Origin of the sequence: Streptomyces naganishii JCM 4654 (genome assembly GCF_014650575.1) — a bacterium.
GTDB classification, from domain to species: domain Bacteria; phylum Actinomycetota; class Actinomycetes; order Streptomycetales; family Streptomycetaceae; genus Streptomyces; species Streptomyces naganishii.
On record NZ_BMVF01000002.1, the window covers coordinates 57672 to 113814 of the forward strand.

50 protein-coding genes, 4 tRNA genes, 1 other RNA gene and 2 pseudogenes (2 of these 57 only partly in view) are annotated in these 56143 nt (G+C 72.6%); 28 read left to right on the forward strand and 29 right to left on the reverse strand.

Features of this window, described 5'->3' with window-relative positions:
* The 4 genes from IE217_RS03070 to ffs form a co-directional block, all read right to left on the reverse strand.
* Nucleotides 1-1653, reverse strand: the 5' portion of a protein-coding gene (locus IE217_RS03070; protein ID WP_190176129.1) for a hypothetical protein. Its footprint begins 192 nt before the window's first position; the window shows 1653 of its 1845 coding nt (coding positions 1-1653); it begins with the start codon at nt 1651-1653; its stop codon lies off the left edge, out of view.
* A 287-nt stretch (nt 1654-1940) separates the two neighbouring features.
* The gene (purD, locus tag IE217_RS03075; protein ID WP_190176130.1) at nt 1941-3194 is read right to left on the reverse strand and encodes a phosphoribosylamine--glycine ligase; all 1254 of its coding nucleotides are present in this window, start codon (nt 3192-3194) and stop codon (nt 1941-1943) included.
* 162 nt (nt 3195-3356) lie between these two features.
* On the reverse strand, nt 3357-5690 hold the full coding sequence (locus IE217_RS03080; protein WP_190176131.1) for a DNA polymerase III subunit gamma and tau: 2334 nt from the start codon (nt 5688-5690) through the stop codon (nt 3357-3359).
* 96 nt (nt 5691-5786) lie between these two features.
* An RNA gene (gene ffs / locus IE217_RS03085) (signal recognition particle sRNA small type) lies at nt 5787-5885 on the reverse strand.
* 72 nt (nt 5886-5957) lie between these two features.
* Between ffs and IE217_RS03090 the strand changes: the two genes are divergently transcribed.
* A tRNA-Ser gene (locus IE217_RS03090) sits at nt 5958-6045 on the forward strand.
* A 62-nt stretch (nt 6046-6107) separates the two neighbouring features.
* Here IE217_RS03090 and IE217_RS03095 read toward each other — a convergent pair.
* From IE217_RS03095 to IE217_RS03110, 4 genes and pseudogenes are all read right to left on the reverse strand, one after another.
* Nucleotides 6108-6641 (reverse strand): annotated as a pseudogene (locus IE217_RS03095) (site-specific integrase); the annotation flags it as partial.
* 272 nt (nt 6642-6913) lie between these two features.
* Nucleotides 6914-7171, reverse strand: coding sequence for a DUF1877 family protein (locus IE217_RS35170; RefSeq protein WP_308432681.1), 258 nt, complete (start codon nt 7169-7171; stop codon nt 6914-6916).
* A gap of 259 nt (nt 7172-7430) precedes the next feature.
* Nucleotides 7431-8111, reverse strand: a complete 681-nt coding sequence (locus tag IE217_RS03105) for a DsbA family oxidoreductase (RefSeq protein WP_190176132.1) — start codon at nt 8109-8111, stop codon at nt 7431-7433.
* Between the two features lie 69 nt (nt 8112-8180).
* Entirely contained in the window at nt 8181-8651 is a 471-nt protein-coding gene (locus IE217_RS03110; protein WP_190176133.1) for a DoxX family protein, read from the reverse strand.
* A 451-nt stretch (nt 8652-9102) separates the two neighbouring features.
* On the opposite strand from IE217_RS03110, the gene IE217_RS03115 reads away from it, so the two are divergent.
* Genes IE217_RS03115 through IE217_RS03125 form a run of 3 tightly spaced genes read left to right on the forward strand, consistent with a single transcriptional unit; the run spans nt 9103 to nt 15022 of the window.
* Nucleotides 9103-10137 carry a PrpF domain-containing protein gene (locus tag IE217_RS03115; RefSeq protein WP_190176134.1) on the forward strand — a complete coding sequence of 345 codons (1035 nt, stop codon included), beginning with the start codon at nt 9103-9105 and terminating at the stop codon, nt 10135-10137.
* A gap of 53 nt (nt 10138-10190) precedes the next feature.
* On the forward strand, nt 10191-11159 hold the full coding sequence (locus tag IE217_RS03120) for an EamA family transporter (protein ID WP_190176135.1): 969 nt from the start codon (nt 10191-10193) through the stop codon (nt 11157-11159).
* Nucleotides 11156-15022: an amino acid adenylation domain-containing protein gene (locus IE217_RS03125; RefSeq protein ID WP_190176136.1), complete on the forward strand. Its 3867-nt coding sequence runs from the start codon at nt 11156-11158 to the stop codon at nt 15020-15022. The genes IE217_RS03120 and IE217_RS03125 overlap by 4 nt, the downstream gene beginning before the upstream one ends.
* 103 nt (nt 15023-15125) lie before the next feature.
* On the opposite strand, the gene IE217_RS03130 is transcribed toward IE217_RS03125, so the two are convergent.
* Together IE217_RS03130 and IE217_RS03135 are read right to left on the reverse strand one after the other, a co-directional pair.
* Nucleotides 15126-16085: a DUF2637 domain-containing protein gene (locus tag IE217_RS03130; protein ID WP_190176137.1), complete on the reverse strand. Its 960-nt coding sequence runs from the start codon at nt 16083-16085 to the stop codon at nt 15126-15128.
* 168 nt (nt 16086-16253) lie between these two features.
* Nucleotides 16254-16517 carry a hypothetical protein gene (locus IE217_RS03135; RefSeq protein ID WP_229864999.1) on the reverse strand — a complete coding sequence of 88 codons (264 nt, stop codon included), beginning with the start codon at nt 16515-16517 and terminating at the stop codon, nt 16254-16256.
* A 582-nt stretch (nt 16518-17099) separates the two neighbouring features.
* Between IE217_RS03135 and IE217_RS03140 the strand changes: the two genes are divergently transcribed.
* Complete coding sequence (locus IE217_RS03140) at nt 17100-17954, forward strand: DUF72 domain-containing protein (RefSeq protein WP_190176138.1); 855 nt, start codon at nt 17100-17102, stop codon at nt 17952-17954.
* 46 nt (nt 17955-18000) lie between these two features.
* Here the strand turns inward: IE217_RS03140 and IE217_RS03145 are convergent, their stop codons facing one another.
* Nucleotides 18001-19974: a copper resistance protein CopC gene (locus IE217_RS03145; RefSeq protein ID WP_229865000.1), complete on the reverse strand. Its 1974-nt coding sequence runs from the start codon at nt 19972-19974 to the stop codon at nt 18001-18003.
* 372 nt (nt 19975-20346) lie between these two features.
* Between IE217_RS03145 and IE217_RS03150 the strand changes: the two genes are divergently transcribed.
* Nucleotides 20347-20970, forward strand: a complete 624-nt coding sequence (locus tag IE217_RS03150; RefSeq protein ID WP_190176139.1) for an HhH-GPD-type base excision DNA repair protein — start codon at nt 20347-20349, stop codon at nt 20968-20970.
* A 172-nt stretch (nt 20971-21142) separates the two neighbouring features.
* Here the strand turns inward: IE217_RS03150 and IE217_RS03155 are convergent, their stop codons facing one another.
* On the reverse strand, nt 21143-22744 hold the full coding sequence (locus tag IE217_RS03155) for a helicase HerA-like domain-containing protein (RefSeq protein WP_229865047.1): 1602 nt from the start codon (nt 22742-22744) through the stop codon (nt 21143-21145).
* Nucleotides 22745-22887: 143 nt separating this feature from the next.
* Here IE217_RS03155 and IE217_RS03160 point away from each other — a divergent pair, with 143 nt between their 5' ends.
* On the forward strand, nt 22888-23184 hold the full coding sequence (locus tag IE217_RS03160; RefSeq protein ID WP_004943146.1) for a type II toxin-antitoxin system VapB family antitoxin: 297 nt from the start codon (nt 22888-22890) through the stop codon (nt 23182-23184).
* Between the two features lie 171 nt (nt 23185-23355).
* Entirely contained in the window at nt 23356-23988 is a 633-nt protein-coding gene (locus IE217_RS03165) for a LytR C-terminal domain-containing protein (RefSeq protein WP_190176524.1), read from the forward strand.
* Between the two features lie 80 nt (nt 23989-24068).
* Here IE217_RS03165 and upp read toward each other — a convergent pair whose 3' ends face one another.
* Nucleotides 24069-24704, reverse strand: coding sequence for a uracil phosphoribosyltransferase (upp, locus tag IE217_RS03170; RefSeq protein ID WP_190176141.1), 636 nt, complete (start codon nt 24702-24704; stop codon nt 24069-24071).
* 127 nt (nt 24705-24831) lie between these two features.
* Between upp and IE217_RS03175 the strand changes: the two genes are divergently transcribed.
* From IE217_RS03175 to IE217_RS35175, 9 genes are all read left to right on the forward strand, one after another.
* Entirely contained in the window at nt 24832-25014 is a 183-nt protein-coding gene (locus IE217_RS03175; RefSeq protein ID WP_190176142.1) for a hypothetical protein, read from the forward strand.
* Nucleotides 25015-25348: 334 nt separating this feature from the next.
* Complete coding sequence (locus tag IE217_RS03180; RefSeq protein WP_190176143.1) at nt 25349-25885, forward strand: tRNA adenosine deaminase-associated protein; 537 nt, start codon at nt 25349-25351, stop codon at nt 25883-25885.
* A gap of 167 nt (nt 25886-26052) precedes the next feature.
* Nucleotides 26053-26484: a tRNA adenosine(34) deaminase TadA gene (gene tadA / locus IE217_RS03185; protein ID WP_229865048.1), complete on the forward strand. Its 432-nt coding sequence runs from the start codon at nt 26053-26055 to the stop codon at nt 26482-26484.
* Between the two features lie 89 nt (nt 26485-26573).
* A tRNA-Ser gene (locus IE217_RS03190) sits at nt 26574-26658 on the forward strand.
* 116 nt (nt 26659-26774) lie between these two features.
* Complete coding sequence (locus tag IE217_RS03195; protein WP_190176145.1) at nt 26775-26951, forward strand: hypothetical protein; 177 nt, start codon at nt 26775-26777, stop codon at nt 26949-26951.
* Nucleotides 26951-27244, forward strand: coding sequence for a Dabb family protein (locus IE217_RS03200; protein WP_189711147.1), 294 nt, complete (start codon nt 26951-26953; stop codon nt 27242-27244). Before IE217_RS03195 ends, IE217_RS03200 begins: the two co-directional genes overlap by 1 nt.
* Nucleotides 27245-27413: 169 nt before the next feature.
* Nucleotides 27414-28298 (forward strand): RNA polymerase sigma factor SigF, encoded by an 885-nt coding sequence (locus IE217_RS03205; RefSeq protein WP_190176146.1) that lies wholly within the window; start codon nt 27414-27416, stop codon nt 28296-28298.
* 246 nt (nt 28299-28544) lie between these two features.
* Complete coding sequence (locus IE217_RS03210; protein WP_190176147.1) at nt 28545-29447, forward strand: RNA polymerase sigma factor SigF; 903 nt, start codon at nt 28545-28547, stop codon at nt 29445-29447.
* Between the two features lie 649 nt (nt 29448-30096).
* The gene (locus IE217_RS35175; RefSeq protein WP_308432682.1) at nt 30097-30333 is read left to right on the forward strand and encodes a hypothetical protein; all 237 of its coding nucleotides are present in this window, start codon (nt 30097-30099) and stop codon (nt 30331-30333) included.
* Between the two features lie 48 nt (nt 30334-30381).
* Here the strand turns inward: IE217_RS35175 and IE217_RS03220 are convergent, their stop codons facing one another.
* Nucleotides 30382-30582 carry a hypothetical protein gene (locus tag IE217_RS03220; RefSeq protein ID WP_190176149.1) on the reverse strand — a complete coding sequence of 67 codons (201 nt, stop codon included), beginning with the start codon at nt 30580-30582 and terminating at the stop codon, nt 30382-30384.
* Between the two features lie 194 nt (nt 30583-30776).
* On the opposite strand from IE217_RS03220, the gene IE217_RS03225 reads away from it, so the two are divergent.
* From IE217_RS03225 to IE217_RS03235, 3 genes are all read left to right on the forward strand, one after another.
* Nucleotides 30777-31271: a MarR family winged helix-turn-helix transcriptional regulator gene (locus tag IE217_RS03225; protein WP_190176150.1), complete on the forward strand. Its 495-nt coding sequence runs from the start codon at nt 30777-30779 to the stop codon at nt 31269-31271.
* Between the two features lie 85 nt (nt 31272-31356).
* A complete protein-coding gene (locus IE217_RS03230; protein WP_466767938.1) occupies nt 31357-33870 on the forward strand; it encodes an MFS transporter in 2514 nt (837 codons plus the stop codon).
* Between the two features lie 104 nt (nt 33871-33974).
* Nucleotides 33975-34796: a YceI family protein gene (locus tag IE217_RS03235; RefSeq protein ID WP_190176152.1), complete on the forward strand. Its 822-nt coding sequence runs from the start codon at nt 33975-33977 to the stop codon at nt 34794-34796.
* On the opposite strand, the gene IE217_RS03240 is transcribed toward IE217_RS03235, so the two are convergent.
* Nucleotides 34779-35519 carry a GAF and ANTAR domain-containing protein gene (locus tag IE217_RS03240; RefSeq protein WP_190176153.1) on the reverse strand — a complete coding sequence of 247 codons (741 nt, stop codon included), beginning with the start codon at nt 35517-35519 and terminating at the stop codon, nt 34779-34781. The two genes, IE217_RS03235 and IE217_RS03240, sit on opposite strands and share 18 nt — an antisense overlap.
* Nucleotides 35520-35547: 28 nt before the next feature.
* Nucleotides 35548-36285 (reverse strand): ANTAR domain-containing protein, encoded by a 738-nt coding sequence (locus tag IE217_RS03245; RefSeq protein WP_190176525.1) that lies wholly within the window; start codon nt 36283-36285, stop codon nt 35548-35550.
* A 226-nt stretch (nt 36286-36511) separates the two neighbouring features.
* On the opposite strand from IE217_RS03245, the gene IE217_RS03250 reads away from it, so the two are divergent.
* Together IE217_RS03250 and IE217_RS03255 are read left to right on the forward strand one after the other, a co-directional pair.
* Entirely contained in the window at nt 36512-36865 is a 354-nt protein-coding gene (locus tag IE217_RS03250) for an STAS domain-containing protein (RefSeq protein ID WP_229865001.1), read from the forward strand.
* A gap of 68 nt (nt 36866-36933) precedes the next feature.
* The gene (locus IE217_RS03255; protein WP_190176155.1) at nt 36934-37404 is read left to right on the forward strand and encodes a PPOX class F420-dependent oxidoreductase; all 471 of its coding nucleotides are present in this window, start codon (nt 36934-36936) and stop codon (nt 37402-37404) included.
* Nucleotides 37405-37570: 166 nt separating this feature from the next.
* Here IE217_RS03255 and IE217_RS03260 read toward each other — a convergent pair whose 3' ends face one another.
* The 9 genes from IE217_RS03260 to IE217_RS03300 all read right to left on the reverse strand — a co-directional run bounded on the left by IE217_RS03260 (nt 37571) and on the right by IE217_RS03300 (nt 47973).
* The gene (locus tag IE217_RS03260) at nt 37571-38338 is read right to left on the reverse strand and encodes a TetR/AcrR family transcriptional regulator (RefSeq protein ID WP_190176156.1); all 768 of its coding nucleotides are present in this window, start codon (nt 38336-38338) and stop codon (nt 37571-37573) included.
* A gap of 135 nt (nt 38339-38473) precedes the next feature.
* A complete protein-coding gene (locus IE217_RS03265; protein ID WP_190176157.1) occupies nt 38474-40732 on the reverse strand; it encodes a glycosyltransferase family 39 protein in 2259 nt (752 codons plus the stop codon).
* Nucleotides 40729-42099, reverse strand: a complete 1371-nt coding sequence (locus tag IE217_RS03270) for a bifunctional glycosyltransferase family 2/GtrA family protein (protein ID WP_190176158.1) — start codon at nt 42097-42099, stop codon at nt 40729-40731. The genes IE217_RS03265 and IE217_RS03270 overlap by 4 nt, the downstream gene beginning before the upstream one ends.
* A 14-nt stretch (nt 42100-42113) precedes the next feature.
* Nucleotides 42114-43727 (reverse strand): sensor histidine kinase, encoded by a 1614-nt coding sequence (locus tag IE217_RS03275; protein ID WP_190176159.1) that lies wholly within the window; start codon nt 43725-43727, stop codon nt 42114-42116.
* Nucleotides 43724-44464 (reverse strand): response regulator transcription factor, encoded by a 741-nt coding sequence (locus IE217_RS03280; protein WP_190176160.1) that lies wholly within the window; start codon nt 44462-44464, stop codon nt 43724-43726. Before IE217_RS03280 ends, IE217_RS03275 begins: the two co-directional genes overlap by 4 nt.
* Nucleotides 44465-44609: 145 nt before the next feature.
* Nucleotides 44610-45527: an amidohydrolase family protein gene (locus IE217_RS03285; RefSeq protein WP_190176161.1), complete on the reverse strand. Its 918-nt coding sequence runs from the start codon at nt 45525-45527 to the stop codon at nt 44610-44612.
* 80 nt (nt 45528-45607) lie between these two features.
* Nucleotides 45608-46507: a DUF2797 domain-containing protein gene (locus tag IE217_RS03290; protein WP_190176162.1), complete on the reverse strand. Its 900-nt coding sequence runs from the start codon at nt 46505-46507 to the stop codon at nt 45608-45610.
* Nucleotides 46508-46628: 121 nt separating this feature from the next.
* The gene (locus tag IE217_RS03295) at nt 46629-47519 is read right to left on the reverse strand and encodes a calcium-binding protein (RefSeq protein ID WP_190176163.1); all 891 of its coding nucleotides are present in this window, start codon (nt 47517-47519) and stop codon (nt 46629-46631) included.
* Between the two features lie 244 nt (nt 47520-47763).
* A complete protein-coding gene (locus tag IE217_RS03300; protein WP_190176164.1) occupies nt 47764-47973 on the reverse strand; it encodes a hypothetical protein in 210 nt (69 codons plus the stop codon).
* 147 nt (nt 47974-48120) lie between these two features.
* On the opposite strand from IE217_RS03300, the gene IE217_RS03305 reads away from it, so the two are divergent.
* Nucleotides 48121-48468: a DUF1330 domain-containing protein gene (locus IE217_RS03305; protein WP_190176165.1), complete on the forward strand. Its 348-nt coding sequence runs from the start codon at nt 48121-48123 to the stop codon at nt 48466-48468.
* A gap of 229 nt (nt 48469-48697) precedes the next feature.
* Here IE217_RS03305 and IE217_RS03310 read toward each other — a convergent pair whose 3' ends face one another.
* Together IE217_RS03310 and IE217_RS34460 are read right to left on the reverse strand one after the other, a co-directional pair.
* Nucleotides 48698-49168 carry an NUDIX domain-containing protein gene (locus tag IE217_RS03310; RefSeq protein ID WP_190176166.1) on the reverse strand — a complete coding sequence of 157 codons (471 nt, stop codon included), beginning with the start codon at nt 49166-49168 and terminating at the stop codon, nt 48698-48700.
* A gap of 2 nt (nt 49169-49170) precedes the next feature.
* A pseudogene (locus IE217_RS34460) lies at nt 49171-49251 on the reverse strand (XRE family transcriptional regulator); the annotation flags it as partial.
* Between IE217_RS34460 and IE217_RS03315 the strand changes: the two are divergent.
* The 3 genes from IE217_RS03315 (at nt 49238) to IE217_RS03325 (ending at nt 51020) form a co-directional block, all read left to right on the forward strand.
* The gene (locus IE217_RS03315) at nt 49238-49423 is read left to right on the forward strand and encodes a hypothetical protein (RefSeq protein ID WP_229865003.1); all 186 of its coding nucleotides are present in this window, start codon (nt 49238-49240) and stop codon (nt 49421-49423) included. The pseudogene IE217_RS34460 and the gene IE217_RS03315 overlap by 14 nt on opposite strands.
* Nucleotides 49424-49669: 246 nt before the next feature.
* Nucleotides 49670-50113, forward strand: a complete 444-nt coding sequence (locus IE217_RS03320) for a UCP032817 domain-containing protein (RefSeq protein WP_190176167.1) — start codon at nt 49670-49672, stop codon at nt 50111-50113.
* A 70-nt stretch (nt 50114-50183) separates the two neighbouring features.
* The gene (locus IE217_RS03325) at nt 50184-51020 is read left to right on the forward strand and encodes a protein kinase domain-containing protein (protein ID WP_190176168.1); all 837 of its coding nucleotides are present in this window, start codon (nt 50184-50186) and stop codon (nt 51018-51020) included.
* A gap of 258 nt (nt 51021-51278) precedes the next feature.
* Here the strand turns inward: IE217_RS03325 and IE217_RS03330 are convergent.
* Both IE217_RS03330 and IE217_RS03335 read right to left on the reverse strand, forming a co-directional pair.
* Nucleotides 51279-51351, reverse strand: a tRNA-Arg gene (locus tag IE217_RS03330).
* A 198-nt stretch (nt 51352-51549) separates the two neighbouring features.
* Nucleotides 51550-51640, reverse strand: a tRNA-Ser gene (locus IE217_RS03335).
* 172 nt (nt 51641-51812) lie between these two features.
* Between IE217_RS03335 and IE217_RS03340 the strand changes: the two genes are divergently transcribed.
* Together IE217_RS03340 and IE217_RS03345 are read left to right on the forward strand one after the other, a co-directional pair.
* The gene (locus IE217_RS03340; protein WP_190176169.1) at nt 51813-52304 is read left to right on the forward strand and encodes an SSI family serine proteinase inhibitor; all 492 of its coding nucleotides are present in this window, start codon (nt 51813-51815) and stop codon (nt 52302-52304) included.
* A 214-nt stretch (nt 52305-52518) separates the two neighbouring features.
* Nucleotides 52519-56143, forward strand: partial view of a PAS domain-containing protein gene (locus IE217_RS03345; RefSeq protein WP_190176170.1) — the 5' portion only. The gene runs 581 nt beyond the window's last position; only the first 3625 of its 4206 coding nucleotides appear in the window; its start codon is at nt 52519-52521; the stop codon falls past the right edge of the window.

Here is a 56143-nt window from a genome sequence, read left to right on the forward strand (position 1 = left end):
CGCGCAGCAGACCATCGCGGTCACGTGGTCGGCGAGCAGGTCCCGGCCGCTGCGGGGCGGCTGGAGGGGGAAGAGGGGCAGCGCGCCCTCGTCCCAGGCGAGCGTGCCGGCGAGCAGGCCGGCGTCCTCCGCCGGCACCGTCCGTGCCGCCGGGGCGGCCGCCTCCTCGCGGGCCAGCTCGGCGCTGAGCCCGGCGGCGAGCACGGCACCGCGCTCGTTGGCCAGGTCGGTGTCGTCCGTGTCGTCCATGCCGTCCGTGTCGTCCTCACTGCCCTTCTCGGCCTGCGGGACCGGCGGGACCTGCGGGGCCACGGAAGCGGCCGGCGTGGGCGCCGGCGTGACCGACGTCGGGGTCTGGTGGTCCACGGTCAGGTGGTCCAGGACGCGGGCCAGGGTCGGTCCGTACGGGTCGGACGCCGGCGGGCCGGGGGAGCGGCGCACGCCCAGCGAGTCCAGCACCCGGTGCAGACGGGCCGCGTCGGTGCGCCACTTGCGGTCGACGACCTCCTCCGGATACTCCTGCCAGTCGACCGGGGCCCAGTCCGGGCCGCGCTCGGCCGGACCGCCATGGAAGAGCCGGGCCGCCAGCAGCGAGGCCGCCTCGTCCACCGTGCCGGGCTCCTCCAGCAGGTCGCAGGCGGGACGCTCGCCGAGCCGCGAGGCGAACCCCTCGGCCAGCCGGTCCCGCCGGGACAGCTCGGTCAGGGCCGCGACCACGCCCGCGTCCAGCCGGGACGGCCAGCGGCCCATCCGCCAGGCGGGGAGCGCCACCCGGGTCAGCAGCCGGTCCCAGCCCGCGTAGGCCAGGCCCACCTGCTCCTGGGCGACGATCCGCAGGCCGTAGTCCACGGCCTGCGCGCGCTCGGCGGCCGCGGACGCCACCCCCCGCTCCATCTCCGCAGCGTGCTCCCGGCAGCCGCGCAGCAGCAGCCGGGCCACCCAGCCCAGGCCCGCGCACAGCGAGCGGGACGGGGCGCAGCGCCCGGACGTCGAGGCGACGGCCACCGCCGCGTCGAGGCCACGGACGAAGCGGCGGGCCGCGGCTATGTCCGGGTGCGCCGAGGGCCCCGTACCGGCGACGACCGGGGCCAGGACCGCCCGCAGCTCACCGACCCGCATCCACCACAGGAAGGGGGAGCCGATGACCAGCACGGGGGCCACCGGTATCCCGCGCGGGCGGGACGGGGGCAGGCCGCGCAGGCCGTCCGCGCCGTCGTGCTCCTCGCGCGGGGGCGGGCCGTGGGCCGGGTGGGTGCGGTCCTCCAGCCAGCTGTCGCAGTCCGGCGTCAGGGCTATCGCGGACGGCGCGGGGACGTCGAGGCGGTCGGCGAGGTCGCGGACCAGGCGGTACAGGTCGGGGGCGGACTCCTCGGGGATCGGGACCGTCGGGCTCATGGCGGGGCGGGCCCGGGCGACGACCAGGCCGACGCCCGCGGCCAGCAGCAGCACGACGACCGCCACGGCGCCCACCACCCAGCGGGCGACGTCCCAGCCCCGGCCCACGAGGTGGCCGGTGCCGTCGCCGGCGAAGAGGATCACCGCGAGGGCGGCGGGCAGCAGGGCGACGGCCAGCGCGCGGCTGCGCACGCGCAGCACGGCGAGGGCCTGGGAGCGCGCGGCCTGCGCGCCGATCTCCACACCCGTACCGGTCACGACCGGTCGTCACCCCCTCCCGGCAGTCCTGGTGTTGCTCACTCCCCCACTGTGACACCCGCCACTGACATCGCAATGCCGGTGGGCCAAGTGCCGGAACACCTGCGCCGCACCCTAGTTGGGGGCCCGTCCCCCGTCAGCCGGATGGGGCATTGCTCACTCGATGGAATGGCTTTGGTCAGAGGTGGGCGACGTACTGCAACGATCAGGCCCCGGATTTCGTCCGGGGCCTGTGGGCCTGGCGAGCCGCGCCCGGCGCGACCCGCCGCGAGCGGGCAGGGCGTGCGCTACGCGCCCGCGGCCGCCTTCGCGGCGATGTCCGTGCGGTGCTGGGAGCCGTCGAGACGGATCCGGGCGACCGCGGTGTACGCGCGGTCCCGGGCCTCGGTGAGGTCCTTGCCGGTGGCCGTGACGGACAGCACGCGGCCGCCCGCGCTCACCACGTCGTCGCCCTCGCGCCTGGTGCCCGCGTGCAGGACGTAGGCGTGCGGGGCGTCCACGGCGGCGATCTCGTCCAGTCCGGTGATGGGGTCGCCGGTGCGCGGGGTGCCCGGATAGTTGTGCGAGGCGACGACCACGGTGACGGCCGCGTCGTCGCTCCAGCGCAGCGGCTCCAGATGGGCGAGCCCGCCGGTGGCGGCGGCCATCAGCACACCGGCCAGGGGCGTCCTCAGCCGGGCGAGGACCACCTGGGTCTCGGGGTCGCCGAAGCGGGCGTTGAACTCGATGACCCGCACACCGCGGCTGGTGATCGCCAGACCGGCGTAGAGCAGACCGGAGAACGGGGTGCCCCGGCGGCGCATCTCGTCCACCGTGGGCTGGAGCACGGTCTCCAGGACCTCGTCGACCAGCTTGGGGTCGGCCCACGGCAGCGGGGAGTACGCGCCCATGCCGCCGGTGTTCGGGCCCTTGTCGCCGTCCAGGGCGCGCTTGAAGTCCTGGGCGGGCTGGAGCGGCAGCACGGTCACGCCGTCGGTGACCGCGAAGAGGGAGACCTCGGGGCCGTCGAGGTACTCCTCGATCACCACCCGCTCGCAGGCGGCCGCGTGCGCCCGGGCGGCCTCGGCGTCCTCGGTGACGACGACGCCCTTGCCGGCGGCGAGGCCGTCGTCCTTGACCACGTAGGGCGGGCCGAAGGCGTTGAGGGCCTCGGCGACCTCCTCGGCCGTGGTGCAGACGTAGGAGCGGGCCGTGGGCACTCCGGCGCCGGCCATCACGTCCTTGGCGAAGGCCTTGGAGCCCTCCAGCCGCGCGGCCTCGCCGGACGGGCCGAAGACCGCGATGCCCGCCTCGCGCACGGCGTCGGCGACCCCGGCCACCAGCGGCGCCTCCGGGCCTACGACGACGAGGTCGGCGCCCAGCTCCGTGGCCAGCGCGGCGACGGCGGCGCCGTCCAGGGCGTCGACCCGGTGCAGTTCGGCGACCTCGGCGATGCCGGCGTTGCCGGGCGCGCAGTGCAGCGCGGTGACGTCGGGGTCGAGGGACAGGGAACGGCACAGGGCGTGCTCACGCGCGCCGCTGCCGATGACGAGGACCTTCACGGGGTCAGCCTAACGGCAGCGGGCCGATCGGGTTTGTGCGGGCCGCCGAGGGCGCGGTCGCGGGGCGTTCGTACGTTCCTCCGAGCCGCGGCCCGGCACGACGAGGTTGTCCGGCGCACGGGGCACGGGGCAGCGTCGGCGCCGCTGCTCGGTCTACCCGGTCTACTCGGTGGTGTACTCCTCGACGACCGTCGCGCCCAGCTCGCGCACGATCAGTTCGTGACCGGAGAGCGCGGACTCGTTGAGGTCGGGGTCGTCGTCCTCGGGGATGTCGTCCTCGGGGGCCACCGGGACCGCACGGGGCGTGGAGGGCGCCGTCTCGGAGGCGGGGGCGGGCCGCGTCTCCGGGGCCGGCGTGGCCGGGGGAGCGCCCGGGGAGCCGACCGGGGGGCGGGCGGGCGACGCGGCGGCGGGCGCGGCGGGCGGCCTGGCAGCCGCCGTACGCGCCGCCGCTGGGGCGCCGCCTCCGGGACCCGCGCCGTATCCGCCGGAGCCGTATCCGCCGGAGCCGTATCCGCCGGGGGCGGGGGGTGCGGAGCCGCCGCCCGTGGGGTCGACGACCGCCTCGATCTTCCACTGCACGTTGAACTGCTCGGCCAGCGCCTGGCGCAGCACGTCCTCGCTGCCGCTGCTCGCGAAGTTGTCGCGGGCGCCGGCGTTCACGAAGCCGATCTGGAGCGTGGTGCCGTCGAAGCCGGTGATCTGGGCGTTCTGGCTGAGCAGGATCCAGGTGAAGCGGCGGCGGTTCTTCACCGCCTCCAGGATGTTCGGCCACAGCGTCCGCGGGTCGAGCCCGCCGGCGGCGGGGGCCGTGGAGGCGGATGCGGCCGGGGCAGGGGTGGAGGGCGGGGTGGGTGCGGAGTGCTGGGGCGGTGCGGAGGGGGCGCCAGGGGCCGCGGCCGTGGGCCAGCCACCGGGCCGCCTGCCACCGCCCGCCGCGGTGGCGGTGGGCCAGGCACCGGGCGAGGCGGGCGGCTGCGGGTGTTCGGCCGCGGCGGGAGCTGCCGCTACGGAGGGCTCACCGCGACGAGCGCCCGCCGCGGGCGCCCCGGCGCCATCACCCCCGGCAGACGCACCGGGACCGACGGGCGCACCGGCCCCGACGCTCCCCTCGCCCTGGCCCTCGTCCCCGGGAGCCGCGGGTCCCCCAGTCGCGGGAGCCGCAGGACCCCCGGCCCCGCGCACGGCGGCCCGGGCAGCCGCGACACCACCGCCGGGGGGCACCGCACCCGGGACGGCACCGCCACCGAGGGGCGCCACGGCGCCGGCACCGCCCCCATGCGCCTCGGGTCCGGGCACGTACCCCATCGGGGGCGTCCCTGCCCCCGTGGAGAAGCTCACGCCGCGCTCCAGCCGGTCGAGGCGGGCCATGACCGAGCGCTCGTCGCCGTACGCGGCGGGCAGCAGCACGCGGGCGCAGATCAGCTCGAGCTGGAGGCGCGGGGAGGTGGCGCCGCGCATCTCCGTGAGCCCCTCGTTGACGAGGTCGGCGGCGCGGCTCAGCTCGGCGGCCCCGAAGGAACGCGCCTGGGCCTGCATCCGCTCCAGGACTTCGGCGGGCGCGTCGATGAGGCCCTTGTCGGTGGCGTCGGGCACCGCGGCGAGGATGACGAGGTCCCGCAGCCGCTCCAGCAGGTCGGCCACGAACCGGCGGGGGTCGTTGCCCCCCTCGATCACACGGTCGACGACCTCGAAGGCGCCGGCGCCGTCCCCGGAGGCGAAGGCCTCGACGACGGAGTCGAGCAGCGAGCCGTCGGTGTACCCGAGGAGGGAGGTGGCCATGGCGTAGGTCACACCTTCCTCCCCCGCACCGGCCAGCAGCTGGTCCATGACGGACATGGAGTCACGCACGGAACCACCGCCGGCGCGCACGACGAGCGGGAGCACGCCCTCCTCGACGGGGATGTCCTCCTTGCCGCAGACCTCGCCGAGGTAGTCCCGCAGGGTGCCGGGCGGGACGAGCCGGAAGGGGTAGTGGTGGGTCCGCGAGCGGATGGTCCCGATGACCTTCTCGGGCTCGGTGGTGGCGAAGATGAACTTGAGGTGCTCGGGTGGCTCCTCGACGACCTTGAGCAGAGCGTTGAACCCGGCCGACGTGACCATGTGGGCCTCGTCGATGATGTAGATCTTGTACCGGCTGCGGGCGGGCCCGAAGAAGGCCTTCTCCCGCAGGTCACGGGCGTCGTCGACGCCACCGTGCGAAGCGGCGTCGATCTCGATGACGTCGATGGACCCCGGCCCGTTCCTGGCCAGGTCCTGGCACGACTCGCACTCCCCGCACGGGATGGGCGTCGGCCCCTTCTCGCAGTTCAGGCAGCGGGCCAGGATGCGGGCGCTGGTCGTCTTGCCGCAACCGCGCGGACCGCTGAACAGGTACGCGTGATTGACCCGGTTGTTCCGCAGCGCCTGCTGCAGCGGGTCGGTGACATGCTCCTGCCCGATGACCTCGGCAAAGGACTCCGGTCGGTAGCGGCGGTACAGCGCGAGAGACGACACGCATACGAGGTTATAGGCGCCCACCGACAACGGGCCCGGCCCACGGACGTGACCTCGGGAACGCGGGCCCGCGGCCCGCCCGCCGCCGCTGCCTGGAACGCAAGCGCCCCCCACGCACCCGCCAGAGCCAACCTACCCTTGCTGCCTTCCGGCCCTGGGGGAGTTCAGTCAGATAGCGCCGCGTGAGGGGCTGCCGAAAGAGTACCTGATCCCGGGAGCCGGGAACGAGTTCGCGAGCACTCCTCCGGGTCATGTAATGTTTCCGGCGGAGGATTCGCCTAGAGGCCTAGGGCGCACGCTTGGAAAGCGTGTTGGGGGCAACCCCTCACGAGTTCGAATCTCGTATCCTCCGCCAGTGCCTCACCGGGCACGATGTCGAAGGGCCCCACCGTTCGCGGCGGGGCCCTTCGACGTTACTCAGACCGCGTTGTCCTGGTCTTTGTCCACAGCGAGGTTTTCTGGGGCTGCCCAGATGGCACGCTCGATCTTCCGGGCCGCTTCCTTGAGCATGGGATCGGTCACGTGCAGGTACCGCGCCCGCATCCGGGCGGCGCCGCCCGGCTCCCATCCCATGATCTGGTCAATGACCCGGTCCGGGACCCCGAGCAGCATCAGCACGGTGCCCGCGGTGTGCCGCGCATCGTGCAGACGTCCGTCCCGGACGCCGGCGTGAGCGGTGCCCGCCTTGCTGCCGGCGCTCTGCATCCGGCGGTGCGGACTCTCCCAGGTGCTCGGGCCCCAGGCGGTCGATGCGGTGCCGGCCGATGCCAGGCACCAGGTGCACCCTGACCGCCACCTCGTATCCGGCGTACGTGTTCTCGCTCACGACCGGCTTGGCGATGTTCTCGACCGAGTGCTCAAGCCACTTGCCACCATCCACGGCTTGCCGGGCTGGCGCGCGGACCCTTCGTCGCGCTGCTTCTCCAGGCACCGGACCGCGTCCACCAGTTCTTTGCAGCTTCCCAAGATGAGGGCTCAGGCACCGTCGTCGCCTGGGCCGTCGCGGCTGCCTTGGTCGACGGCACTGGCAGCGTGGCGAGCCCACACCCTCCTCATGCTCGCCGACAGGCAGAGGCGATCAGTCGAGCCACACGAGCATGGCGTCATTCGCCGCCGCGGCAGCTTCGAAGAACTGCATCAGGCCGTCGTACCAGGGACGCCCCCACTCAAGCGCTCCGGGCCCATCCCATCCGAGGGGATACGCCCCAGCCAGGGGGTACACATCAGCCCCAGTCCTCATCCTCGGCAAACGGCTCCTCGCCGTGGATGATGTCCACCGGGAAGTCGGCGCGCGTCAAGAGGAAGCCCAGCATGTCCCAGGTCTTCGACGTGCTGAAACGACGTGCTTCGGTCGGCGCAGGTCCTGACTCTTCCTCAGCGTCCTGGACCCCTTCGGCGAAATCCAGCGCCCAGTCAGGGTCCTGAATCGCCCGGTCGAGCTCAGCAGCCGTAACGCGCAGGTACTCACCGATCATGCTCATGGCCGGAGACCGCGCTTCACGCACTGCCGAGGAAGAGCGCGCGTGAGCTACGTGCCCTCGTACGGGCCCTCGACAGGAAGATCCTGGCGAGAGCGAGGGTGATCCCGGCTGACAGCCTGGACGTGCCATGGTGGTGAGGCCAGCTCTGGAACCATGGGCGGCCGTCTCAGTTTCCGTCTCATTCAGCGCCGTTCACGGCCGTTCAGACGAGACCGAAGCCGGTCGCCGCTCTCGCGGCCGACCCGCGAGGGCGCGGAGTTCAGCCGGTGGCCGTCAAGGCGTCGAGCAGTGAGTCCGCCCAGGACGGGTCGTAGTGGTCCAGGCGCGGGAAGCCGCCCTGGCCGGGCTTGCCCGTCCACGCGTAGGAGACGCCGGGATTGTGCGCGGCATGGCCGCCGGGAGCGAACAGGTGCGGGCTGCCCTGGATCTGCGGCCCCTGGGCGGTCCTCCACTGCTGGAAGACCTCGGCGCGGCCACGCCCGGCGGCGAGGGCGTCCGCCAGGGCGTCGGTGTCCAGGTGCTCGCACTGCTCGGCGATGTCGAGGATCACCGAGTGCATGCTGATGCACCTGCTGTCGGTGTAGAACGCCGTGCGCAGCGCGGTGTCGAGTTCGTCGGCGGCCCGCAGTCCACCCACTTCCGCCGCTTTGGCCGCCTGGACGGCTTCGAGCGCCGGCAGGGTGGTGACCGGGTAGTGCGACTCCCGGCCGCCCCACAGCCGCCAGCCCAACTCGGGGCGGTGGGCGGCGATCGTCACGATCTCGGAGTCGAGGATGTCCTTCGGAGTCGGCTGCCTGTTGAACAGCTCCAGCGGGAAGGCTCTGTGGTCGACGGAGATCTCCCTTCCTCGCCGGTGCGCCGCGGCGTGGAGGGTGTGCAGGGCCAGCGTCGCCCAGGGGCAGCCGATGTCCGACCACACGGTGATGACGGGGACTGGCACGAAGGCTCCTGTCGGTCGGGGGCGGCCGGTGGCGGTGGCCGCCCCCGGCGCGCGAGCTCAGGTGGGGCGTTACGCGTTCACCGCGGCCTGGTCGACGGCAGCCACCGGCCGCGCCTGGCGTCCGCCGGCCGGCAGGAGCCGCTCGAGCGCCCACGGACCAGGACCGAAGGTGGCGAGCAGCAGGAATATCCAGGCGTACAGGGCAGACGGCTCACCGTTGTTCACCATGGGCAGCAGGCCGGTCGGCTGGTGCACGCTGAAGTAGGCGTACGCCATCGATCCGGAGCAGACCAGCGCCGCCTGCCGCGTGAACAGGCCGAGCGCCACCAGGGTTCCCCCGACCAACTGGATGGCGGCCGCCCACCAGCCCGGCCAGGCCCCGAACGGGACCGTCCCGCCGTGCGTGCCGACGGCTCCGCCCAGCACCCCGAACAAGGACGCGGCGCCGTGGCAGGCGAAGAGGAACCCGACGACGATACGGACGAGTGACTGCACGGGACCAGCGGCCTTGGTCCCGACGGACTCTGCAGAGCGGTACATGAGCAGCCTCAGCTTTCACTGCGCGGGGAATGGGGACGTGCGATCGCGGATGCACTGCGTGGGGAAGGGGCGGCGGAGGCGATCAGCCGTGGCCGGCGGCACCCGCCTGGCGACGCGAGACGCTACATGGATGCCGCACGCATGCGGATTTCCATACGGCGAACACTCGGCCAATCCCGGAAGCAGGCCAGGTCAGAGGGGTTCTCCGTGACATTCCGTCAACGCGTCCGAGAGTAAGAGCCGGTTGTGACTGTGATCACCAGCGACCGTCTCACCTCGTCGAACCAGTGGTTTCACCCTCGTTCACCAGTGGGTTGTTGTGAGCCGCAACGTTCCCGTTCAAGCTGCAAAAGCCTCCCCCCACTCGGGCAAACCGTCGCCTTCCGCTTCCCGCGGAGCGGCCGACGGCACCATCCGTGCGCAATGGCGGGCACCAGTTATGGAGGGACCGATGATCGGCCATCTGTGCCGTACTGCGGAAAAGAACGAACCCACGCTCGTGCTGGACCGCAGAGCGTTGCCCGACGACAGGCGGGAACTCCTCAGTGCACTCCTGGTGGCACGTGACTGGCTGGCCGATCACCACGGGGCCGACATCGCGACGATCGCCATGATCGAGCCGTCCGCCGACCCGCATGCCGACCTGGACTACCAGTTCGCCCAGTACCTGCCCGGCACGCCGCCGCGTTTCTCGCTGCGCGGCAGTTGCGGGCACTCCATCCTCTCCTCCGTCGCCGTGGCGCAGCGCCTGGCCTGGCTGCCGCGCCTGGACACCGCGTCCCGGCCGCGCGTCAACGTGCTCAACACCGGTGACCGCGTCGAGTGCGAGGTCGACGGAACGAGCCGCACCCTGACGTTCGCCATGGAGTTCGCCTACCAGCCCCCTCGGCGCCTGCGTGAGCTGCTGCCCACCGGGTCGCCGTGCGAGGAACTCGACGGCGTGCCCGTGTCCTTGGTGTCCGCCGGCAATCCGTACGTCTTCGTCGACGCCGCCGGCCTCGGCCTGGACGACCAGGAGGCCCTGTTCGCCGACGACGCGGCGGTGCGCCGGCGGCTCACCGGCATCCGCCGTGCCGCCGCCCGCCGCCTGGGCCGGCCGGAGGGCGGCGTGTTCCCGAAGGTCGCCGCGGTCGGCCAGTACCAGTACCGGCGCCTGGCGGTGCTGGCCCTTCCGGCGCCGGGACGGTCCGCCCCGCTTCCGCCGGCCGACGCCATCACCGTCGCCGCCGCCGCGGTGATCGACGGCACGATCCCGCAGGGGCTGGCCCAGCGGGGCTGGAGCCGGCTGGACGAGCTGGTCGTCGACACCCCGGGCGGAACCAGCGTGGTCCGGCTCACGGTCTCCGGCAACACCACGGACGACACCCTCACCCGTGCCAGCGTGCGACGCGGGACCGTCCGGTACGACGGCCCCGTATTCCTCGAACCGCTGCGCGACCTGATGTTCGCACCCGAGGACGTCCCGCTGCCCTGCGCGGTCCGCTGACGTCCCGTCAATCAGCCGGCGACACACCAACCCGACCGACAGGTGGTCCACGCATGCCCTCCGACCCGCGCGTTTCCCCACCGGCCCCCGGACTGGCGCGGACGCTGGACGCCGCGCTCACGGCGCTGGCTCCCGCGGTGTGGGGCAGCACCTACCTGGTGACGACGGAACTGCTGCCGCCCGGCAGGCCGTTGCTGGCCTCCACCGTGCGGGCGCTGCCCGCCGGGCTGGTCCTGCTCGCGGTCGGCCGGAGGCTGCCGCGGGGCGTGTGGTGGTGGCGTGCCGTGGTGCTGGGCGCGCTGAACATCGGCCTCTTCTTCTACCTGCTGTTCGTGGCCGCGTACCACCTGCCCGGCGGGGTGGCCGCGCTGGTGGTCTCCGCCCAGCCGACCGTCGTGCTGCTCCTCGGCGCCGCGCTGCTGGCGGAGCCGGTCCGCCCGCTGCAGGTCACCGCCTGCCTGCTCGGCGTCACAGGTGTGGCACTGCTCGCCCTCACCTCGCAGGCCGGCGTCGACCTCACCGGCATCGCGGCCGGGGTCGCCGCCGCGGTCAGCATGGCCGCCGGCATCGTCCTCACCAAACGCTGGGGACGGCCCGGCGGCGTGGGCGTGCTGACGTTCACCGGCTGGCAGCTCACCGCGGGCGGTCTGCTGCTCGCTCCCGTCACCCTGGCCGCCGAAGGGCTGCCCACCCGCGTCACCGGCGGCAACATCGCGGGTTTCGCGTACCTGAGCCTGATCGGGGCGCTGCTCGCCTACGCCTTCTGGTTCCGGGGCATCGGACGGCTTCCGGCCCTGGCGGTGTCGGTGCTGGGCTTCGCCAGCCCGCTCGCTGCGACCGTCCTCGGATACCTCGTCCTCGACCAGAGCCTCACGCCTCTCCAACTCGCCGGCGCCGCGGCGGTCATCGCCGCCGTCGCGCTGGCCCAGATCCCACAGCCGCCACGCGCCGGGAAACGGGCCGACCGCCCGTCACCGGCGTCGACTCGCAACCACGCACCCGCAGTCAAGGGGAAACCGTGACCACAGCACAGCCCACCGCACGTTCCACGGCTCGCGTCCACGACCTCCGCCTGGGCGGATGCCTGCCGGACCTGCTGAGGGAGCAGGCCGTCGTGCAGCCCGGGGCCACCGCCGTCACCAGTGGCAACGAGAGCCTCACCTACCGGGAACTGGAAGCCGCCGCATCACGGCTGGCCGGCCGCCTGAACGCTCTGGGCGTGTCACTCGACGACTGCGTCGGCCTGTACGCCGAACCGTCGCTGGATCTGATGACCGGGGTGTGGGGCATCCTGTTCGCCGGTGCCGCGTATCTGCCGCTGTCCCCGGAGTATCCCGAGGAACGGCTGCGCTACATGATCGAGGACAGCGGGGCCCGCGTCATCGTCGCCCAGGACCACCTCGCGGCCCGGCTCCGCGGCCTCGCCCCGCGCGACACCCGCATCGTCACCCTCACCGACGCCCCGCGGGACCCGGCCGACACCACGCGGGTCCCGGCCGCCGGCCCGGTGGCGCCCGCGCCCCGCAATCTGGCCTACGTCATCTACACCTCCGGCAGCACCGGACGGCCCAAGGGCGTGCTGATCGAGCACCGCAGCATCCTGAACCAGATGCAGTGGATGCAGATGTGCGGGCACCTGGGGCCGCGTACCACCGTGCTGCAGAAGACACCGATGAGCTTCGACGCGGCGCAGTGGGAGATCCTCGCCCCGGCCGTCGGCGCCCGCGTGGTGATGGCCGCGCCGGGCAGCTACCGCGACCCGGAGGCGCTGATCACCGCCATCGCCCGGCACGAGGTGACCACGCTGCAGTGCGTGCCGACGCTGCTGCAGGCGCTGGTGGACACCGAGCAGTTGGGCTCGTGCACCACGCTGCGCCGGGTGTTCTCCGGCGGTGAGGCGCTCTCCCGGCAGCTGGCCCGCACCTTCCTCGACGAGGTCCCGTGGGCGTCGCTGGTCAACCTGTACGGGCCGACCGAGTGCACCATCAACGCCACCGCCCACCTCGTCGACCCGGACGCGCTCGCCGACGGCCCCGGCTCGGTGCCCATCGGGGTGCCGGTCGACAACACCCAGTGCTACATCCTGGACGAGAACCTGGCGCCGGTGGACATCGAGGAGACCGGTGAGCTGTACATCGGTGGCGTGCAGCTGGCCCGCGGCTACCTGGACCGGCCCGAGCAGACCAAGGAGCGGTTCGTCCCCTCGCCGTTCGTGCCGACCGAGCGGCTCTACCGGACCGGCGACCTGGCGTACTGGAACCCCGACGGCACGATCCAGTTCAGCGGCCGCACGGACAACCAGGTCAAGCTGCGCGGCTACCGCGTCGAACTCGACGAGATCGCCCTGGCCATCGAGGAGCACACCTGGGTGCGCCGCGCCGCGTCGATCACCGTCCAGGACCCGCGCACCGGCTCCACCAACCTGCTGGCGTGCGTCGAACTGAACCCGAAGGAAGCCGCCCTGATGGACCAGGGCGTCGCCGGCGCGCACCACCAGTCCAAGGCCAGCAAGCTCCAGGTGAAGGCACAGCTGTCGAACCCGGGCCTGCGGGACGCCCATGAACTCGACGGCAGGCCCGTGGTGCCGCTGCCGGGCCGGCAGGAGACCGAGCGGCAGCGGCGGGAGACGTTCGCCCGCAAGACGTACCGCTTCTTCGACGGCGGAGAGGTCACCCGCGAGGACGTCCTCGCCCTGCTCGCCCCCCGCCCGGCACGCGCGGACTCCCGCAGCCTCGCGGACCTCACCTTCGGTCAGCTCGGCGAACTGCTGCGCTGGTTCGGCCAGTTCCGCAGCGAGGAGCGGTTGCTGCCGAAGTACTCCTACGCCTCACCCGGCGCCCTGTACGCCACACAGCTGTACCTGGAGACGGACGGCCTGGACGGCCTGGACGCGGGCGTGTACTACTACCACCCCGCCGACCACGCCCTGGTGCGGATCGCCGACGCCCCGCGGAGCACGCAGGGCACCGGAGCACGGCTGTCGGCGCACTTCGTCGGCAAGAAGCGGGCCATCGAGCCCGTCTACAAGAACAACATCCGCGAGGTGCTCGAGTTCGAGACCGGCCACATGCTCGGCGTCTTCGAGGAGGTACTGCCGGAGTACGGCCTCACCGTCCGTCCCGCCGCCTGCCGGCCGGCGGTGATGGACGTCCTGGACGTCGCCTGTGAGGACTACTACCTGGGCACCTTCACCATCGACCGCCACGACGGCCTGCCCCAGGACGACCCCATCGACATCTACGTGCAGGCCCACCCGGGCCGTGTGCGGGGTCTGCCGGCCGGCCAGTACCGGTGGACCGGCCGCGACCTGGAGCACATCTCCGACGCCCTGCTCCTGCCCAAGCACGTGATCGCCATCAACCAGCAGGTGTACGAGCGCGCGAGCTTCGGCATCACCGCGGTGAGCCGCGCGGCCGACGAGTGGCGGCAGTACATCGCCATGGGCACCGCGCTGCACCACCTGCAGCGCAACGCCCGGCGGATCGGCCTGATGTCCTCCGGCTACAGCTCGAAGACCGGCCACCCGCTGCCCGCCGCACGGCGCGTGGACGACATCCTCGCCTCCTGCTCGATACCCACCGGCCCGTCGTACTTCTTCCTCGGCGGCAAGGTCAGCGAGGAACAGATCCGCAGCGAGGGCATGAACGAGGACGTGGTCCACATGAAGGGCCCGGCCGAGTTGATCCGGGACGACCTGGTGGAGCGGCTCCCCGACTACATGATCCCCAATCGCGTCCTGGTGCTGGACCGGCTGCCGCTCACCGCGAACGGGAAGGTCGACGTCAAGGCCCTGGCCGCCGGCGAGCAGGTGCGGTCCGCCGACACCGGCAGGCCCTACGTCGCCCCCGCCACCCCGGCGGAGCGGTGGCTGGCCGGGGCGTGGGCGAAGGCGCTGAAGTACGAGGACGTGTCCGTGGAGGACGACTTCTTCGCCTCCGGCGGCAACTCGCTGATCGCGGTGGCGCTCGTCAACCGCATCAACCGGGAGTTCGGCCTGAGCCTGCCGCTCCAGGTCGTCTTCGCACACCCGAAGCTCGCCGACCTCGCCGCCCGCATGGAGGACGACGGCGCCGCACCCTCCTCACGCCTCGTCCCGCTGCACGCCGAGGGCACCGGCCGCCCGGTGTTCTGCTGGCCGGGGCTCGGCGGCTACCCGATGAACCTGCGCCTGCTGGCCCGCGAGGCCGCCGCCGGCCGGCCGTTCTTCGGCATCCAGGCGCACGGCATCAACGCCGGTGAGACGCCGTACCCGACGATCCGCGAGATGGCGGCCGCCGACGTGGCCGAGATCCTGCGCACCCAGCCGGAAGGCCCCTACAGCCTGTGGGGCTACTCCTTCGGCGCCCGTGTCGCCTTCGAGACCGCCTGGCAGCTCGAGCAGTCCGGCCACCGGATCGACCACCTGCTGCTGATCTGCCCCGGCAACCCCGAGGTCCGCGCGGAGGGCGCCGACCGCTTCGGCCGCGAGGCGAGCTACCGCAACCCCGTCTACGTCGCCATCCTGTACTCGGTGTTCACCGGCACCGTCAGTGGCCCCGACGTGGACGCCTGTCTCGCGGCCACACGGGACGAGGACAGCTTCGTGAGCTTCGTCCACGACCGTCTGCCCGGCCTCGACGAGCAGTTGGTCCGCCGTGTGATCCGCATCGTCGCGGAGACCTACGAGTTCGAGTACTCCTTCCGCGAACTCACCGAACGCCGCCTGGACGCACCGGTGACCGTCTTCAAGGCGACCGGTGACGACTACTCGTTCATCGAGTCCCACTCCGGGTACTCCACCACCCCGCCGGCCATGGTGGAGCTGGCCGGCGACCACTACAGCGTCCTGAAGGAACGGGGCATCGCGGAACTCGCGCAGGCGATCCGATCCCGCCTCGGCATGTAAGCCGTCCCGCCCCTGCCGCCCAGCGAACTCGCGGCAGGGGCAAGGACGGGTACCGCGTCCGGCGGCCACGACCTGGCCGCGCTGCGGAAGCACCGGGCGGTGATCAGTGGGTGGTTCCCGAGGTTCGGGGTGTGGTGGTGGGGGTCTTGCGGGGGGTGGGGGACGGGGAGCCGGGCTTGCGGGTTGCCGTCGGCTTGCCGGCCGTGGGGGGCTCTGCGGGGGTCGCTCTCGGCAGGCGGTGACGGGGGGCGGGGCGGCGGGGCGGGCGGGTGAGGGTGATCTGGCGTACGAGTTGCTGGAAGCAGGCCAGGGACGCCAGGCCCGGCAGGGCGGCCGCCGAGATGTCCACGATCGTGCGGGGTGCCTGCAGGACGCATAACAGCATCGCGATCGAGGAGAAGAGCAGCACCACGCACCAGGAGTGCACCGCCCGGCGCTGGTGCAGCGCGGCCCGGAGCACGGAGAGCGACGCCACCAGCCAGGGGCCGTACACCAGCAGAGGCCACCAGGAGGCGACCCCGGTCTCCATGCGGGCGATGGCCACGATGCGCAGGGGGTCGTAGGAGACCATGCCGCCGAAGAAGCTCACCGCGGAGGCGATCACCGCGGCCACGGCGGCGATGACCTGGCTGACGGTGCGGATGCTCTTCAGCTGCCCGCGCCGGCGCACCTTCCGGTGACCGCGGGGCACGTCGCTCCTCAGCCGCCTCAGCGGCGGCAGCTCCGCGGTGATCTCCCGCAGATTGTCCAGGGGGGAGCCGGGGGCCGGTTCGGTCACCGGCATTTCGTCGCGGGAGGTGGGGAATTCCTCGCGGGCGGTGGGGGTTTTCGGGCGGTCGGCCTCCTGCATCGCGTCCTGGAGCATGAAGGCCAGTTCCTCGGCGGGGTCCCAGCCCGAATCCGGCGGAACCAAGGGTGTCGAGAAGAACTGGTCCGGGGCCCGGTGCCGGCCCGTGGCCGTCCCCGCGCCCACGCCCGGCCCCGGTCCGGCCTCCTGGTGATTGAGCGGGTAATCGCTCACGCCCGTGTAGCCGGGAACATAATCTGACACGTAGTCGGTCATGTAGTCCGTCACCTGACTGGTTACCTGGCCGTCCACGTAGTCGGTCACATAGTCGGTTACATAATCGGTTACGTAATCATCCAGGTATCCACCAGTGTGATCATTCTGGTGACCCGTGAAATATCCGGAACGGCGGTCGATACGTTCGTCGTACATTACCCTGCCCGGCTATTCGGCACGCGAGTAGGCGGACCGGCCCTCCCAACGGACCCAGCGCCGGGCGAGATCGGCTTCCAGCGCGCTCATCGCATCCAGGAAATCTCTCAGCAACGGCTCGGTGACCTTGAGCGGAACCGGCAGGCCGCCTCTGGTGAGGGTGCCGTTGACGGTGGCCGACGCGTGCACCGGGGCCGGGGAGTAGGTGTAGGGGCCCAGCGCCACCGCGTGTGAAGCACTCGTGTTCTGCCGCTCTTGACCGACGAACAGACCCAAGTACCCTTCCCTGGTTGCCTTAGTCATATCCCGACTAACGCCGCCAAAGTTCCCCGGATGCGCGGCATTCGGGTGAAGGAATTCCCGATCAGACCCGATCGGACCTGAATTGTGCGATCGGATGTCTCGTCCTTCTAGCCGACGAGATGGACGACGTCCGGCCCAGTGGACGGCCCAGTGGACGGCCCGGTGGACGGCCCGGTGGACGCCCCGCCGGCCGGACCGCCCGACGGACCCGGACTCGCCGGGCGATTCGCCACCGCCGGCTCTCCGCCGTATGGTCGGCAATTGCTTTGCAGTACGTCGACCATACGCCGCCGCCGCTGCAATTCCACCGTGTCGACGCGCCACATCCTGCATTGGTGCGGCGGCAGGAAAATCGACCCGACCGTGCAGCCGGAAGCGCACACGATGAGCGTCCAGACGGTGATGTTCCCCACTCTTCTTCCTCTTTTCGCTTTTTCGCCTCGTCGCCGTTTCCGGCACCGTGCCCCACCGCATGACATCGACATAACGTCGACGCATATGCGAGGTTACGGAGCGTGTGCGCTACGGTCCGCCCCGCCCGGGTAACCGGCTGTCATGGGCGAGATCCTGGTGGGCGCGTGTTCGTGGACGGACCCGGCGCTGGTGCGCAGCGGCTGGTATCCCAAGGGGTCGCGGGACCCGGAAGGGCGTCTGCGCCACTACGCCACCCGCTTACCGGTCGTCGAGGTCGACTCCGGCTACTACGCGCTCCCCTCCGCCCGCAACAGCCGGCTGTGGGTGGAGCGCACCCCGGACGGTTTCGTCTTCGACGTGAAGGCCTTCTCCCTGCTCACCGGGCACCCCACCCGGCGCGGCGCACTGCCGCCCGATCTGCGCGAGGTGCCCGACCCGACAGATCCCCGGGTGCTGGACGCCGTATGGGAACGGTTCGCCGAGGCGATCGGGCCGCTGCGCGACGGCGGCCGGCTGGGCAGCGTGCTGTTCCAGTTCCCGCCGTGGTTCCGGCCGGGCGCACCGGCCGGGGAGTTCCTCGCACAGTGCGCCGAGCGCACCGCCAAGTGGCCCGTCTCCGTGGAGTTCCGGCACCCCGCGTGGTGGCGGGAGGAGCAGGCCGACGCGACCGCCACGCTGCTGCGCGGGCACGGCTTCGCCGCCGTCGCCGTCGACATGGCGCAGACGCTGCCCTCGTCCGTCCCGCCGGTCACCCCGGTCACCTCGCCCCGGCTGGGTGTCGTCCGCTTCCACGGGCGCAGCACGGCCTGGGGCGCCGGGAGCAAGGAGGACCGCTTCCGGTACGAGTACGCCGACGCGGAGCTGGCCGAGTGGGTGCCCCGGCTGCGCGCGCTGGCCGCCCGGGTGGAACGGCTCCACGTGCTGTTCAACAACTGCTGCGCCGACGCGGCCGTACGCGCCGCCGAGCGGATGCGCGCGCTGCTCGACGGAGGCTGATCCGCGGCCGCCCGTCGAGCGGGCGGGAGACCCGCGAGACCCGCGGCTAACGCGACACCTCGATCGTCCGCGACTCGCTGACCTGGTCCAGCTCCGAGACCCGTACCGTCGCCTTCATGGTCCAGGTGCCGGGCATCGGGAGGTTGAGGGAGTCGGTGCCCCAGTAGCCGCCCCGGTCGGCGAGCCGGGCGTCGATCGGGCCGATCCCGCGGGCCGGCAGGGACAGCGACAGCCGGAGTTCGGGCACGGCGGCCAGGCCACCGTCGGGGCCGAAGACGACCGCCTCCACCGCGTTCTGGCCGACGCGGCCCGGCTCCAGGGTGATCTGCACCTTGCCGCGGCCGCCCGGCGTGCCCACGTCGAACGGGATCACCGTGACGGCGGCCCCCGGCGCCCCGGCCGAGGGGGCGGCCTGTGCCGCCTCGGCGGCCGCCCGGCCGGGCAGGGTGCCGGAGAGCACCGTGGTGATCACCAGCACCATGACGCCCACGCCGACCTCGGTCAGCACCGAGCGGCGCAGCCCGCGCAGCTGCGCGTCCGGTGCGAACGGTCCCGCCGGTTCCGCCGCCGCGGGCAGCGACGGTCCGCCGGCCCGCTGCGGAACCCGCTCCCGCGCCGCCGTCGTGGCACGGCTGATGCCCCGTACGGCGGCCTCCGCGTCCGTCGCCACCAGCCGTGCCGTCCACCGCCGCGAGAGGCCGGCGGCGGCCAGCAGCAGGGCCACGGCGACCAGCTTGACCAGCAGCAGCCTGCCGTACGCGGTCTCGGCGAGCGCGGTCCAGGAGCCGAGGCCGCGCCAGGACTGGTAGACGCCGGTCAGCACCAGGACGGCTACGGAGGCGAAGGCGACTCGGGAGAAGCGGGCCACCGCGGACGTCAGTCCGGGCACGTCGAACCGGGCGGTCCCGGGCGCCTTCGCGGCGGGGGTCTCGACGGCGTCCCGGGCCGGGTCCGCCCCGCCTGCGGGTGTCGTCTCTCCGGCCGGTTCCCGGGCGGCCGCCGCCGGCCTCTGAAGGGCGGTCAGCAAGGTCAGCAGGGCCGTCAGGCCGCCCAGCCACACCGCCATGGCCAGCAGGTGCAGCACCGAGGACGTCATCGCCGCCGGCACCTGGACGCCCGCCGAGGCGTGGTCGGATGCGGCCCAGGTCAGCGCGAGGGCGAGGGCCAGGACGACGGCCGCGCCGAGGAACCGGGGAGAGGGCCGCGCGGGCCCACCGCCTCCCCCGCTCTTCCCGGAGCCGTCGTCGGCGCCGCGCCGGGTCAGCCGCGGCAGAAGTACGGCCGTGGGGGCGAGCAGGAGCAGGCGGGCCAGCAGCGCGAGGCCGGGGCGGCCCGACAGGGTGCGGGCGAGGGCCGCCGGGTCGAGGGCGCCGGCCGGGCCCGAGCCCGTCTCGTAGGGGGCGCGAAGCGCCAGCAGGGCCAGTGTGGAGGCGAGCAGGGTCCACCAGCCCGCGAGCAGCGGCCGGCGCAGCGGGCCCGGGTCCGGCGGGCGGCAGATCAGGACGAAGGCGGCCGCGCCGATCAGCAGGGCCGCGCCGCCGTACGCGGCGTAGCGGGCGAGGTCGTGGAGGCCGGCGGTGGCGGGGTTCTCAGCGGGGCCGGTGTCGATCGCGGCCGCGGTCGGGGAGGGCTTGCCCACCGAGAAGGTGAAGGCGCCGGAGACCGGGTGGCTGTCGGCGGACACCACGCGCCACGCCACGGTGAACGTGCCCTCACCCAGGCGGCCCGGGAAGGCCACCCGTGCCGTGTCCGGGCGGCCGGGGGCGTGCCGGGCCTCGCCGGTGTGCACGCGCCGGCCCTCGGGGTCGAACAGCCGGAAGGAGTCGTCGAGCAGGCCCACGGACTCCGTGAAGGTCAGCGTGACGCTGTGCGGCGCGGACTTGAGCACCGTTCCGTCGGCGGGGTCGGTGGAGCGTACGGCGGCGTGGGCCGCGGCGGGCCCGGCGCCGCCGAGGACGAGCAGGACGAGGAGGGCGCCGAGCAGCGCCGGCCGTTTCCACAGCGGCCGCGGTCGGGTCACGTCACTTCTCCCTCTCGGGACTGGGGCCTCTCTTCCGGGTCCTGCCGCTGGTCGCCGGGTCCGGTCCACCGGTGGGCGAGGTCGCTCGGAGCCCGCCCGATCCGGAAGGAAGGCCCTGGCCGGCTTCCCGATAGGTACGGACCCGGGCGGCACAACGCTCAGCGGGGCCCGCCGGTTCACCGGCCCTCTCCCGGTCCAGGCCGCCTCAGAAGGTACGCGGGAAGGCCGCCCGCCGGGAGAGGAAGGCCAGTGGGGCGCGCTTCTCGGACGCACCGTAGGCACCTGACTCACTGTCCAGGGCCGGACGCAGTGGCCGGGCCGTCCGTCCCGCCCCGGCTGCGTCCCGCCGTCCGCCGCGCGATCATCGGGACCATGGACGTCACACTGCACCTCGCCCAGGACCCCGACGCCGACGCGCTCCTCGGCCGCAGCCCCCTCGCCGCACTGATCGGGATGCTGCTGGACCAGCAGATCCCGATGGAGTGGGCGTTCAAGGGACCGGCGACGATCGCCCGGCGCATGGGCACCGACGACCTCGACGCCCACGAGATCGTGGCCTTCGAGCCGGAGACCTTCGCCCGGCTGCTCTCGGACAAGCCGGCCGTGCACCGCTACCCGGGCTCCATGGCCAAGCGGATCCAGCAGCTGTGCCGGTACCTCGTCGAGCACTACGACGGCGACCCCGAGGCGGTCTGGCGGGACGTCGAAAGCGGCCGTGAGCTGCTGCGCCGGCTGGCGGAACTGCCCGGGTTCGGCAAGCAGAAGGCGCAGATCTTCCTCGCCCTGCTCGGCAAGCAGCTCGGCGTGCGGCCCGAGGGGTGGCGGGAGGCCGCGGGGGCGTACGGCGAGGAGGACTCCTTCCGGTCCGTCGCGGACATCACCGGGCCCGAGTCGCTGGCCAGGGTGCGCGCGCACAAGCAGGAAATGAAGGCGGCGGCCAAGGCGGCGAAGAGCACCGAGACAGGCAGGACGGGCGAGACCGGCAAGGCCGAGTGAGCAGGTAAGGCCGGGTCAGACCGGCGAGTGACCTCCGGCGGCCGGTTCTCGTCAACACCGCGCCGGGCCCATACGCCGTGCGGGCGGTTCACCGGGTGCGCGAGATGAACGGCGTACGGCCATGCCCGGCGACCCGCAAGCGGTCCTTCGCGGAGAGGCGACGAGCGTCCGGTCACCGTCTCCTGCGGGCCGTGCCGAACAGGGAGCGGGTGATCTCACGGCCGATCTGGCGGCCCGCCGACCGGGCCAGGGACTTGAACACCCCGCTGCTGACGACCTGTTCGACGACCGACGGCTCCCGGCCGCCGTCCTCCCCCCGCCGTTCGGCCGGCCGCGGCCGCTCCGCCACGCGCGCGGGCTGTTCCTCCTCGCGGGCCGCCCGCGCGGCCGTCAGCTTCTCGTACGCCGACTCGCGGTCCACAGCCTGTGCATAACGGCCGTACAGCGGGGACCCCTCGGCCGCGCGGTCCAGGGCCGCCGCGTCGACCGGGCCCATCAGGGACTCGGGCGCCCGCAGCCGGGTCACCGCGACCGGGGTCGGGGCGCCGCTCTCGCTCAGCACCGTGACGACCGCCTCGCCGGTGCCGAGGCCGGTGAGGATCTCCTCGAGGTCGTAGCGCGAGTCGGGGAACGTCTTCACGGTGGCCTTCAGCGCCTTCTGGTCGTCGGGGGTGAAGGCGCGCAGGGCGTGCTGGACGCGGTTGCCGAGCTGGCCGAGGACGTCGGAGGGCACGTCCTTCGGTGTCTGGGTGACGAAGAAGACGCCGATGCCCTTGGAGCGGATGAGCCGCACGGTCTGCGTGATCGACTCCAGGAACGCCTTCGAGGCGCCGTCGAACAGCAGGTGCGCCTCGTCGAAGAAGAACACCAGCTTCGGCTTGTCCGCGTCGCCGATCTCCGGCAGGTCGTGGAACAGGTCGGCCAGCAGCCACATCAGGAACGTCGAGAAGAGCCGCGGCCGGTCCTGCACGGCGGGCAGTTCGAGCACGGAGACGACCCCGCGCCCGTCCCCGGCCGTGCGCAGGAGCTCGGCGGTGTCGAACTCCGGCTCGCCGAAGAAGTCCGCCATGCCCTGGGCCTCGAACGCGGTCAGCGAACGCAGGATCACCCCGGCCGTGGCCGTGGACAGCCCGCCGATGTCCTTCAGCTCCTGCTTGCCCTCGTCGGAGGTGAGGAAGGCGACGACCGCCCTGAGGTCCTTGAGGTCGATCAGCTCCAGGCCCTTGGTGTCGGCGTAGTGGAAGATCAGGCCGAGGGACTGCTCCTGGGTCTGGTTCAGTTCGAGCACCTTGGACAGCAGCAGCGGGCCGAAGCTGGTGACCGTGGCCCGCAGCGGGATGCCGTGGCCCATGCCGCCAAGGGCGTAGAACTCGGTGGGGGACCCGCCCGGCGTCCACTGCTGGCGGACCTCGGCGGCCCGGGAGCGGAGGCGGTCGTTCACCGCGCCCGGCTCGCCGATGCCGGACAGGTCGCCCTTGACGTCCGCGAGGAAGACCGGCACGCCCTGCGCCGAGAGCTGCTCGGCGACCAGCTGGAGCGTCTTGGTCTTGCCCGTGCCGGTGGCGCCCGCGACCAGCCCGTGCCGGTTGAGCATCGGCAGCGGGATCCGGATCTGCGCGTCCGGCAGGCAGTGCCCGTCCCAGATGAGCGCGCCGAGTTCGAGAGCCGGCCCGCCAAAGGAGTAACCGGAGGCGATCTCCTGGGCCTCGGGCGGGAGGGCGGCACGCGCGGCGGACGGGGAAGCCGGAGTGTCCCGGGCGTCCTGTCGCGACATGCGCCCACCGGTGGCGGGCGTCGTGTCGTGGTCGGTCATCTCAGCCCCTGTTCCCGATTCGCCCGGGTTTGCTGCGGCATTTCCAGCGTCGCACTCGGGCGGCGAGGCTGCGCCCGGAAGCTCTTGACCGGTAGGCTTTCCGTGTGATCTTCAAGCGCATCGGAAACGGCCGGCCGTACCCCGACCACGGCCGGGAAAGCACCCGGCAGTGGGCGGACGTCGCGCCGCGCCCGGTCCGCCTCGATCAGCTCGTCACCACCAAGCAGCAGCTCGACCTGGAGACCCTGCTCGCGGAGGACTCGACCTTCTACGGCGACCTCTTCGCGCACGTCGTGAAGTGGCAGGGCGATCTGTACCTGGAGGACGGCCTCCACCGCGCGGTGCGGGCGGCGCTTCAGCAGCGCCAGGTGCTGCACGCGCGCGTGCTCGAGCTGGACTGAGCGCGGGCCTCACGCCGTCGGCGGTACGGCCGTGGGCCTCTCCCGGAACCGGCCGTTCCGGGACGGCTTGGACCTTTCGGGTTCTGCTGGGCGGCATCCAATGATCATCTAGTAGGAATCACCGCCCAGGCGCACTAGTCTGCGCCCATGAGCATGCTGACTCCCCCCGGCATGGGCGGGAAGTACCGGATCACGGGGAACAAGTACCCGCGGATGCGCAGGCCCCGGCGGCGCGGCAGGCTCGTGTTCCTGGCCGTCGCCTCCGTCGCCGTGCTCGGCGTGGCCGGCTGGGGCACTCTGCAGCTCATCGACGTCTTCACCGGCGGCAAGAAGGCCGTGGCGGCCGGCGCCAAGGGCGACTGCACGACGAAGGCGGACCGGGCGGCGACGTCGAGCCCGTCGCCCGCCGCGAGCGCGCGCGACCTGCTCAAGCCGGGCCAGATCACGGTGAACGTCCTGAACGCCACGCCCCGCAAGGGCCTCGCGAAGCAGACGGCCGACGAGCTGAAGAAGCGCGGCTTCCGCATCGGCCAGGTGGGCAACGCCACCAAGGAGTTCGACAAGAAGGTCAAGGGCTCCGGCATACTGCTCGGCCCGGCCTCGGCCCTCAACACCTCGCTGCCCGTGCTCGCCACCCAGTTGGCCGGCGCCGAGCAGCGCACGGACACCCGCAAGGGCGCCGACGTGGACCTGATCATCGGCGCCGGCTTCAAGGGGCTGACCCCTCAGCCGGCCGCCGCCCAGGCCCTGACCGCCCTCACCGCACCGCGGCCGAGCGCCACGGCGGTCGGCAAGAACTGCTGAGGACGGTCGCCGTCGGGGTGGCCTGTCCGGCCGCCCCGCACAGTGGGCCGGCCTGCCCGGCCCCCCGTACACGGCGTGGTCTACTCGGCCGCCCCGTACATACGGTCGCCCGCGTCGCCGAGGCCCGGGACGATGTAGCCGTGCTCGTTGAGCCGCTGGTCGACGGAGGCCGTCACGACCGTCACCGGCGTGCCCGCCAGTTCGCGCTCCATGACCTCGACGCCCTCGGGGGCGGCCAGCAGCACCACGGCGGTCACGTCGTCGGCGCCGCGCCGGATCAGCTCCTTGATCGCCGCGACCAGCGTGCCGCCGGTGGCGAGCATCGGGTCCAGCACGTACACCTGGCGGCCGGAGAGGTCGTCCGGCATGCGCGTGGCGTACGTCGAGGCCTGCAGCGTCTCCTCGTTGCGGACCATGCCGAGGAAGCCGACCTCGGCGGTCGGCAGCAGCCGGACCATGCCGTCCAGCATGCCGAGCCCGGCACGCAGGATCGGCACCACCAGCGGGCGCGGCCGGGCGAGCTTGACGCCGGTGGTCTGCGCGACCGGCGTGTGGATGTCGACCTGTTCGGTGCGCACGTCCCGGGTCGCCTCGTAGGCGAGCAGGGTGACCAGTTCGTCGGCGAGCCGGCGGAAGGTCGCGGAGTCGGTGCGGCGGTCGCGCAGCGTGGTGAGCTTGTGGGCGACCAGGGGGTGGTCGACGACGTGGAGACGCATGTGCCCACACTAACCGGGCCCCGAGCCCGCCCGCCGCCCTCCCACCCGCCCCCGACCTCCGCCGATCTGGCATCAATCCCGCCATCGGAGGGAAAGTGGGAGGGACCGCGAGTGGGGTGGTGAACCAATGCCTGACCAGGAGTCCCGGAGCACGGACGCACCGGAGTCCGACAGCGAGCGGCGCCGGCGCCGGGCCCGGTTCCTGCGCGAGCTCGCCGAGGCCCGGGCACTGCGGGACCGCGTCCAGCCCCGCCGCGCGAAAGCCGCCCGGCTGCGGCACGCCATGCGCATGCGCACGTTCCGCTGGTAGGCCCCGCCCGCGGCCACGGCCCATGACTGCGAGCCGGAGCGGGGTCCCGGCGGGGGAAGACCGACACTCCGCGCGTACTTTGTGGAGGTGGGCGTGCGTGGACGCCGTTGGAAAGCCGCGTACGATCCGCAGGTGGCGGCAACGAGTGCGCTGGTGAGTCCTTTACGGACCTGCGATCAAAACTGCCGGACACAGGGAGCCGAAGACGTCCCCTGAACGCCTTGTTTCTGCCACGATTCCGAGTGGGTGGGGCTCGGAGCCCAGCTCTCTCCGCCCAGAACCTCCGCCGGGGGGACCCCCAACCGGCACGCCTAAGACCAGTGGGAGAGTCACGGTGTACTTCGCCGCACTGCTCGCGCGCACCGAAGACGGGTGGGAAGCGAGCGACACAGAGCTCGACGACGTGGAGACGCTGTCCGACCTGGCCGATCTGGCCCGGGAAGCCTCGGCCGACGACGACACGGTGCTCGTCCTCCTCGAGCAGGAGGACGCGTGGTTCGGCGTCGTCCGCGTGGACGGCGAGGACGATCCTCGTATCTACGTCTCGGACGCCGCCGCCGCTGCCCGCAGTTCGTACGGCGAGATCCTGCTCACCGACGAACTGCTCGGCCGGGAACCCGGAGAGGACGGCACCGACCTGGACTCCCTGGACCTCGACGGCACGGAGGACGGCGAGCCCTCGTCCGCCGCGGAGGACGAGGAGGAATCGCCCTCCGCGGAGACCATCACGCACGGCCCGCTGGGCGACGGCGAGATCCTCGACGACCTGGGTGTCAGCGCCAAGGAGCTGCGCGCCCTGGACGCGGAGGACGCGCTGAGCGCGATCGCCGAGGCCCTGGGCGCCTCGGAGGTGCTGGAGACGGTCCGCTGACCGCGCCCCACCCGACGGACGAACCCGGGCGGCCGTCCGGGGCGGCTCCCGCACACCCTCCGGCCCCCGCACACCCGCCGTCCGCCGCCTCCGGCACGCCCGATCCCGCACGCCGTCCCGTGCACGAACCCGTACCCGATCCCGTACGCGATCCCTGGCGCGAGGCGATGCGGCTCGCGCTGGAGCAGGCGGAGCGTGCCGTGCGGGGCGGCGACGTACCCGTGGGAGCCGTCGTGCTGGCCGGTGACGGCACCACCGTGCTCGGCGCCGGGCACAACGAGCGGGAGGCCACCGGCGACCCGACCGCGCACGCCGAGGTGCTCGCCATCCGGCGGGCCGCCGGGCGGACCGGGCAGTGGCGGCTGTCCGGCTGCACCCTGGTGGTCACGCTGGAGCCGTGCACGATGTGCGCGGGCGCGGCCGTCCTCTCCCGCGTGGACCGGGTGGTCTACGGCGCCCGGGACGAGAAGGCGGGCGCCGCCGGCTCGCTCTGGGACGTCGTACGCGACCGGCGGCTCAACCACCGTCCCGAGGTGATCGAGGGCGTCCTCGCCAGCGAGTGCGCGGCCCTGCTCACCGACTTCTTCCGGGCCCGCTGACGAGCCCGCTGAAAGCGATCCCCGGCCGGCGGCCGGTGGCCGGGTAACGGATTTCTGACCACGCCCTCCCGTGCTGTAAGGTCTCCCTCGGTAGCGTGTCCGAGCGGCCGAAGGAGCTCGCCTCGAAAGCGAGTGTGGCGCAAGTCACCGAGGGTTCAAATCCCTCCGCTACCGCTTGTGAAGGGCCCCGTCCGACGGACGGGGCCCTTCGTGCCATCATCGTGCGATCATCGACACACTCGGTCCGCCGCGGCCGACGACAGGGCAACTCGCGACAGGGGGAGACCGCGATGGCGGTGAACGCCAAGAAGATCGCCGTCTACGCGCTCGTGGTCTTCGTGCTCTATGTGATCATTACGGACCCGGCCAAGGCCGCCGGCTACGTCCAGATAGGCTTCGAGGGCATTTCGGACGCCGCGAAGGCCATCGGCGACTTCATGACCTGGGTCGCCAACGGAGGGAAATGATGATCCGGCACCTGGTCCTCTTCAAGCTCGATGAAGGCGTCTCCCGCGACGACCCGCGCGTCGTGGCGGGCGCCGAGGCGTTCCGCGCCCTCGGCGGGCAGATCGACGAGCTGCGCTTCTGGGAGTGCGGCTGGAACATCAGCGACCGCCCGATCGCCCACGACTTCGCGATCAACTCGGCGGTCGAGGACGCCGACGCGCTCAAGCGCTACCTGGAGCACCCGGCCCACCAGGCCGGCGTCGCGCTGTGGCGCGAGTTCTCCACCTGGGTGATCGCCGACTACGAGTTCTGAGCCGGCGGTACGGGTGCCGGTCCGCACCCGGTTCCGGCCCGCCCCCCGAGGTCCCGCCGCCATACGGCAGCGGGGCCTTTTTTGCACCGTATGCCCTATTTCACTCCTCAACACGTGCATATGCGGTGCTTGAACACGATGCACCTGTCTTGTGATGCTATGACCGCTTTTGACGGATGAGTTGATCGACGAAGAGGTGGCGTTGACCTTGTCGGCCAGTACTGCGCCGCCCCAGGAGGAAGCGGAGGAGGCACCCGCTGCCGCGGCCTGCGCTCCGGCACCGGAGAAGCGGCGCGGCGCCGACACCCGCGCCCTCACCCAGGTGCTGTTCACCCAGTTGAAGGAGCTCGAACCGGGCACGGCCGAGCACGCCCGCGTGCGCGGGGCGCTCATCGAGGCCAACCTCCCGCTGGTGCGCTACGCGGCCGCCCGCTTCCGCTCCCGCAACGAGCCGATGGAGGACGTCGTCCAGGTCGGCACCATCGGCCTGATCAACGCCATCGACCGCTTCGACCCCGACCGGGGCGTGCAGTTCCCGACCTTCGCCATGCCGACCGTCGTCGGCGAGATCAAGCGCTACTTCCGCGACAACGTGCGCACCGTCCACGTCCCGCGCCGGCTGCACGAGCTGTGGGTGCAGGTCAACAGCGCCACCGAGGACCTGACCACCGCCTTCGGCCGCTCCCCCACGACCGCCGAGATCGCCGAGCGGCTGCGGATCACCGAGGACGAGGTGCTCTCCTGCATCGAGGCCGGGCGGTCGTACCACGCGACCTCCCTGGAGGCGGCCCAGGAGGGCGACGGGCTGCCCGGGCTCCTCGACCGGCTCGGCTACGAGGACCCCGCGCTCGACGGCGTGGAGCACCGCGACCTCGTCCGCCACCTCCTGGTCCAACTGCCCGAGCGGGAACAGAGAATTCTGCTGCTGCGCTACTACAGCAATCTCACCCAGTCGCAGATCAGCGCCGAACTCGGCGTCTCCCAGATGCACGTCTCGCGGCTACTCGCGCGTAGCTTCCAGCGCCTTCGATCCGCAAACAGGATCGAGGCGTAACCGTCACGGGCGAATCCCTCACCAGGGCGGATCCCGACACCACGGACCCGAAAGACCGTCAGACCCCCTTTTTCCAGGGCGGATTCGCGTCTCGGATGTCGACAAGTCACTACAGCGCGTTGCCGACATGTGACATTCTTCCTCAAGCGCGTTTGCCGCGGCTTCGGCTCCGGTATTCAGGTGAGGGCTGAGTTCTCCGTCGGGAGGGCGCAGGCCGCGACCGTCCCGCGACCCAGAGGGGGTGGCATGTCCGCAGATCAGGGCAGCTCCGAGGTGCTGACGCTCAGCAAGAGCGAGACCCCTGCCAAGGAGCTCGAGGCGCTCGACGCCCTCGACGACGTTGCGGCCCTCGCGGCCGCTGAGGCACCGGTTCTCCCGGCCTCGGAAGCCATCGACACCCGGACCCTGTCCCGCTCCCTGTTCCTGCGGCTCGCCGCACTCGACGCCGACAGCCCCGAGCGGGCCTACGTGCGGGACACCCTGATCGAGCTCAACCTCCCCCTGGTCCGCTACGCGGCCGCCCGCTTCCGCTCCCGCAACGAGCCGATGGAGGACATCGTCCAGGTCGGCACGATCGGCCTGATCAAGGCGATCGACCGCTTCGACTGCGAGCGGGGCGTGGAGTTCCCGACCTTCGCGATGCCCACCGTGGTCGGCGAGATCAAGCGCTTCTTCCGGGACACGTCCTGGTCGGTGCGGGTGCCCCGGCGCCTCCAGGAGCTGCGGCTGGCGCTGACGAAGGCCAGCGACGAGCTGTCGCAGCGGCTGGACCGCTCGCCCACGGTGGCCGAACTCGCCGCCGCACTGGGCGTGTCGGAGGAGGACGTGGTCGACGGCCTCGCCGTGGGCAACGCCTACACCGCCTCCTCGCTCGACTCCCCGGCCCCCGAGGACGACGGCGGCGAGGGCTCCCTGGCCGACCGCCTGGGCTACGAGGACACGGCGCTGGAGGGCGTGGAGTACCGGGAGTCGCTCAAGCCCCTGCTCGCCAAGCTCCCGCCCCGCGAGCGCCGCATCATCATGCTGCGCTTCTTCGCCAACATGACCCAGTCGCAGATCGGCGAGGAGGTCGGCATCTCCCAGATGCACGTCTCCCGGCTGCTGACCCGGACCCTGGCCCAGCTGCGCGAGGGCCTGATCTCCGACTGACCGCCGCAGTACGCTTCCTATTTGACGGAGCGTCAGACACCATGGCGCGATGCCATGGGTGACTTCGACTCGTGGCCGTCGAGGCGCCGTCACGGCCGCCTCGGCGGCCGTCGTGTGTCTGGCCGGGGCCCTCGCCGCCTGCGGGGACGGCGGTGGGGGCGGGTACGTCGCCGTGGGACCGGCCGGCGGACCGTCCAGGGCCCCGGGGAGGGCCGCACCTACGGGGTCCGTGACGCTGGTCCCGCTCGACGGGGGCGGCCAAGGCGGTGACTCCGGGGCGAGCGGGGGCGAGGGGGCGCCGGGGGTCGGCAACTCGCCTTGGGGGCGAGGCAGTCGGGCCGGCGGCGGTACGCAGTCCGGTACGGCGTCCGGCGGTTCGGGGCCGGGAGGCTCCACGGGCGCCGGGGCCCCTACGGGCGGCCAGGGGGCCAATCCCGGGCCCAGCGACGGCAGTTCGCCGGTATCCCCGTCCTCACCGGGCGGCGGCGACGGCCGTACGGCACCCCCCGGGCCCGCGTCACCGCCCTCACCGCCCCCGTCACCGGAGCCCCCGCCGTCCTCCGCGCCTCCCGCTCCCACTCCTGCCCGGCTGAGCGCGGGCGAGCCCGCGCGGGAGGGCACGGACCGGCGGTGGTGCGAGAAGGTCACCGTGACCTTCCGCAACTCGGGCGGCACGGCGGTGCGTTCGGGCACGGTGACGCTCGGGACGCACATCATCGGCGCGCTCGGGATCGACTGGGGCACGGTGGAGTCGAGCGAGGCGCTCCCGGCGCCGATCGGGGCCGGCGCGCGGAAGGACGGGAGCTGGACCGTGTGCGTGGACGCCTGGCGGGTGCCGCTGGGCATGCACATCGAGACGCGGGACGTCGCGGTCCAGTGGAAGTAGGGAGCCGGGGAGGCAGTGAGCCGGGGCCCGCGGGTGCGGGCCCGCGGACTACTTGAGCGCGAGCCAGGCGACGGCCGCGACGATCGCCACCGCGACCACCACGCCGACGATCAGGCCGATCCGCGGGCCGGAGGAGGCGGCCTCCTGCTGCCTGCCCTGGGGGGCGGCGGCCTCGTCGACGAACGCGCGGAACATCTGGGTGCTGCCGGCGGGGTCGTAGTTGCCCTGGGGGCCCTGGGTGTTAGCCATGGCCCGAGACACTAGCGAATCCCCCGGTGGGACCCAAGAGGGGGCCCACCCCGGCTGATCAGCACAACCACCTGGACCTTTACATTCGCAATACTTGCCTTTGCCAAGTTTTTGCGGCGCCGGACCCCCATTTATTTGCCTGCAGCAACCAACCGTGTTTATGGTTGCCCTAAGCAACGAATACGGGAGGTGTGATGGCTGAGCAGGCGCAGTACGAAGAGCTGGCGCGTCAGCTCAGTGCCGTCGGGGCCGTGAAGCGGGACATGGGACGCATCCTGCCGTCCGACTGCCCGGCCGGCTCCGCCGCCGTGCTGACCCTGCTCGGCCGCCACGGGGACATGCGCATGAGCAAGCTGGCCGAGCTGCTCTCCGTGGACATGTCGGTCACCAGCCGCCATGTCGCGCACGTCGCCGCGCGCGGCTGGATCGACCGCCTGCAGGACCCCGCGGACAAGCGCTCGCGCATCCTGCGCCTGACGCCCGCGGGACAGCACCGGCTCGACGACATGTACCGGCGGACCACCCAGCTGTTCGCCGAGCGGCTGAGCGACTGGACCGACGACGAGGTCGGCCAGCTCATCCAGCTGATGACACGCCTGCGCGCCAGCTTCGGCGACTGCCGGTCCGCTCCGGCCCGGCCGCCCGCGCCCGTAGTCGAAGAGACCACCCGTACACCCGCAAGCACGTAAGTAAAGGAAGCCCATGGCAACGACCACACCAGCCGGTGTGCGGGCTCACGCCAAGCACGGGGGAGGCTCTCCCGGCGGTGCACCGATGACGCACCGGCAGATCATGGAGGCCCTGTCCGGGCTGCTGCTCGGCATGTTCGTGGCGATCCTGTCGTCCACGATCGTCTCCAACGCCCTGCCGCACATCATCGGCGACCTCGGCGGCGGCCAGTCCGCCTACACCTGGGTCGTCACCGCCGCCCTGCTGTCGATGACCGCGGCCACTCCCCTGTGGGGCAAGCTCGCCGACCTGTACAGCAAGAAGGCACTCGTCCAGATAGCCCTCGTCATCTACGTCGTCGCGTCGATGGCGGCGGGGCTCTCGCAGAACCCCGGCATGCTGATCGCCTGCCGCGTGGTCCAGGGCATCGGCGTCGGCGGTCTGTCCGCCCTGGCGCAGATCGTCATGGCCGCGATGATCTCCCCGCGTGAGCGGGGCCGTTACTCCGGTTACCTCGGCGCCACGTTCGCCGTCGCCACCGTCGGCGGCCCGCTGCTCGGCGGTGTCATCACCGACACCTCCTGGCTGGGCTGGCGCTGGTGCTTCTACGTCGGCGTGCCCTTCGCGGTGATCGCGCTGATCGTGCTGCAGAAGACTCTGCACCTGCCCGTGGTCAAGCGGGAGGTCAAGGTCGACTGGGGCGGCGCCACCCTGATCTCGGCCGCCGTCTCGCTGCTGCTGGTCTGGGTCACCTTCGCCGGTGACAAGTACGACTGGATCTCGTGGCAGACGTACGTGATGGTCGGCGGCTCGGTCGTCCTCGGCGCGCTGTTCGTGCTGGTGGAGGCCAAGGCCGCGGAGCCGATCATCCCGCTGCGGCTGTTCCGCAACAGCACCATCACGCTAGCCTCGCTCGCCTCGCTGTTCGTGGGCATCGCGATGTTCACCGGCACGGTGTTCTTCAGCCAGTACTTCCAGCTGGCCCGCGACAAGTCGCCGACGATGTCCGGCGTCATGACCATCCCGATGATCGGCGGTCTGTTCGTCTCCTCCACCGTCTCGGGGCAGTTCATCACCCGCACCGGCCGCTGGAAGGCGTGGCTGGTCAGCGGTGGCGTGCTGGTGACGGCCGGCCTCGGCCTGCTGGGCACCATCCGCTACGACACCGCGTACTGGAAGATGGCCGTCTTCATGGCCCTGCTGGGTCTCGGCATCGGCATGATGATGCAGAACCTGGTGCTGTGCACGCAGAACCAGGTCGACCCGCACGACCTCGGCTCGGCCAGTTCCACGGTCACCTTCTTCCGCTCCCTGGGCGGTGCGGTGGGCGTCTCTGCGCTGGGCGCGGTGATGGCCAACCGGATCACCGGCTACGTCAAGGACGGCCTGGCCGACCTCGGCCCCAGGTACGCCAAGCTCGCGTCGGGTTCCGGCTCCGGCACGGACACCATCCCCGACATGAACAAGCTGCCGCGGCCGCTGCGCACGGTCATGGAGAGCGCCTACGGGCACGGCATCGCGGACATCTTCCTGTACGCCGCCGCGCTCGCCGCGGTCGCCTTCCTGATCACGCTGTTCATCAAGGAGGTGCCGCTGCGCACCAAGGGCGCGCTGGCCCAGGCCGCCGACGGCGAGGCCGCCCCGCTGGACCCGGCCGCGGCTCCCACCGTCGCCGAGGCCCAGGACCCGGCCATCGCGCCGGCCGCCGAGGCCGCCGGTGACACCTTCACCCCGGACGGGGAGCGGGTGCCGAGCTGGGCGTCCGCCGCCTCCACCACCGAGACGGGTCCCGAGGGCACGCGGCTGCCGGTCGCGGTCGCCACGGTGGCGCCGGGCGCCACGGGCGCGGGCTCCGGCGGCGGCATCCCGGTGCGCGGCTTCGTCCGGGGCGCCGAGAGCGCGCCGGTGCCGCAGGCCGCGGTCACGCTGATCTCGCTGGCCGGCCGCCAGCTGGGCCGGTCGGTCGCGCAGGCCGACGGCGCCTACGCGGTGGACGCGCCCGGCGCGGGCTCCTACGTCCTGATCGCCTCCGCCGACGGCTTCCAGCCGCAGGCGTCCACGATCGTGGTCAACGGTGAGCCGGTGGCGTACGACATCCTGCTCAGCGGCACCAGCGGCCTGAGCGGTGTGGTCCGGGCCGCCGAGTCCGGGCTGCCGGTCAAGGACGCCATGGTGATCGTCACCGACGTCCGCGGCGACCTGCTGGCCACCGGGGCCACCGGGGAGAACGGCGAGTTCTCCTTCGCCGAGCTGGTGCCGGGCGCGGTGACCGTGGCGGTCAACGCCGACGGCTACCGGCCGCGGGCGCTGCCCGTCGAGGTGGGCGGCACCGGGGTCACCCGGGTCGAGATCGACCTGCCCTCCGGCGCCCGGCTCCAGGGCGTGGTGCGCTCCCCGCACGGTCCGCTCGCGGACGCCCGGGTGACGCTCGTCGACGCGGCGGGCAACGTGGCCGGCACGGCCACCACCGGGGCGGACGGCGCGTACGCCTTCACCGACCTCGGCAGCGGCGAGTACACCGTCATCGCGACGGGCTACCCGCCGGTGGCGACGGCTCTGACGGTCACCGGCCGCGGAGTCGACGACCACGACATCGAACTCGCCCACCCCGGCGAGTAGTTCGACCCCGGCCCGTGTGCGGGGCGCTCCCTGAGCGGCGGAGCGCCCCGCCACGGGCCGGTCTTATGCGACCGATTTGTATGGATGTGCAGGGAGAAAACGGGATGGGACTGACCGCGAGGATCCGCACCCGGGACGGATGGGCCGTGTCGCACGCGGTCGTCACGGTGACCGACATGACGGGCACGCAGGTGGTACGGGCCGAGGCCGACGCCGAGGGCGCCGTGCGGGACGCGACCGAGCTGGCGCCCGGCGCGTACACGGTCATCGTCACCGCCGTCGGCTACGCGCCGGCGGCCTCCAGCGCGATCGTCACCGCCAGCGGCCGGGCCGAGGTCGGCACGGTGACGCTGGCCCGCCAGGGCGGCACGGAGCTGCCCCCGCCGGGGCCGTGGACCATCGACCCGGCCCACTCCTCGGTCGCCGCGGTCGCCCAGCACCTGGGCATCTCCAGCGTGCACGGGCGGTTCACCGAGTTCGCGGGCACCATCGAGATCGCCCCGGACGACATCACCAAGTCCCGCGTGGAGGCGGTCATCCGCGCCGCGTCCATCGACACCGGCAACGGCATGCGCGACGGCCACCTGAAGTCGCCGGACTTCCTGGACGCGGAGCGCCACCCGGAGATCACCTACCGCTCCACCGGCCTGACGGCGGCCGGCTCGGACCGCTGGACGGTCCACGGCGAGCTCGCCATGCACGGCGTGGTCCGCCCCGTCGACCTCGACCTCGCCTACCTCGGCACCGGAGCCGACCCCTGGGGCGGCACCCGCGCCGCCTTCCGCGCGACGACGGAACTGCGCCGCGAGGACTTCGCCATGAACTACAACCAGGTCCTCCAGGCGGGCATCGCCGCCATCGGCACCACCCTCAGGGTGGAGCTGGACGTCCAGGCCGTGCAGGGCGAGTCACTGCCCGTGGCCTGACGGGAAGCGCGGGGGGAACGGGGGGCGCGGGGACCGCCGGGGTGTGGCGGCCCGCGAGACCAGGTCGGCGGCCAGGTCGCGCAGCTTGGTGTTGCGGTGCTGGGACATGTTGCGCAGCCGCTCCAGCGCGCGCTGGGCGTCGACCCGCTCCTGGGCCATCAGGATGCCGATGGCCTGGTCGATGACGCTGCGGGAGAGCAGGGCGGTACGCACGTCCGGCGCGGCGGCGCCCTCCCCCTCGACGTGCAGCGCGACCGTCACGGCGTCGGCGACCCGCGCGGCGAAGGCGCGCGCCCGCTCGCGGTCGGCGGCCAGCCCGTCCGGTTCGAGTCCGTACAGGTTCAGCGCCGCGCCCGTCTCGCCCGGCACCTCGAGCGGCAGGGCCAGCACACAGCGCACGCCGACGGAGAGGGCGTAGCGCGTGTAGTCGGGCCAGCGGGTCTCCTTCGCCGTGTCGGGGACGTACCGCTCGTCGCCGGTCCGGGCCGCCGACACGCACGGCCCGCTGCCGTCCTCGTACTGGCGCAGGTCCAGGCCGCTGGGCAGGCCGCTGCTGCCGGCCAGGGTCAGCAGGCGCTCGCCCCGGCGGACGGTGATGCTGCAGGCGGCCGCGCCGGGTACCGCCTGGACGGCGCGGTCGGTCAGATCCCGCAGCAGAGTGTCCAGGCCGCCGCCACGCGCGATCGCCTCATCCAGGGGTTCGGGCGGAGTCTCGGGTCTCATACCGTTGCTTTTGTCCCCGTTTCGGCGATCAACTCCCCGCCTCGCGTGTGGCGTTGTTCGCGTCCACGATCCGGCGGGCGAGATCGCGCAGCTTGACGTTCTCCCGCTGCGATGCGCGCACCAGGCTGTCGAAGGACTCCGCCGCGTCGATGTTCATGCGCTCCATCAGGATGCCCGTGGCCTGGCCGATCAAGTCCCGGGTGCGCATCGCCTCGGTGAGCTGCTCGCGCACGGTCGCCGACTCCAGGGCGAGGCTGACGTGCGCGGTGAACAGGCGGCCGACCCGCGTGGCGGCCTCGTCGAAGACGTGCGGCTTGCCGGCGTAGGCGGTGAGCACGGTCAGCCGCCGCCTGTCGGCACGCAGCCGCAGCGCGAGCGCCGAGCGCAGGCCGAGGACGGCCAGCGGCTCCCCGCCCTCCTCGGTCTCGCTGTCCGCCACCCGCACCACGGGCTCGTGCCACAGGTGCTCCCAGTGCGACGGCTTGGTACGGCCCGGTACACCCGCCTCGACCGCGCGCACCGACTCGTCGGTCCAGGCGACCGTGCGCCGGTTGCCGCCGCGCTCCAGGACGGAGATGCCGGCCTGCTCGGCGCCCGGCAGCAGACCCACGGCGAGCCGCACGGCCGCGTCCATGGTGCTGCGCGGGGTGACCGTTTCGTGCAGTCGCCGGGCCGCCGCCACCAGGGCTTCGGCCAGCTCGAAATCCCCCGCAAAACGGGGTGATTCAGAAAAGTCGGACGCAGGCACCACGAACCTCTTCGGCATGCACGGCACTACGGCCATGCGCAGGAGAGCTCCGCAGCACATTCCCGACTGCGAGCACAGGACGAACAGAACCTTATCTCGTCCGGGCGTGCAGGTTCCCCCAGGTCGACGGTCGGGCCCCACCCCTTTTGAACCAGCGCGCGCAAGTGGTGGAATGGAGCCGGACGGGTCAGGAAGCGGCCTCCCTGAGACCGGATGGATGTCTGCCTTCTGCCAGGTGAGTGCCGTGACCCCTTTCTCCGCCCCGTGCCGGGTGCTCGACCTGCCCGGGCACACCCTGCTCGTACTGCCATCGGAGATCGACCTCTCCAACGCGCCCGCGCTGTGCAGCGGCGTGCTCGCCTGCGCGCGCGCCCGCGCCGGGCGCCTGGAGGTCCTGGTCCTGGACCTCACCCGTACCGACTTCATGGACTCCCAGGGCGCCCGCCTCGTCGAGGACGTACGGCACGGGCTGCCACCCGGGGTACGGCTCCGGGTGGTGGCGACCCCGGACGGAGTGCCCTACCGCGTCCTGGAGCTGACCGGCGTACGCCGCGACGTGCCGGTCCACGGTGACCTCACCGGGGCGCTGCGCGCCTGACCGACCCCGCCGACGGCAGGCACGGCGGGGTCGGCCACCGCGCGCCCCCGGGCGCCTAGGCTGCGGGCATGGCACCGAACATCGCGACCAACACGCGCGTGACGCGCGAGGAACTGCTGGACTTCGTACGGCCCCGCCACCGCGCCCTGCTGCTGACCCGGCGCGCGGACGGCGGCCCGCAGGCCTCCCCGCTGACCTGCGGGGTGGACGACTCCGGCCGGATCGTGGTCTCCACCTACCCGGAGCGGGCCAAGACCCGCAACGCCCGGAGGGACGCCCGGGTGAGCCTTGTCGTGCTGAGCGACGAGTGGAACGGGCCGTGGGTCCAGATCGACGGCACCGCCGAGGTCGTGGACGCGCCCGACTCCGTGGAGCCGCTCGTGGAGTACTACCGCAACATCGCCGGTGAGCACCCGGACTGGGACGAGTCCCGCGAGGCCATGCTCCGGCAGGGCAAGTCGATCATCCGGATCACACCCGAGCGCTGGGGACCGGTGGCCACGGGAGGCTTCCCGGCCCGGCTGGTGAACGGGGACTGAGAAGGGGGTACGGGGCGGGCGGGGCGGGGGAGGACGCGAGCGCCGGCGCAGGGCCCGAGCGCCGGGCGGAGGCCCGAGGGTCAGGCGCGGGCGACCGGAGAGGCAGGCGCGCGGACCGGAGAGGCAGGCACGGGCGGGCGACTGGAGGGGCAGTGGCACCGGAGGGTCAGGCGCGGGCGACCATGGCCTCGATGCCGGCGATCAGCAGGTCCAGGGCGAAGGCGAAGTCGCGGTCCAGCATCTCGCCTACCGTCTCGCCGCCGCGCGCCGACATCATGTGCGCCGACTCCCGCAGCACCTCGGCGGCGTCCGGCGCCCGTGTGGCGGCGCTCATCGCGTGCCGGAAGTAGTCGTCCGGGGCCATGCCCGCCCCGGCGCAGCGGGCCACGAAGTGCCCCTCGACCGTGCCGTAGCCGTACACGAACTGGAAGACGGCCGCGATCGCCCCGGTCAGCCGGTGCTCGGGCAGCCCGGTGCGGCGGATGATCCGCTGCACGGCGCCCGAGAAGGCGAGCGAGTTCGGGCCGATGTTGAGGAACGTGCCGACGAGCGGCGACAGCCACGGGTGGCGCACCAGCAGCTCCCGGTACCCGGCGGCGAGACCGCGCAGCTGCTCGCGCCAGTCGGCGCAGGCGTCCTCCGGGGGCAGCCGCAGCTCGCCGAAGGCCGCGTCCAGGGCGAGTTCCAGCAGGTCGTCCTTGGTGTCGACGTACCAGTACACGGACATCGCCGTGACGTTCAGCCCGGCGGCCAGCCGGCGCATGGAGAAGCGGGACAGCCCCTCGGCGTCCAGCAGCCGCACCGTGGCCTCGGTGATCCGCTCCCGGTCAAGCCCGGAGGGCTGCCCGCCGCCGCGCCCGCCCCGGCGTGCCTTGCCCTCCAGCCAGACGCTGGTCCGCGCGGTGTCCTTGGCCCGCTGGGCTGCCCTCACCATGGCGCACCTCTCTGAGCGTTCCCACCCCGGCGGTCCCGGAATGCCATCCGGAGTGTGCCCGCTGCGCCGCGCGCGGCAACAACGAGGGGGCGGTGGCCCGGCCGGCCACCGCCCCCTGCCGTCTCCCGTCCCGGATCAGCTCTTCTTCCGGGTGAGGTCGTAGAAGCCGGCCGAGCCGGCCGTCACCTTCGTGAAGTTCTTCTCCACCCAAGAGGTGATCTGCGCGGAGGTGCCGCCGCCTCCCATCCGGCCGCCCATGCCGCCGCCGGCGATGAAGTAGTGGATCCTGCCCTCGGCCACGTACTCCTTGAACCGGGCGAGGGTCGGGGAGGGGTCGGTGCCGTTGAAGCCGCCGATCGCCATCACCGGGTCACCGGTGGCGAGCTGGTAGCTTGCCGCGTTCTGCGAGCCGATGGACGCGGCGACCCAGGTGTACCGGGAGGCGTCGGTCTCCAGCAGCCTCTTGGCCGCGGAGGAGACCTTCGCGCCGTCGAGCAGGCCGCCTCCGGCGCCGCCCATGCGGCCGCGCTCGCCCTGGGCCGTGCCGCCGCCGGCGCCCGCTCCCGCGCCGGGAAAGCCGTTGCCGTTCGGCATGCCCTGACCCTGGCCCTGTCCTTGTCCCTGGCCCGGGAGTCCCCCGCCGGGGAAGCCGCCGGCGCCGTCGCCGTTGCCATTCTGCTGGCTCCGGCCGTTCCGGCCGTTCCATCCCGGCAGGGCGCCGCCCGGCCCGCCGCCGCGGCCGCCGAAGCCCATCCTGCTCGCACCCGCCGGGCCGGCCGTCGGGATCGAGCCCGTGTGCGCGGAGTCCACCGTGCTCAGCGTGTACGCCGCCGGCCCGGCCAGCGAGGTGACGACGGCCGCGGAGACCACCGCGAGCGCGAGCGGCCCGCCGAGCCGGCCCGCGAAGACAAGGCCGAGGGCAGCGGCCAGTCCGCCGACCAGAACCAGCCACTTCAGCCAGGGCAGGTAGTCAGGAGTGCGGTTGAGCAGGACGTACCCCCAGCCCGCGGTCGCCGTGACGGCGGCCGCCAGGGTGAGCGACGCCCAGGTCCGCGCGCGCTGCTCCCACAGGGCCGCCGCGCCCATGCCGACCACCGCGGCGACGTAGGGCGCGAGGGCGACGGTGTAGTACTGGTGGAAGATGCCCGCCATGTAGCTGAAGACGAGCGCGGTCATCAGCAGCGAGCCGCCCCAGGCGAGGAACGCGCCGCGGGCCGGGTCCGTGCGGCCGGCCCTGCGGGTGAGCACGAGGCCCCCGACGAGCAGGATCAGCGCGGCCGGGAGCAGCCAGGAGATCTGGCCGCCGGTCTCGGAGTCGAACATCCGGTTCCAGCCGGTCGCTCCCCAATGGCCCGTGCCGCCGCCCCCGGGGCCCCCTCCGCCGCCCACGCTGCCGGTCTCGTCACCGTTGATCCGGCCGAGGCCGTTGTAGCCGAAGGTCAGCTCCAGGAAGCTGTTGTGCTGCGAGCCGCCGATGTACGGGCGCGAGGAGGCGGGCCACAGCTCGACGATCGCGACCCACCAGCCGCCGGAGACGACGAGCGCCACCGCGGCGAGGGCGAGCTGCCCGAGCCGCTTCCTCAGCGCGACGGGCGCGCGGACGCCGTACACCAGGGCGAGGGCGGGCAGGATCAGGAAGGCCTGGAGGGTCTTGGTCAGGAAGGCGAAGCCGACCGCCACGCCCGCCCACACCAGCCACTTGGTCCGGCCGTCCTCGAGGCCCCGGACGACGAAGTAGACGGTGAGCGACATCAGCAGCGCGAGCAGCGCGTCGGGGTTGTTGAAGCGGAACATCAGCGCCGCGACCGGGGTGAGCGCGAGCACCGCGCCCGCGATCAGTCCTGCGGCCGGGCCGAACCGGCGGCGCACGGCCGCGTGAACCACGGCGACCGTGAGGACGCCCATGATCACCTCGGGGACGAGGATCGCCCACGAGTTCAGGCCGAAGATCCGTACCGACAGGCCCATCGGCCACAGCGCGGCCGGGGGCTTGTCGACGGTGATGGCGTTGCCCGCGTCGAGGGAGCCGAAGAAGAACGCCTTCCAGGACTTGCTGCCCGCCTGGACGGCCGCCGAGTAGAAGGAGTTGGCATAGCCGGAGGCGCTCAGGTCGTAGAGGTAGAGGAGTCCGGTGGCCAGGAGGAGGCCGAGGAAGGCGGGCCGGCCCCAGCGTGGATCCCCGGGCCGGCCGGGCCACCCTGCGGCAGCGGGTGCGGGCGGTGGGGTGGACGTCGTCGGTGAGGTGGAGGTGGTCGGTGTGGTGGATGCGGTCGGTGTGGTGGATGCGGTCGGTGTGGTGGATGCGGTCGGCGCGGGCGGTGCGGTCGGGGGCGGCCCCCAGGAGGACGGCCCCGCACCCTCCGGCCGGCTCGTCCTGTCGTACTCGGTCGTCATCGGGCTTCCCTCGGATCGGTGTGGCGCGGACGCACCGGCTGGAGCGGCACGGCCGAGTCGCCCCAGTGGGCGCCGTACGGGCCGTACGCGCCGTAGGAGTCGTGGGCATCGTGGGCGTCGTAGGAGCCCTGCCGGTCCGGGAAGACCCAGGCGCGGAAGAGGAGGAAGCGCAGGACGGTCGCCGCGAGGTTGGCGGCGATGAGCACCGCGAGTTCGGTGGAGTGCGCCGGGCTGCTGCTCGCCGCGTTCAGAGCGGCCAGCGAGCCGCTGGTGAGCGCCAGGCCGATGGCGAAGACGACCAGGCCCTGCGCCTGGTGGCGGACCGCGCCGCCGCGCCCCCGCACTCCGAAGGTGAGCCGCCGGTTCGCGGCGGTGTTGGCGACCGCCGAGACCAGCAGGGCGAGCGCGTTGGCGCTCTGCGAGCCGCAGAACTGCCGGAAGGCGCTGTAGAGCAGCAGGTAGAAGAGCGTGGACAGGCCGCCGACCACGCAGAAGCCGACGAGCTGGCGGGCCAGTCCCCTCGGCACGTCCTGGATCTCGCGGTCGCGCGGGTCGTCGCCGAAGGGGCGGGTGAGCCGGTCCAGCGGCAGCGAACCGGTGGCCAGGGCCTTCCCCACGCGCCACACGCCCTTGAGGTCATCGGTCGCGGTCCGCACGATGTGGACCGTGGAGTCGGGGTCGTCGACCCAGTCGACCGGCACCTCGTGGATGCGCAGCCCGGCCCGCTCGGCCAGCACCAGCATCTCGGTGTCGAAGAACCAGCCGGTGTCCTCGACCAGCGGCAGCAGCACCTGGGCGACATCGCGCCGGATCGCCTTGAAGCCGCACTGGGCGTCGGAGAACCGGGCCTGGAGCGAGCCGCGCAGGATCAGGTTGTAGGTGCGGGAGATGAACTCCCGCTTGGCGCCCCGCACCACCCGCGAACTGCGGGTGAGCCGGGAGCCGATGGCGAGGTCGGAGTGGCCGGAGATCAGCGGCGCGACCAGCGGCAGCAGCGCGTTGAGGTCGGTGGACAGGTCCACGTCCATGTAGGCGAGGACCGGCGCCCGGGAGGCGGACCAGACGGTCCTCAGGGCCCGGCCGCGGCCCTTCTGCTCCAGGCGGAAGGTCCCGACCCCGGGCAGCTCGGCGGCCAGCCGGGCGGCGACCCGCGGGGTGGTGTCCGTGGAGGCGTTGTCCGCGATCGTGATGCTGAAGGCGTACGGGAAGGTGCGTGTGAGGTGCTCGTGCAGCCGGAGCACACACGGCCCGAGGTCCTTCTCCTCGTTGTATACGGGGATCACTATGTCCAGGACGGGCGTACCGGCGTCGTCGGCCGGGAGGTGCTCCCGCGCCGGCAGGGTGCCGGAAGAAGAGTCGGTTGGCATGGCACCGACTCTTCTCAAGTGGCCTGTCGTGCCTGTGTGCTGAGGCTGTGCTGACCCTGTGAGCCGGAGATCCGGCCGGCCGCCCCGGCGGAGAACGCGGGAGCTGCGGGGTGCGGCGCGGGCAGGTGCACGGTGAACACCGTCCGCCCGGGCACGCTGTCGGCGGTCACGGCGCCGCCGTGCGCGCTCGCCACGGCCTGGACGATGGCGAGGCCGAGACCGGTGGAGCCGGTGGCGCGCGAGCGCGCGGTGTCGCCGCGCGCGAACCGTTCGAAGACGTGCGGCAGCAGCTCTCGCGGGATGCCCGGCCCGTCGTCCTCGACGTCCACGCACAGCCATCGCCCGCGCCGTCGCACGCGTGCGGTGACGGTCGTGCCGGGCGGGGTGTGCGTACGGGCGTTGGCCAGCAGGTTGACCAGGACCTGCTGGAGCCGGGCCGCGTCCGCCGGCACGAGCGCGGGCTCGTCGGGCAGGTCCAGCCGCCAGTTGTGGTCCCGCCCGGCCGCGCGCGCGTCGCTGACGGTGTCCACCACGAGCGGTACGAGGTCGGTCCGCTCGAACCGCAGCGGCCGGCCCGCGTCCAGCCGGGCCAGCAGCAGCAGGTCCTCCACCAACAGCGTCATCCGCCCGGCCTCGGACTCGATACGGGCCAGGGCGTGCCGGGTGTCGGGGCCCACCCGTTCGTGTCCGCGGCGGGTGAGTTCGGCGTAGCCGCGTATGGAGGCCAGGGGGGTGCGCAGCTCGTGGCTGGCGTCCGCGACGAACTGCCGTACCCGTGTCTCGCTCTGCTGGCGGGCGAGCAGGGCGCCGTGGACGTGGTCGAGCATCCGGTTCAGCGCGGTGCCGACCCGGCCGACCTCCGTGTGCGGATCCGTCTCCGGCTCGGGCACCCGCTCGCTGAGGATCACCTCGCCGGTGTGCAGGGGGAGTTCGGAGACCCGTGTGGCGGTGGCGGCGACCCGGCGCAGGGGGCGCAGGGCGACGCCCACGATCGCGGCGCCGGCGAGGGAGGCGGCGATGAGGCCTGCGGCGGTGACGCTGATCTCGACCAGGATCAGGGTGTCGATGGTGTTGTCCACGTCGGAGGTGGGGACCGCGACGTAGTAGGACCCGCTGGGGCCGGTCACGTACTGGACGCGGTACCCGCCGAGGCCGGGGATGTCCACGCTGTGCACGGCCCGGTCCCGGGCGGCGGAGCCGAGGGCGGCGAGCTGGGCGCCGGTGAGGGACTCGGCCTCCCTGCGCGGGACGTTGTTGTCGTCGTTCGCCTTCTTGCCGACCTTGGCGTCGGTGATGGAGCCGTCCTCGACCCTCGCGACGATCGTGGAGTCCGGCTGCGGGCCCTGGACGAATTCGGACAGGTCGGTGCCCCTGCGCTGCCGCTGCGGCGTCAGGACGTCGTGGTCGCCCGGCGGGTGGAAACCACCGGCGGCCCGCATCGCCACCTCGTGCAGGCGGCCGTCCAGCTGCTCGTACAGATGGGAGCGCAGCGCGAGTGTCGTCACCGTGGCGATCACCGAGCAGACCACGGCGATCAGCACCACCGACGCGACGACGAGCCGCGTCCGCAGGGTGCGCGGCTGTCCGGTGCGCCGCCTCCCCGCACGCGGCCGCCGCCGCCCGCTCATGAGACGGCGGGCTTGATCAGGTAACCGGCTCCGCGCCGGGTGTGGATCATCGGTTCGCGGCCGGCGTCGATCTTCCGGCGCAGGTAGGAGATGTAGAGCTCGACGACGTTGGCCTGCCCGCCGAAGTCGTACGACCACACCCGGTCCAGGATCTGCGCCTTGCTCAGCACGCGCCGCGGGTTGCGCATGAGAAAGCGCAGCAGCTCGAACTCGGTGGCGGTGAGGTGGATGTTGTCGCCGCCGCGGAAGACCTCGTGGCTGTCCTCGTCGAGGGTGAGGTCGCCGACCACCAGCACGGAGTCCGAGCGGCGGTCGGCGGCGCCCGCGCGCCGGATCAGCCCGCGCAGCCGCGCCACGACCTCCTCCAGGCTGAACGGCTTGGTGACGTAGTCGTCGCCGCCCGCGGTGAGGCCGGCGATCCTGTCCTCGACGGCGTCCTTGGCGGTCAGGAACAGCACGGGCACGTCGGGGAACTCGCGGCGCAGCCGCCCGAGGACGGTGAGTCCGTCCATGTCGGGCAGCATCATGTCGAGGACGACGGCGTCGGGCCGGAACTCGCGCGCGGTCTGGACGGCACCGTGCCCGTCCCCCGCGCTGCGAATCTGCCAGCCCTCGTAGCGCAGGGCCATGGACAGCAGCTCGGTGATCGACAGCTCGTCGTCCACCACAAGCACCCGGACGGGGCTCCCGTCCGGCCTCAGCAGTTCGGTGCGGCCCTGGGGCGAGGTCGTGGTCATGGTGCACACCCTGTCCGCGTCCTCTGAGAGCGCCCTTTCACGAATCTGTGATTTGCCTGAGAAACACACAGGCGGCTCTCAGGGAAACCCTGGGCAGGACCTGGGGCACGCGCGGGTCGTGCGGGGGTCGTGCGGGGGTGCCAAGTCAGCCCAGGTCGAAGAGTTTCGCGCCGTTGTCGTGGCACACCGCGCGCAGCCAGTCGTCTCCGAGGTCCAGCCGTTCGAGGGCGGTGAGCTGGTCGGCGTACGGGTAGGGGATGTTGGGGAAGTCCGAGCCGAGCAGGATGCGGTCGCCGAGGGCGGCCAGCCGGGGCAGGGCGCGGCGGGGAAAGGGAGCGAGCCGCTCGCTGAAGTCGGTGAACGCCATGGTGGTGTCCAGCCGCACCTGCCCGTACCGTTCGGCGAGGCCGAGGAAGTCCTCGTACTCCGGCATGCCCATGTGGGCGACGACCAGCCGCAGCCGCGGATGCCGGGCGAGCACGCGCCCGACGGGCTCGGGCCCCGTGTACTTGCCGGGCGCGGGCCCCGACCCGCAGTGGATCACGACGGGCACTCCGGCCTCGGCGAGCAACCCCCAGGCTGGGTCGAGGAGTTCGTCACCGGGGTCGTACGCCCCCACCTGGACGTGCGCCTTGAAGACCCGGGCGCCCGCCTCCACCGCCTCCCGGACGTACTCGGCCACGCCGTCCTCCGGGAACAGGGTGGAGGTGTGGAGGCAGCCGGGTGTGCGGCGGGCGAAGCCGACCGCCCAGTCGTTCAGCCAGCGGGCCATGCCGGGCTTGTGCGGGTACAGCATCGCGGTGAACGCGCGCACGCCGAACTCCCGCAGCCGCGCCAGGCGTTGGTCCTCCTCCTCCCGGTAGGCGATCGGCCACTCGATGCCGCCGGTGAGCGGGCCGAGCCCGTCGAAGTACTGCCAGACCTTGCGCAGCACGCGCTCGGGCATGAAGTGGGTGTGCACGTCGACGAGCCCGGGCAGCCCGAGCCGCTCCCAGAACCCCCGGACCGCACCCGCCTCCGTCACCGGCCCGGGCGTCTCGGGCGTCTTCGGCTGATCACTCATACCGCCCACGATCAGCCCCCGACCGCCCCCGAGTCCAGCCCGAGCCGGACCGCCCTCACGGAGCGCTCCTGACAGCGGCCCTAGAAAAGCCCCTCCTGCACGTCCGCCGGCACGCGCGGCCCCCGCAGCTCCCGGACCGGAACGGTCAGCCGGCCGGCCCCCGCGTCGTCCCCGGCCGCCCCCAGCTCCCAGCCGGTCATCAGCCGGGTGTCCAGCACGACCACCCCACCGCCCACGGCGGCGAGATGCAGGTCGGGCCCCGCGACCGCGACCAGGTCACCCCCGACCACCCCGCCCGGCACCAGCTCGCTCACCTGGCCGACGGCGGCCGGCAACCCGTCCAGCCCGAACACCGCGCAGTGGTCGACCGGCCGGTACGGCTGCCGCTCCAGCGACTCCGGCCAGCCGGCGAGCGCCACGGCCCGCGCGTGCGCCTCCGCGAGCTCGGCGGACCGCTCCTCGGCGGTGCCGGGCAGCGCGGACCGCACGGCCCGCTTCCGGGCGTACGGGATCCGGTCGGGTACGTCGAGCGCCGCCCGCAGCAGCTCCTCAGTGCGCCGGGCGGCCATCAGCGGCCCGGCGCCGAGCCAGGTGAAGCAGACCGCGCCCTGCTCGAGCAGCCGCGCCGGACCCCGCTCGACCGCGGTGATCCCGACCTTGACCATGCCGGGCCCGAACCACGCCAGGTATACGTGGTAGGGCCGCGGGTCGTCCGCGATCGTGTCGGCGGCCACGGAGTGGGCCCGGTCCAGCCGCGCGCACTCCTCGCACCGTGCCCCCGTACTCCGCCCCGGCACGGCCGCCCGCAACGGACACGGGTGCCCCCGCGCTCCCGCACATGTCCGCACTCCCCCTTCCGCGACCGCGAAGGCCACGCGCCTTCCCCACGTCAGCGGGCTCGTCCGCCCGCCCTCCCACACGAGCGCGGGCCCGCCCCCGGTCGTCCACCGCAGCCCCGCGCACTTCCACACCTGTGCCATCACCGACGAGCGTACGACGCACCACTGACAATCCGGACACGAAGACGGCGGCGGCCGCCCCGCGCCTCCCCGGTCTGCCGGGGAAGGGGGACGGCCGCCGCCGTACGGAGGATGTGTGCGCTCAGCGCACGTCGACGTAGTCGTAGGCGTCGGCGACGGAGGTGGCGCCGTTGCCCGCGTAGTGGAAGCGCCAGGTGCCGTCCACCGAGGCGGTCACCGTGGTCTTCAGGTAACCGCTGGACGAGCTCTTGATCGTCTTGACGGTGCTGTAGGTGCTGCTGCCGGCCTTCTTGAACTGCAGCTGGACGGACTGGCTGCCGTAGCCGTAGTACTTCAGGTAGCTCCAGCTGGCGCGCTTGAGGGTACCGGTGATGGTGATGGTCTTGCCCTTGGAGACGGGCTCGGGACCGGCGTTGAAGCCGCTGAAGCTGGCGGCGCGCTTGATCCACTCGTTCTTGTAGTAGTCGTTCTCGACGAAGTCGCCGTCGTTGCCGGTCGCCTGGACGGTCACGTTCCACCGGCCGTTCAGCGAGCTGTCGTACAGGTCACCGGTCTGGCCCGGCTCCGCCGTGATGGTGAACTTGCACGTGGCGGAGGTGGCGCTCCAGTAGTCGCAGCTCGTGGCGCCGTTCTCGTTCCAGAGGAATCCGTCGAGGTCGTTGTCGAAGTCGGTGCCGTGCCACAGGGCGACGTCCACGCCGTGCGGGTCCTGGTAGATGCCCGACGGGTCGGTCACCGTCACGTAGACGTTGAACGACTTCGGCGACACGCCGACGACGAAGTCCTTGTTGGCGTTGACGGTCACCTTGGTCACCTGGATGTCGCCCTCCGTCCCGGTGGCGGGCGTGGCGGCGAGGGACCGGTGCTTGCTCAGCGCCTGGTGGGCGCTCTTGTACTGCTCGGCCTTGGCAGCAGCCGGGTTCTCCCCGGCATGGGCGGCCGGGACGGCCAGGGCAGTGAGGGCCGCGGCACCGGAGAGGGCCGCGGCGGCCAGGCTGGCACGAATGCGCATCTATGGTCTCCAAGTGGAGATTGGGCCTCACGATGAGTGGGGGTCACCTGGGCCTCAAGAGACTGAGGAGTCTGTTGACTCGCATACGGAGACCCGCGACAACCACGAACGGTTGTACGGCAAACGGAAGTTCTTTGAATCCTGAACGTTGAGGGGCCGGCCCGTGCGAGCCGGGCCGGGCCGGGTGGGAAGCGAGACGCGCTTCGGAAGCCCGATCCAGCAACTTGTCGCCGCACAGAGCGCTTTACCTGGCTCGGCGGCGTTTCCAGCACCGGCGCGCCCTCTCGACCACCGCCACGGCGACGATCAGCGCGCCGACTCTGACGGCGGAGTCGGCCAGGTCCTCGGGGCCTCCGAGGACGCGGGCCAGACCCCATCCCGCAAGTGACAGGGTCGGCCAGACGACGAGCACGATGATCGTGAGTCGACGCCCGCGCGGTGTGGTGTCGGCCATGGGCTGAGGTTACTGGCCGGTCCCTGCAGGCCGGTGAACGGGCCGCAGTCCGTTCTCGGTTACCTGTCAGGTCATCGACCCCGGCGCGTCAGCGTGCCACGATCGTCGACGTACGGCGCCCGACCGACCGGAAGGACACTGGACACCATGCCCGCCTACGCCATAGCTCACCTGCAAGAGGCCGCTCCGCACCCGGAGATCGCCGAGTACATCGAACGCATCCCCGCCACCTTCGAGCCGTACGGCGGCCGCTTCCTCGTGCACGCCACGCAGCACGAGGTGAAGGAGGGCAGCTGGCCCGGGCATGTCGTGGTAATCGGCTTCCCCGGGATCGCCGAGGCGCGGGCCTGGTGGGACTCACCTGCATACCAGGAGATCGCACCGCTGCGCTCGCGGCACATCGAGGGCGACATCATCCTGGTCGAAGGCGTCCCCGGCGGCTACGACCCGGCTGCCACCGCAAAGGCCATGCGGGAGGCCCTGCCTGCCGAGTAGCCCTCCGGCTCGGCCGGGTCCGGCGGCAGGCGGCGAACCCTGCTGGGCGGCGCGCAGCTCTTCGACTCTCGTGCTCAACAGCTCTGCGCGTGGGAGCAGTTCGCTCTTGTTGGCGTCAGCGCCGGCGATCAGTTTCTCGGCCCCGCCCCGCGCTCTGCGCTCTGCGCTCTGCGCTCTGCAAGACTTACGGACTGGAAGACACGCGGCAATCTCAGTAACCCCTACGAGGTCAGCCGAGGTAGGGCCGCTCACGGTGCTCCAGGAAGTGGCGGATCCGGAGCCGCTGCGTGTGGTGCATCGGCAGCTGATCGATCTCCTCCGGCTGGACGAACCGCAGCTCCGTAGACTCGTCCGAGATTGCGAGCCGGCCCCCGACCACGCGGGCGGTGAAGCAGACGTTGAACTGCCTGCGCACCTCACCGTCCGAGTAGGCGATGACGTGACGAGGATCGGTGTACGTGCCCACGAGCCCGGTGATCACTACGTCCAGCCCGGTTTCTTCCTTCACCTCGCGGACGGCCGTTCCTGGGAGTGAGTCGGTCATCTCCATGCCGCCACCTGGCAGCGCCCACAGATCGTTGTCCCTGCGGCGTTGAAGGAGTACGCGCCCTTCGTCGTCGGTGACCACGGCGGACGCGGCGACCACCAGGCTGTTCGGCTCCGGTGCCGCTGGGTCGTCGTAGTACTCGGTTCGCGCCATGGTCACCCTTCTCGAACCGGCGTCGCGGTTTCCCACACCGCGTCGAAGCTGCTGGCGTAGGTGTCGAACATGCCGCCCTTTCCGCTGCGCATCGGCGTCGTCATGGGTGAGGTCGGCGCCCGGGTGCAGATAAGGCCCATCGGTGGCGGCGTCGAATGGGATGTCATGCCAGACAACCTGGTGGCACTGACAGCGCGGGAGGAACTGAGCGCCCGCCTTGCCATCAGGAACGGCAACAGCCGGGACGGGCTGTGATGCGCGCCATCGGCCGGTACGCGGGAGTCCTGCTCATCATCGTGATCAGCGGATCCTGTGGCCTGGTGATCGGCGTGGCCCTTGGTATCGGCCAGTAGACCGGCCGCCCCGAACGGGGTGCCACCTTCCTTGGCTCCCCCTCCCCGTTCTGGGTCGGCCTTCCATCCCCCGGTCGTCATAGGCCGTGCCTCGGCGACCGATGCGGGCGCAAGTGCCAGAGCACAGCGACACTCAAGGAGTATTCGCATGACGGCAACGGCCAACGACCAGAAGACCGGTCGCGCGGTGGCTGGTGAGGAACTGTTCGACAGCCTCACCCACTTCGTGATCGTCCACAACGGGCAGTCCCGCGAACGATCCGAGCGGATCGCGGACCAGGCGGTGGCCTTCGTGGTCACCGCCGCGACCGCGACCGTCCCCATGGTCCCGTCCGACGACGTGGACCTCGGTCTGCACGCACTCATCCTGCACACGAAGGAGTACGCCGCGCTCTGTGACCGGTACGCGGGCCGCTTCCTCCACCACAACCCCATGCCGGGCGGAGGGCCCCGTGACCCGAACGAGGTCGCCGCGTCCGCACACGCGATGAAGGCGGCCGGGTTCATGGTCTTCGACGACCTCTGGACCGTGGACGGCACGAACCTCGCGCAGTGCGACGCGGACTGCGGCCGTCCGTACGGTCAGGCGTAGCGACACGACACCAGCGACGCGGCCGGCCTCGATGCGGGGTCGGCCGCACCGCCCGGAAGGAGAACAGACGTTGTCCGGGACACCCCCTGAACTGCCGATCGTCGTGCTCGACGCACTGATGCCCAAGGCTCAGCGCCTGGTCGTCAATCGTCGAGGCTCGATGGTCTGGGAGGTCGAGAGCCATCGGGGGCGGTACGCCGTGAAGGTCGGCTACCCGATCGAGGCCACGGCCGACTGGCCCGCACAGCCCTGGACGGCACTCGCCCCCGCGCGCGAAGGGGCCGTGCTGTACCGACTCGGCCTCGATGACTTCGCGTACGGCGAATGGGAGCTGGGCACCTGGAACTTCCAGCCGTGGCACGAAGGGCCCGACCTGTACGAGCTGTGGAAACCCTGTCGTGAGCCGGACTCTCGTACGGAACCTCATACCGGCGCGGCCCTCGGCTGCGTAGAGGCGCTGGCCGAGCTACATGGCAAGGGCTGGGCCCACGGCGACGTGCAGCCCGCACACTTCATCATCGGCCCGGATCGTACGCACCTCATCGACCTGGCCTTGGCGCGCGGCGGACACGTCCCCGAGGGGTACGACTTCCCGTTCCGCGGCTGCCTCGTCCACTACGAGGCGCCGGAGATCGCGCGCAGCGTGCTCGCGACCGGAGAGGCAGAGCCTACGCAGGAAGCCGACGTCTATGCGCTCGGCGCCTCCCTGCTCATCTCCGCCACGGGCCGGCGTGCTGTCGAGTACCCGGACGATGCATCGCGCCCCGAGCAGAGAAGGGCAGTGGCAAGCGGCAAGCGTCGGCCCGTGAAGGTGGACGGCGAGCTGGGCGAACTGGTCCACGCCATGCTCAGCCCGGCACCCGGAGACAGGCCCACGATCTACGAGGTCGGTAAGGCCCTGAGCTGAACCGTAGACCCAGGAACTAGAAGACCGCACCACCCCTCAGCCGGGACAGCATTCCGGGTGGTCCGGTCGCGGAAGCTCTGATCAGTATCCGTGCCGGCGCTGCAGGGTGACGGCAACGATTCGGACGACGACAGCGCGGACGGTGTCCCGGTGGCCATCTGACCCGCCCCGTATCGCCCTCGAAGGAGGTTGCCGTCAAAGACTGGCGTCAAGGCAAAAGCCAGAGGCCCCGGATCACTCCGGGGCCTCTCATCTGTGTGCACTCGGCAGGATTCGAACCTGCAACCTTCTGATCCGTAGTCAGATGCTCTATCCGTTAAGCTACGAGTGCTTGTTCTGTTTTGTGTCTTCGCTTCTGGTCCTTGCGGGCCGCTCGCGGCGACAGGAAGAACATTACATGACTGCCGCCGTCATGTGAAATCCATTCCGCACACCCCTTGTGACCTGCGGAAACCTGGTGAGCGGCGGGGAGCTGCCTCGGAAACGCCGAAGCCCCGGTCGGGTGGACCAGGGCTTCGGTGATCGTCAGCGGAGGCGGAGGGATTTGAACCCTCGATGGGCTTTAAGGCCCAAACCGCATTAGCAGTGCGGCGCCATAGACCGGACTAGGCGACGCCTCCAGCACAACCGCTTCACGCGAGCGCGCGAGTGGTGCGTGCAGATGATGACACAGTCGAGCGGGGTGTCACCAATCGGCCTCCACGGTACTAGGCAGGCGGGGCCCAGGGCAAAGCCCTTGGGGGTGGTGGCGGACGGGCGCAACCTCCGATCGGGACGCGCGTTGGTCCTGGCATGGTGCAGGTCAGCTTCCCCCTCCTCTCCTCCGCCCCGCGTCGCACTGTGCGGCGGCTGCTGCTCGGCGGCGCCGCCGCGCTGTCCGCGCTCGCGGCCCTGTCCGCCGTGCCCGCCGCCGCCTCCCCGGGTGCGCCGCCGCCCGTCCGGGACGAGGACCGGCCCGGCGATCACCTCACCGTCACGGTGCGCCACGCGGGAGCCGGCAGGGACGGCACGTACGAGCTGTACTGCCGTCCGGCCGGCGGGAGCCATCCGGATGCGCGGGGCGCGTGCGGGGCGCTGGAGCGGAACACGCGCTGGGGGCGGGACACCTTCGCGCCGGTGCCGGAGGGCAGCGTCTGCACCATGCAGTACGGCGGCCCGGCGACCGCCCACGTCACGGGCACCTGGGCCGGGCGTCCCGTCGACGCGGCGTACGACCGGAGCGACGGCTGCGAGATCGCCCGCTGGGACCGGCTCGTGCCGCTCCTGCCCGACCTCGGTGGCTGAGTGCGAGGGGGAGGGCGTAAAGGTCTCGGGAAGGTCGTGCGGAGCGGAACCGTACGGTCACAGGTTCGACGTCACTTCCCCGTGCGACCTCCCTCTCATTGGGCGTCGCCGGTGCAACCTCAGCGCTTAGACTCCCTCGCGTGACACGCCGCGAGCCGGTTGGCAAGATGGCCTCCGCGGTCGGCAAGGTGCGGTAACAGGGAGGAAGCGTCTCGTGAGCAGCAGGCCATCCCGAGGCGCTGCTCGCCTCGCTGCCATACTCGACGCGCTGCCCGACGCCCTGGTGCTGGTCAACGCCAACGGCACGGTCGTCAACGCCAACAGCATCGCCCTGGAGGCCTTCGAGACGCCGGGCACCGCACTCGTCGGGCGCGGGCTGCTCGACCTGCTGCCGCAGTTCGACTCCAAGCTGATCCCCGGCTCCATGCGCCGCCCCGACCACATCGACCCGCGCGGGCGTACCAAGCCCACCCGGATGACCGCCCGGCGGACCGACGGCACGGAGTTCCCGGTCGAGGTCACGAGCGCGAATCTGGAGAACGGCCACCAGGCCTACGACGGCTCCGGCTGGAGCGGCGACGAACTGCTGATGCTGGTCGTCCGCGACCTCTCCGGCACCGTCGACACCGAGGCCGAACTCGCCCGCTCGCAGCGCCAGACCGAGATGATCCTGCGCGCCGCCTCCGAGGGCGTGGTCGGCACCGACACCGACGGCCGCATCGTCCTCGTCAACCCGGCCGCCGCCCAGATACTGGGCTACCGCGCCGGCGAGCTCGGCGGCCGCGAGCTGCACACCCTGGTCCTGCACTCGCGCGGCGACGGCTCGCCCTTCCCGTACGAGGAGTCGCCGCTCGCCGACACCCTGCGTTCCGGGCGCAAGCACCGGGTGCGCGGGCAGGTGCTGTGGTCCAAGCCCGGGAACAAGGTGCCGGTCGACCTCACGACCGCCCCGGTGCGCGACGGCGACCAACTCGTCGGCGCCGTGATGACCTTCACCGACCGGCGTCCCTACGACGCCCTCGCCGAGGAGAAGGCCGAGGCCGCCAAGCGGCACGAGGAGGAGCTCGAGCGCCTCGCCGAGGAGCACGCCTCCGAGCTGACCGCCCTGCGCCAGCAGCACGTCACCGAGGTCGAGGAGCTCACCGAGCGGCACGCGGAGGAGCTCGCCGCGAACGAGGAGCGGTACGCCGCGCTCGGCGAGCGCGAGAAGGACCGCTACGAGGCGCTGGCCGCCCGGCACGAGCAGTTGCTGACCCTCCTGGGCGGTTCACTGCGCGGTCCCCTGGACGAACTGCGCCGCGAGCTGGCCGCCCTCGCCGCCGACGACGCCGGGCAGCTGTGGCCCGAGGCCAACCAGGTGCTCCACCACCTCTCCGCCGGCTACTCCCGCATCACCACCCTCATCGACAACGTCCTCGGCTACCAGCGCCTGGACGTCGGCAGCGAGGAGATCACCCGTACCAAGGTGATGCTCGACGCGGTCGTCGCCGCCGGTGTCGAGGGCGCCGTCGAACTCGTCGGGCCCGGGCGGGTGCAGTTCGCCGTGCACGCGCCGCCCATCGAGGCCGAGGTCGACCCGCGGCGCCTCGCCACCGCGCTCGCGCACCTCGTCGCCGACGTGGCCGGGGTCGACGCGACCGGCAACGCGCCGGTGTCGGCGGGCGGTTACATGGACAACACCGTCGTGGTGGCGGCCGCGCAGCGCGGCGAGGTCGTACGGATCGAGGTGCGCGGGCCGTACGCCGGCGGCGACCCGGTGCACGAGCCGATCGTGCGCGGGATCGTCCGGGCGCACGGCGGTGTGCTGCAGACCCACGAGGTGCCGGGCATGAGCGGCAGCGCCTACGTGCTCGAGGTGCCGCTCGGCGGGGGCGCCGGGGCCGTGGCGGCGGCCGCGGCCGCCCTGCCCGACCAGGCCCGGGCCGAGGACGTTCCCGCCCTCGCGGCCGGTTCCGCCGAGGTCGCCGTGTTCGAGCCGGCGCCGGCCGGCGGCGGGCGGCGTCGGGGCCGGCGGGCCTCCACCGACGCGTTCCTGGAGGGTGACGGAGAGGCCGGGGCACCCGCCGAGGCCGCATCCGTAGCCCCAGCCACTGCCACTGCCGCGCAGCCCACCGGGCGGCGCAGGCGGCGGGCGGCCGCGGCCGGGGAGCCCGGCGAGCCCGCACAGGTCTCCCCGCAGGTCCCCGCACCGGTCCCCCCGCAGGTCCCGGCGCAGGGCGCCGAGGTCTCCGGCGGTGGTACGGGTCGGCGGCGCGGGCGGCCCGCGGAGGACGCGGGCGTGGCCGAGGGCGCCGTACTGACGGCGGCCGAACACGCCGCCGGTACGGCCGCGGCCGGCACCGGCCTGGGCGGTACGGTGCCGCCGCAGGGCGTGCCCGCCGGCACCGGACGGCGCGCCCGGCGCGAGACCGGCGAGCCCCACGCCCTGCCCGCCGCGCTTCCCGCGGCCGCGGCCATGAACGGGCAGCAGGCGGCTCTGGAGGCGCCGGGGGACGCGGTGGCCGCGCAGGCCGCCGGTCAGGCCCCCGCGCAGCTTCCCGCGAACACCTCACCTCAGCCCACCGGCCGCCGGCGGCGGGCACTGGCCGCGGCGAACGAGCGCGCCGCGGCCCAGGAGGCGGCTCCCCGTACGGTTTTCGCCCTGCCGCCCGCCGAGGCCGACCGGCCCGAGGGTGGCGTCGATCCGCAGGCCGCCGCCGCGGTCCCCGGCGCTCCGGTCGCTCCCGCCGCCCCCGCCGCCCCGGTGGGTGACGCGGGCCGGCACGACGCCGTCCCCCACGACCAGGCCGACGACCACACCCCGCCGCAGCCGCACCCCGCGAGCGCCCCGACGGGACGCCGACGGCGGGCGGCCGCCACGCCGGAGACCGCGCCACCGGCCGCCACGCCGGCACAGGGCGTTCCGGCGCAGGGCACCCCCGTACCAGGCACCCCCGTACAGGCCGATCCCGCCGGCACGGGACCGGCCGTGCCGGGAACCCACCCGCCCGTGCCCGGCCGGCAGCCCATGCCGGCACAGCCGGCGCCCGCGCAGGCGCTGCCCGGGCAGATGCCGCCCGCCCAGCACCCCGCCCCGGGCGCGGGTACGCCCGTACCGGCGGCCCCCGCCGGTACGCCGCCCCACGGCACCGCCGGGCCCGCGCCCACCCCCGCCACCGGCACCGCCCTTCCGCCCGAGCGGCCCGCCGGGCAGCCCGTCGCGCAGCCGCTGCCAGCCGAGGCCGCCGCCGCACCGCCCGTGGACCCGAACTCCACGCAGGGCCGTGCGATCAGCGTGCGGACGCTGGGGCAGGGCGTGCCGTTCAGCCGCCAGGCGGCCCAGGTGCAGGTGCCGCAGCCGCCCACGGCCACCCCGCCCCCGCACGCGACCAACGGTTCCGGCCGCCGCCGCAAGCTGGGCACCCCGCCCGACCCGGCCGCCGGACGCCCGCACCCCGCGCCCGCGCAGGCCCCCGCCGGACAGCCCACGCCGGCGCCCGTACCCACGCCCCCGGCGCAGCCCTCCCTCGGCGGCCCCACCGCGCCCGTCGCACCCGCCGCACCCGCCCGGCCCGCGCCGACGACCGAGGGCGCCGGACGCTCGTACGCCATAGGGGCCCCGGACGAGAACGCGGCCGAGGGTCCCGAGCCGCTGGACGGCCCCGGCGGTGCCGTGGAGGTCGCGGACACCCCGCGGCCACAGCCGTTGGACGACGAACTGCCGCCGGAGCCGCTGGACAACCCGCGTCGGCTGCTGGTCTGGCCGGCGCCGGACGTCACCACACAGCAAGCGCTCAGCGACCGCGGCTACCGGCCGGTGATCGTGCACTCGCGCGAGGAGGTCGACGCGCAGATCGCGG

What these genes read in the sequence shown, in the direction of transcription:
- IE217_RS03150 (WP_190176139.1), top strand. Translation starts at nt 20,347, where the DNA reads ATGGACGTCACACTGCACCTCGCCCAGGACCCCGACGCCGACGCGCTC.
- IE217_RS03240 (WP_190176153.1), bottom strand. Translation starts at nt 35,519, where the DNA reads ATGAGACCCGAGACTCCGCCCGAACCCCTGGATGAGGCGATCGCGCGT.
- IE217_RS03140 (WP_190176138.1), top strand. Translation starts at nt 17,100, where the DNA reads ATGGGCGAGATCCTGGTGGGCGCGTGTTCGTGGACGGACCCGGCGCTG.
- IE217_RS03165 (WP_190176524.1), top strand. Translation starts at nt 23,356, where the DNA reads ATGGGCGGGAAGTACCGGATCACGGGGAACAAGTACCCGCGGATGCGC.
- IE217_RS35170 (WP_308432681.1), bottom strand. Translation starts at nt 7,171, where the DNA reads ATGAGCATGATCGGTGAGTACCTGCGCGTTACGGCTGCTGAGCTCGAC.
- IE217_RS03320 (WP_190176167.1), top strand. Translation starts at nt 49,670, where the DNA reads ATGACGGCAACGGCCAACGACCAGAAGACCGGTCGCGCGGTGGCTGGT.
- IE217_RS03275 (WP_190176159.1), bottom strand. Translation starts at nt 43,727, where the DNA reads ATGAGCGGGCGGCGGCGGCCGCGTGCGGGGAGGCGGCGCACCGGACAG.
- IE217_RS03280 (WP_190176160.1), bottom strand. Translation starts at nt 44,464, where the DNA reads ATGACCACGACCTCGCCCCAGGGCCGCACCGAACTGCTGAGGCCGGAC.
- IE217_RS03115 (WP_190176134.1), top strand. Translation starts at nt 9,103, where the DNA reads ATGATCGGCCATCTGTGCCGTACTGCGGAAAAGAACGAACCCACGCTC.
- IE217_RS03220 (WP_190176149.1), bottom strand. Translation starts at nt 30,582, where the DNA reads ATGGCTAACACCCAGGGCCCCCAGGGCAACTACGACCCCGCCGGCAGC.
- IE217_RS03265 (WP_190176157.1), bottom strand. Translation starts at nt 40,732, where the DNA reads ATGACGACCGAGTACGACAGGACGAGCCGGCCGGAGGGTGCGGGGCCG.
- IE217_RS03315 (WP_229865003.1), top strand. Translation starts at nt 49,238, where the DNA reads ATGCCGCCCTTTCCGCTGCGCATCGGCGTCGTCATGGGTGAGGTCGGC.
- IE217_RS03175 (WP_190176142.1), top strand. Translation starts at nt 24,832, where the DNA reads ATGCCTGACCAGGAGTCCCGGAGCACGGACGCACCGGAGTCCGACAGC.
- IE217_RS03235 (WP_190176152.1), top strand. Translation starts at nt 33,975, where the DNA reads ATGGGACTGACCGCGAGGATCCGCACCCGGGACGGATGGGCCGTGTCG.
- IE217_RS03340 (WP_190176169.1), top strand. Translation starts at nt 51,813, where the DNA reads ATGGTGCAGGTCAGCTTCCCCCTCCTCTCCTCCGCCCCGCGTCGCACT.
- IE217_RS03245 (WP_190176525.1), bottom strand. Translation starts at nt 36,285, where the DNA reads ATGCCGAAGAGGTTCGTGGTGCCTGCGTCCGACTTTTCTGAATCACCC.
- IE217_RS03270 (WP_190176158.1), bottom strand. Translation starts at nt 42,099, where the DNA reads ATGCCAACCGACTCTTCTTCCGGCACCCTGCCGGCGCGGGAGCACCTC.
- IE217_RS03285 (WP_190176161.1), bottom strand. Translation starts at nt 45,527, where the DNA reads ATGAGTGATCAGCCGAAGACGCCCGAGACGCCCGGGCCGGTGACGGAG.
- IE217_RS03195 (WP_190176145.1), top strand. Translation starts at nt 26,775, where the DNA reads ATGGCGGTGAACGCCAAGAAGATCGCCGTCTACGCGCTCGTGGTCTTC.
- IE217_RS03310 (WP_190176166.1), bottom strand. Translation starts at nt 49,168, where the DNA reads ATGGCGCGAACCGAGTACTACGACGACCCAGCGGCACCGGAGCCGAAC.
- IE217_RS03155 (WP_229865047.1), bottom strand. Translation starts at nt 22,744, where the DNA reads ATGTCGCGACAGGACGCCCGGGACACTCCGGCTTCCCCGTCCGCCGCG.
- IE217_RS03230 (WP_466767938.1), top strand. Translation starts at nt 31,357, where the DNA reads ATGACGCACCGGCAGATCATGGAGGCCCTGTCCGGGCTGCTGCTCGGC.
- IE217_RS03120 (WP_190176135.1), top strand. Translation starts at nt 10,191, where the DNA reads ATGCCCTCCGACCCGCGCGTTTCCCCACCGGCCCCCGGACTGGCGCGG.
- upp (WP_190176141.1), bottom strand. Translation starts at nt 24,704, where the DNA reads ATGCGTCTCCACGTCGTCGACCACCCCCTGGTCGCCCACAAGCTCACC.
- IE217_RS03110 (WP_190176133.1), bottom strand. Translation starts at nt 8,651, where the DNA reads ATGTACCGCTCTGCAGAGTCCGTCGGGACCAAGGCCGCTGGTCCCGTG.
- tadA (WP_229865048.1), top strand. Translation starts at nt 26,053, where the DNA reads ATGCGGCTCGCGCTGGAGCAGGCGGAGCGTGCCGTGCGGGGCGGCGAC.
- IE217_RS03225 (WP_190176150.1), top strand. Translation starts at nt 30,777, where the DNA reads ATGGCTGAGCAGGCGCAGTACGAAGAGCTGGCGCGTCAGCTCAGTGCC.
- IE217_RS03295 (WP_190176163.1), bottom strand. Translation starts at nt 47,519, where the DNA reads ATGCGCATTCGTGCCAGCCTGGCCGCCGCGGCCCTCTCCGGTGCCGCG.
- IE217_RS03200 (WP_189711147.1), top strand. Translation starts at nt 26,951, where the DNA reads ATGATCCGGCACCTGGTCCTCTTCAAGCTCGATGAAGGCGTCTCCCGC.
- IE217_RS03300 (WP_190176164.1), bottom strand. Translation starts at nt 47,973, where the DNA reads ATGGCCGACACCACACCGCGCGGGCGTCGACTCACGATCATCGTGCTC.
- IE217_RS03290 (WP_190176162.1), bottom strand. Translation starts at nt 46,507, where the DNA reads ATGGCACAGGTGTGGAAGTGCGCGGGGCTGCGGTGGACGACCGGGGGC.
- IE217_RS03305 (WP_190176165.1), top strand. Translation starts at nt 48,121, where the DNA reads ATGCCCGCCTACGCCATAGCTCACCTGCAAGAGGCCGCTCCGCACCCG.
- IE217_RS03210 (WP_190176147.1), top strand. Translation starts at nt 28,545, where the DNA reads ATGTCCGCAGATCAGGGCAGCTCCGAGGTGCTGACGCTCAGCAAGAGC.
- IE217_RS03255 (WP_190176155.1), top strand. Translation starts at nt 36,934, where the DNA reads ATGGCACCGAACATCGCGACCAACACGCGCGTGACGCGCGAGGAACTG.
- IE217_RS03130 (WP_190176137.1), bottom strand. Translation starts at nt 16,085, where the DNA reads ATGACCGACTACGTGTCAGATTATGTTCCCGGCTACACGGGCGTGAGC.
- IE217_RS03260 (WP_190176156.1), bottom strand. Translation starts at nt 38,338, where the DNA reads ATGGTGAGGGCAGCCCAGCGGGCCAAGGACACCGCGCGGACCAGCGTC.